54 protein-coding genes, 1 pseudogene and 1 riboswitch (2 of these 56 only partly in view) are annotated in these 55,360 nt (G+C 64.6%); of the genes and pseudogenes, 18 read left to right on the forward strand and 37 right to left on the reverse strand.

The features are described from left to right. Positions 1-487, forward strand: the 3' end of a protein-coding gene (locus tag C3F42_RS19975) for an integrase core domain-containing protein (RefSeq protein ID WP_104444790.1). The gene continues 692 nt to the left of window position 1, outside the view; 487 of the gene's 1,179 nt are visible here — the last part of the coding sequence; its start codon lies off the left edge, out of view; its stop codon occupies positions 485-487. 327 nt (positions 488-814) lie between these two features. Here C3F42_RS19975 and C3F42_RS30345 read toward each other — a convergent pair whose 3' ends face one another. The 12 genes and pseudogenes from C3F42_RS30345 to ubiE form a co-directional block, all read right to left on the reverse strand. Next, positions 815-1,708 (reverse strand): methyl-accepting chemotaxis protein, encoded by an 894-nt coding sequence (locus C3F42_RS30345; RefSeq protein WP_371920598.1) that lies wholly within the window; start codon positions 1,706-1,708, stop codon positions 815-817. A 9-nt stretch (positions 1,709-1,717) separates the two neighbouring features. Then, positions 1,718-2,809: pseudogene (locus C3F42_RS30350) on the reverse strand (methyl-accepting chemotaxis protein); the annotation flags it as partial. 104 nt (positions 2,810-2,913) lie between these two features. After that, positions 2,914-4,830: a methyl-accepting chemotaxis protein gene (locus tag C3F42_RS19985; RefSeq protein ID WP_104444792.1), complete on the reverse strand. Its 1,917-nt coding sequence runs from the start codon at positions 4,828-4,830 to the stop codon at positions 2,914-2,916. A 99-nt stretch (positions 4,831-4,929) separates the two neighbouring features. After that, positions 4,930-5,637 carry a 16S rRNA (uracil(1498)-N(3))-methyltransferase gene (locus C3F42_RS19990; protein WP_104444793.1) on the reverse strand — a complete coding sequence of 236 codons (708 nt, stop codon included), beginning with the start codon at positions 5,635-5,637 and terminating at the stop codon, positions 4,930-4,932. Beyond that, complete coding sequence (gene tatC, locus C3F42_RS19995) at positions 5,634-6,425, reverse strand: twin-arginine translocase subunit TatC (protein WP_094012335.1); 792 nt, start codon at positions 6,423-6,425, stop codon at positions 5,634-5,636. The genes C3F42_RS19990 and tatC overlap by 4 nt, the downstream gene beginning before the upstream one ends. Then, positions 6,422-6,790, reverse strand: a complete 369-nt coding sequence (gene tatB, locus C3F42_RS20000) for a Sec-independent protein translocase protein TatB (RefSeq protein WP_023632587.1) — start codon at positions 6,788-6,790, stop codon at positions 6,422-6,424. The genes tatC and tatB overlap by 4 nt, the downstream gene beginning before the upstream one ends. Positions 6,791-6,793: 3 nt before the next feature. Continuing rightward, positions 6,794-7,066, reverse strand: a complete 273-nt coding sequence (locus tag C3F42_RS20005; protein ID WP_038706932.1) for a twin-arginine translocase TatA/TatE family subunit — start codon at positions 7,064-7,066, stop codon at positions 6,794-6,796. A gap of 77 nt (positions 7,067-7,143) precedes the next feature. After that, the gene (locus C3F42_RS20010; RefSeq protein WP_104444794.1) at positions 7,144-7,479 is read right to left on the reverse strand and encodes a phosphoribosyl-ATP diphosphatase; all 336 of its coding nucleotides are present in this window, start codon (positions 7,477-7,479) and stop codon (positions 7,144-7,146) included. Position 7,480: 1 nt separating this feature from the next. Next, complete coding sequence (hisI, locus tag C3F42_RS20015) at positions 7,481-7,873, reverse strand: phosphoribosyl-AMP cyclohydrolase (RefSeq protein WP_023632585.1); 393 nt, start codon at positions 7,871-7,873, stop codon at positions 7,481-7,483. 73 nt (positions 7,874-7,946) lie between these two features. Then, positions 7,947-9,560, reverse strand: a complete 1,614-nt coding sequence (gene ubiB / locus C3F42_RS20020; protein ID WP_104444795.1) for a ubiquinone biosynthesis regulatory protein kinase UbiB — start codon at positions 9,558-9,560, stop codon at positions 7,947-7,949. After that, positions 9,557-10,180 carry an SCP2 domain-containing protein gene (locus C3F42_RS20025; protein ID WP_038706930.1) on the reverse strand — a complete coding sequence of 208 codons (624 nt, stop codon included), beginning with the start codon at positions 10,178-10,180 and terminating at the stop codon, positions 9,557-9,559. The genes ubiB and C3F42_RS20025 overlap by 4 nt, the downstream gene beginning before the upstream one ends. Next, positions 10,180-10,950, reverse strand: a complete 771-nt coding sequence (ubiE, locus tag C3F42_RS20030) for a bifunctional demethylmenaquinone methyltransferase/2-methoxy-6-polyprenyl-1,4-benzoquinol methylase UbiE (protein ID WP_023632556.1) — start codon at positions 10,948-10,950, stop codon at positions 10,180-10,182. The genes C3F42_RS20025 and ubiE overlap by 1 nt, the downstream gene beginning before the upstream one ends. Positions 10,951-11,075: 125 nt before the next feature. On the opposite strand from ubiE, the gene C3F42_RS20035 reads away from it, so the two are divergent. The 3 genes from C3F42_RS20035 to C3F42_RS20045 all read left to right on the forward strand — a co-directional run bounded on the left by C3F42_RS20035 (position 11,076) and on the right by C3F42_RS20045 (position 12,739). After that, entirely contained in the window at positions 11,076-11,351 is a 276-nt protein-coding gene (locus C3F42_RS20035) for a polyhydroxyalkanoic acid system family protein (RefSeq protein WP_023632555.1), read from the forward strand. Positions 11,352-11,550: 199 nt separating this feature from the next. Continuing rightward, entirely contained in the window at positions 11,551-11,973 is a 423-nt protein-coding gene (locus C3F42_RS20040; RefSeq protein ID WP_023632554.1) for a phasin family protein, read from the forward strand. Positions 11,974-11,983: 10 nt separating this feature from the next. After that, positions 11,984-12,739 (forward strand): phasin family protein, encoded by a 756-nt coding sequence (locus C3F42_RS20045; RefSeq protein WP_104444796.1) that lies wholly within the window; start codon positions 11,984-11,986, stop codon positions 12,737-12,739. An 80-nt stretch (positions 12,740-12,819) separates the two neighbouring features. Here C3F42_RS20045 and C3F42_RS20050 read toward each other — a convergent pair whose 3' ends face one another. From C3F42_RS20050 to gshB, 14 genes are all read right to left on the reverse strand, one after another. Then, positions 12,820-13,434: a TetR/AcrR family transcriptional regulator gene (locus C3F42_RS20050; protein ID WP_023632837.1), complete on the reverse strand. Its 615-nt coding sequence runs from the start codon at positions 13,432-13,434 to the stop codon at positions 12,820-12,822. Positions 13,435-13,438: 4 nt separating this feature from the next. Then, positions 13,439-15,121, reverse strand: a complete 1,683-nt coding sequence (gene phaC, locus C3F42_RS20055) for a class II poly(R)-hydroxyalkanoic acid synthase (protein WP_038706928.1) — start codon at positions 15,119-15,121, stop codon at positions 13,439-13,441. 126 nt (positions 15,122-15,247) lie between these two features. After that, on the reverse strand, positions 15,248-16,099 hold the full coding sequence (gene phaZ, locus C3F42_RS20060; protein WP_038706927.1) for a poly(3-hydroxyalkanoate) depolymerase: 852 nt from the start codon (positions 16,097-16,099) through the stop codon (positions 15,248-15,250). A gap of 64 nt (positions 16,100-16,163) precedes the next feature. After that, a complete protein-coding gene (phaC, locus tag C3F42_RS20065) occupies positions 16,164-17,843 on the reverse strand; it encodes a class II poly(R)-hydroxyalkanoic acid synthase (protein WP_023630549.1) in 1,680 nt (559 codons plus the stop codon). A gap of 335 nt (positions 17,844-18,178) precedes the next feature. Continuing rightward, positions 18,179-18,556, reverse strand: coding sequence for a gamma-butyrobetaine hydroxylase-like domain-containing protein (locus C3F42_RS20070; RefSeq protein WP_046853917.1), 378 nt, complete (start codon positions 18,554-18,556; stop codon positions 18,179-18,181). Positions 18,557-18,644: 88 nt separating this feature from the next. After that, positions 18,645-19,988: an ATP-dependent protease ATPase subunit HslU gene (gene hslU / locus C3F42_RS20075; RefSeq protein WP_046853918.1), complete on the reverse strand. Its 1,344-nt coding sequence runs from the start codon at positions 19,986-19,988 to the stop codon at positions 18,645-18,647. A 74-nt stretch (positions 19,989-20,062) separates the two neighbouring features. Next, entirely contained in the window at positions 20,063-20,593 is a 531-nt protein-coding gene (gene hslV / locus C3F42_RS20080; protein WP_011536056.1) for an ATP-dependent protease subunit HslV, read from the reverse strand. Between the two features lie 178 nt (positions 20,594-20,771). Next, positions 20,772-22,043, reverse strand: coding sequence for a dihydroorotase (locus C3F42_RS20085; RefSeq protein ID WP_104444797.1), 1,272 nt, complete (start codon positions 22,041-22,043; stop codon positions 20,772-20,774). Continuing rightward, the gene (locus tag C3F42_RS20090; RefSeq protein ID WP_038706925.1) at positions 22,040-23,044 is read right to left on the reverse strand and encodes an aspartate carbamoyltransferase catalytic subunit; all 1,005 of its coding nucleotides are present in this window, start codon (positions 23,042-23,044) and stop codon (positions 22,040-22,042) included. The genes C3F42_RS20085 and C3F42_RS20090 overlap by 4 nt, the downstream gene beginning before the upstream one ends. A gap of 12 nt (positions 23,045-23,056) precedes the next feature. Then, complete coding sequence (gene pyrR, locus C3F42_RS20095; RefSeq protein ID WP_038706924.1) at positions 23,057-23,575, reverse strand: bifunctional pyr operon transcriptional regulator/uracil phosphoribosyltransferase PyrR; 519 nt, start codon at positions 23,573-23,575, stop codon at positions 23,057-23,059. Between the two features lie 52 nt (positions 23,576-23,627). After that, complete coding sequence (gene ruvX / locus C3F42_RS20100) at positions 23,628-24,053, reverse strand: Holliday junction resolvase RuvX (protein ID WP_023633141.1); 426 nt, start codon at positions 24,051-24,053, stop codon at positions 23,628-23,630. Next, complete coding sequence (locus C3F42_RS20105; RefSeq protein WP_038706923.1) at positions 24,053-24,622, reverse strand: YqgE/AlgH family protein; 570 nt, start codon at positions 24,620-24,622, stop codon at positions 24,053-24,055. The genes ruvX and C3F42_RS20105 overlap by 1 nt, the downstream gene beginning before the upstream one ends. 93 nt (positions 24,623-24,715) lie before the next feature. Continuing rightward, on the reverse strand, positions 24,716-25,615 hold the full coding sequence (locus tag C3F42_RS20110) for an energy transducer TonB (protein ID WP_104444798.1): 900 nt from the start codon (positions 25,613-25,615) through the stop codon (positions 24,716-24,718). A gap of 233 nt (positions 25,616-25,848) precedes the next feature. Continuing rightward, positions 25,849-26,802 carry a glutathione synthase gene (gshB, locus tag C3F42_RS20115; RefSeq protein WP_046853923.1) on the reverse strand — a complete coding sequence of 318 codons (954 nt, stop codon included), beginning with the start codon at positions 26,800-26,802 and terminating at the stop codon, positions 25,849-25,851. A 183-nt stretch (positions 26,803-26,985) separates the two neighbouring features. Here gshB and pilG point away from each other — a divergent pair, with 183 nt between their 5' ends. The 7 genes from pilG to C3F42_RS20150 all read left to right on the forward strand — a co-directional run bounded on the left by pilG (position 26,986) and on the right by C3F42_RS20150 (position 36,897). Next, entirely contained in the window at positions 26,986-27,387 is a 402-nt protein-coding gene (pilG, locus tag C3F42_RS20120) for a twitching motility response regulator PilG (protein ID WP_023631716.1), read from the forward strand. A gap of 47 nt (positions 27,388-27,434) precedes the next feature. Continuing rightward, on the forward strand, positions 27,435-27,800 hold the full coding sequence (gene pilH, locus C3F42_RS20125; protein WP_023631715.1) for a twitching motility response regulator PilH: 366 nt from the start codon (positions 27,435-27,437) through the stop codon (positions 27,798-27,800). Beyond that, positions 27,797-28,351, forward strand: coding sequence for a chemotaxis protein CheW (locus C3F42_RS20130; RefSeq protein WP_038706921.1), 555 nt, complete (start codon positions 27,797-27,799; stop codon positions 28,349-28,351). Before pilH ends, C3F42_RS20130 begins: the two co-directional genes overlap by 4 nt. A 63-nt stretch (positions 28,352-28,414) precedes the next feature. After that, on the forward strand, positions 28,415-30,439 hold the full coding sequence (locus tag C3F42_RS20135) for a methyl-accepting chemotaxis protein (protein ID WP_094012386.1): 2,025 nt from the start codon (positions 28,415-28,417) through the stop codon (positions 30,437-30,439). Positions 30,440-30,450: 11 nt separating this feature from the next. Then, complete coding sequence (locus C3F42_RS20140; protein WP_104444799.1) at positions 30,451-35,745, forward strand: Hpt domain-containing protein; 5,295 nt, start codon at positions 30,451-30,453, stop codon at positions 35,743-35,745. Next, positions 35,738-36,211: a chemotaxis protein CheW gene (locus tag C3F42_RS20145; protein ID WP_094012341.1), complete on the forward strand. Its 474-nt coding sequence runs from the start codon at positions 35,738-35,740 to the stop codon at positions 36,209-36,211. The genes C3F42_RS20140 and C3F42_RS20145 overlap by 8 nt, the downstream gene beginning before the upstream one ends. A 68-nt stretch (positions 36,212-36,279) precedes the next feature. Next, positions 36,280-36,897, forward strand: a complete 618-nt coding sequence (locus tag C3F42_RS20150; RefSeq protein WP_023632083.1) for a hemolysin III family protein — start codon at positions 36,280-36,282, stop codon at positions 36,895-36,897. On the opposite strand, the gene C3F42_RS20155 is transcribed toward C3F42_RS20150, so the two are convergent. The 3 genes from C3F42_RS20155 to C3F42_RS20165 all read right to left on the reverse strand — a co-directional run bounded on the left by C3F42_RS20155 (position 36,894) and on the right by C3F42_RS20165 (position 39,606). Then, the gene (locus C3F42_RS20155) at positions 36,894-37,613 is read right to left on the reverse strand and encodes a 16S rRNA (uracil(1498)-N(3))-methyltransferase (protein WP_094012342.1); all 720 of its coding nucleotides are present in this window, start codon (positions 37,611-37,613) and stop codon (positions 36,894-36,896) included. The genes C3F42_RS20150 and C3F42_RS20155 overlap by 4 nt on opposite strands. An 81-nt stretch (positions 37,614-37,694) precedes the next feature. Beyond that, positions 37,695-39,101, reverse strand: coding sequence for an adenosylmethionine--8-amino-7-oxononanoate transaminase (locus C3F42_RS20160; RefSeq protein ID WP_038706917.1), 1,407 nt, complete (start codon positions 39,099-39,101; stop codon positions 37,695-37,697). A gap of 73 nt (positions 39,102-39,174) precedes the next feature. After that, positions 39,175-39,606 (reverse strand): hypothetical protein, encoded by a 432-nt coding sequence (locus tag C3F42_RS20165; RefSeq protein WP_023629961.1) that lies wholly within the window; start codon positions 39,604-39,606, stop codon positions 39,175-39,177. 203 nt (positions 39,607-39,809) lie between these two features. On the opposite strand from C3F42_RS20165, the gene C3F42_RS20170 reads away from it, so the two are divergent. The 3 genes from C3F42_RS20170 to C3F42_RS20180 all read left to right on the forward strand — a co-directional run bounded on the left by C3F42_RS20170 (position 39,810) and on the right by C3F42_RS20180 (position 43,029). Next, positions 39,810-41,651, forward strand: coding sequence for a flavin monoamine oxidase family protein (locus C3F42_RS20170; RefSeq protein WP_104444800.1), 1,842 nt, complete (start codon positions 39,810-39,812; stop codon positions 41,649-41,651). Positions 41,652-41,864: 213 nt separating this feature from the next. After that, the gene (locus C3F42_RS20175; protein WP_094012344.1) at positions 41,865-42,416 is read left to right on the forward strand and encodes a cytochrome b; all 552 of its coding nucleotides are present in this window, start codon (positions 41,865-41,867) and stop codon (positions 42,414-42,416) included. Between the two features lie 34 nt (positions 42,417-42,450). After that, positions 42,451-43,029, forward strand: coding sequence for a YceI family protein (locus C3F42_RS20180; protein WP_023629958.1), 579 nt, complete (start codon positions 42,451-42,453; stop codon positions 43,027-43,029). Positions 43,030-43,123: 94 nt separating this feature from the next. Here the strand turns inward: C3F42_RS20180 and C3F42_RS20185 are convergent, their stop codons facing one another. The 4 genes from C3F42_RS20185 to ahcY all read right to left on the reverse strand — a co-directional run bounded on the left by C3F42_RS20185 (position 43,124) and on the right by ahcY (position 48,522). Beyond that, positions 43,124-45,013, reverse strand: a complete 1,890-nt coding sequence (locus C3F42_RS20185; protein WP_177410840.1) for a DEAD/DEAH box helicase — start codon at positions 45,011-45,013, stop codon at positions 43,124-43,126. Positions 45,014-45,235: 222 nt separating this feature from the next. After that, a complete protein-coding gene (locus C3F42_RS20190) occupies positions 45,236-46,018 on the reverse strand; it encodes an ABC transporter substrate-binding protein (protein ID WP_094012387.1) in 783 nt (260 codons plus the stop codon). 107 nt (positions 46,019-46,125) lie between these two features. Then, a complete protein-coding gene (metF, locus tag C3F42_RS20195; RefSeq protein ID WP_094012345.1) occupies positions 46,126-46,971 on the reverse strand; it encodes a methylenetetrahydrofolate reductase [NAD(P)H] in 846 nt (281 codons plus the stop codon). A 141-nt stretch (positions 46,972-47,112) separates the two neighbouring features. After that, the gene (ahcY, locus tag C3F42_RS20200; protein WP_046853939.1) at positions 47,113-48,522 is read right to left on the reverse strand and encodes an adenosylhomocysteinase; all 1,410 of its coding nucleotides are present in this window, start codon (positions 48,520-48,522) and stop codon (positions 47,113-47,115) included. A 21-nt stretch (positions 48,523-48,543) separates the two neighbouring features. Further along, positions 48,544-48,640, reverse strand: a riboswitch (S-adenosyl-L-homocysteine riboswitch). Positions 48,641-48,817: 177 nt separating this feature from the next. Here ahcY and C3F42_RS20205 point away from each other — a divergent pair. Next, on the forward strand, positions 48,818-49,219 hold the full coding sequence (locus C3F42_RS20205) for an acyl-CoA thioesterase (protein WP_003257757.1): 402 nt from the start codon (positions 48,818-48,820) through the stop codon (positions 49,217-49,219). A 107-nt stretch (positions 49,220-49,326) separates the two neighbouring features. On the opposite strand, the gene C3F42_RS20210 is transcribed toward C3F42_RS20205, so the two are convergent. Then, entirely contained in the window at positions 49,327-50,565 is a 1,239-nt protein-coding gene (locus C3F42_RS20210; protein WP_104444801.1) for a sodium:proton antiporter, read from the reverse strand. Positions 50,566-50,781: 216 nt separating this feature from the next. On the opposite strand from C3F42_RS20210, the gene C3F42_RS20215 reads away from it, so the two are divergent. Next, positions 50,782-51,615: an EamA family transporter gene (locus tag C3F42_RS20215; RefSeq protein WP_023629466.1), complete on the forward strand. Its 834-nt coding sequence runs from the start codon at positions 50,782-50,784 to the stop codon at positions 51,613-51,615. A 32-nt stretch (positions 51,616-51,647) separates the two neighbouring features. Beyond that, entirely contained in the window at positions 51,648-52,034 is a 387-nt protein-coding gene (locus tag C3F42_RS20220) for an MAPEG family protein (RefSeq protein WP_023629465.1), read from the forward strand. A 61-nt stretch (positions 52,035-52,095) separates the two neighbouring features. Here C3F42_RS20220 and C3F42_RS20225 read toward each other — a convergent pair whose 3' ends face one another. Continuing rightward, a complete protein-coding gene (locus C3F42_RS20225) occupies positions 52,096-53,247 on the reverse strand; it encodes a murein transglycosylase A (RefSeq protein WP_104444802.1) in 1,152 nt (383 codons plus the stop codon). Positions 53,248-53,366: 119 nt separating this feature from the next. On the opposite strand from C3F42_RS20225, the gene C3F42_RS20230 reads away from it, so the two are divergent. Beyond that, positions 53,367-53,813: a cytochrome c gene (locus C3F42_RS20230; protein WP_038706915.1), complete on the forward strand. Its 447-nt coding sequence runs from the start codon at positions 53,367-53,369 to the stop codon at positions 53,811-53,813. 54 nt (positions 53,814-53,867) lie between these two features. On the opposite strand, the gene C3F42_RS20235 is transcribed toward C3F42_RS20230, so the two are convergent. After that, positions 53,868-54,260 (reverse strand): DUF1090 domain-containing protein, encoded by a 393-nt coding sequence (locus C3F42_RS20235; RefSeq protein ID WP_104444803.1) that lies wholly within the window; start codon positions 54,258-54,260, stop codon positions 53,868-53,870. Between the two features lie 118 nt (positions 54,261-54,378). After that, positions 54,379-55,360 carry the 3' portion of an NAD-dependent DNA ligase LigB gene (ligB, locus tag C3F42_RS20240; protein WP_104444804.1) on the reverse strand. It continues 719 nt past the right edge of the window, so 982 of the gene's 1,701 nt are visible here — the last part of the coding sequence; its start codon lies off the right edge, out of view — the gene reads right to left on this strand; the stop codon is at positions 54,379-54,381.

The following is a 55,360-nucleotide window of genomic DNA, read 5'->3' on the forward strand; positions in this document are numbered from 1 at the left end:
GCTGCGTCTAGGCATCATTCCCGAGCGCATTGCGCCTGGTCGGCCTGAACAAAATGGCCGCCACGAGCGCATGCATCGAACGCTCAAAAGCACGCTCCCATCGCCGCCGGCAGTGGCCTGGGAGGCTCAACAACGGCACTTTGATCGCTTTCGGCAGCACTACAATCACGAGCGCTTGCATGAAGCGCTGAAGCAGAAAACACCGGCGTCTTGCTACCAGCCATCTCCACGCCCATTCCCTGAAAAGCTCCCCGAAATGACCTATCCCAGTCATATCGAGAGCTTGCCGGCTGATAGCTCCGGCATCATCAATCGCCGGGGCTTGAGGATCTACGTAGGTTATGTGCTCAAGCACCAGACCATTGGACTGGAGCAGGTTGGGGATGGCGTCTGGGATGTTATTTTCGGTCCCATCATCCTTGGCAGAGTCGATGTGCGGGATGCCACTGATGGTTATGTAACACTCAAGGTGTTGTCACCTATGTGAGTGAACTTTTGTGTAACCCATGTGGGTGATCCGTACAGCGCTCCATTCATCCGGCCCTCCGCTTCGCTCCGGGTCCCCTCACTCCGGTCTTGCTCCCGGGAGGACCGCGCTGAACGCCCCATCCTGGGGCGCAGCGCTTGACGGGCATCCATGCCCGTCACCTCCCTCCGCAAGACCTCCGTTCGGCCTCCTGAAGTCGCGAAGTTACGGGCGGCGCCTGGGCTGACGCAGCTGTCGCTAGTGGGCCGTGGGGGAACCTTCTGATCGCCAAAGCCAAAGCCAAAGCCAAAGCCCGGGGCTGGCGATTTGAACGCACGGCCGGAAGGCCTAAAGGCTGAACCGCCCCACCATGCCCCGCAACTGCTGCCCCAAGTGCTCCAGTTCCCCGCTCGAAGCCGCCGTCTGCTCACTGGCCGCACTGGTCTGATCCGATACATCGCGCACATTGATCACGCTGCGGTTGATCTGCTCGGCAACCACGCTCTGTTGCTCGCTGGCCGTGGCGATCTGTTGGTTCATGCCCTGGATGCTCGATACCGTTTCGGTGATCTGCCCCAGCGCGGCACCCGCCTTGCGGCTGAGCTCGACACTCTGCCCGGTCAGGCTCTTGCTGTCGTCGAGCAAGCCGGTGACCTCGTCGGTACCTCGATGCAGGCTGTCGATCAGTAGCTCGATTTCCTCGGTCGACTGCTGCGTGCGTTGGGCCAGGCCGCGCACTTCGTCCGCCACCACAGCGAAGCCACGCCCTGCTTCCCCCGCCCGGGCCGCCTCGATGGCTGCGTTCAGCGCCAGGAGGTTGGTCTGTTCGGACACCGACTTGATCACATCTAGAATCGATCCGATGCGCTGGCTTTCGCCGGCCAGGTGGCCCATGGCGGTGAGACAGTGGTCCATCTGGCTTGCCAGTTGCTCGATGCGGGCGATGGCTTCGGCCACCACCTGGTCGCCCAGCTGTGCCTGATGATCGGCGGTGGTTGCCGCCAGCGAGGCCTGTTCGGCGTTCTGCGCGACTTCCTGCACCGTGGCGCTCATCTGGTTCATGGCCGTGGCCACCTGATCGGTCTCTTCGCGCTGTTGGCTGATGCGCTCGCGCGTATCCACACTGGCGCTGGCCAGCTCTGCCGCTGCCTTGGATAGCTGGCCAACGCCCTGATCGATGCCGCCGAGCAGTTCGCGAAGGCTCAAGGTCATCTCGCGCATGCTGGTTTGCAACTGGCCCATCTCGTCACGGCGGTGCACCGTCTGTACCTGGCTGAGATCGCCTCGGGCGATTCGCGCAGCCTGGGACAGCACTTGGCGTAGCGGTTGGGTGATCTGGCGGGTGATGAGCCAAGCTGAAAGTACCCCGACCAGCAGAGCCAGCACGGCCACGCTGGTCAGCAGCGAGCGCGCGGCCAGCGCCTCTTCGTCGCGTTGTTCGATCTTGCGTTCGCTAAGCTCGCCGCTGACCGTTTGCAGCTCATCGCCGATTTTTTCCATGCCATCCTGCAATTGCTCGACCTTGAGCGCGGCACCGCGATACTCCCGCAGGTTGTCGCGATAGCGGTCCAGCTCCACCTGCGGGCGTTGCGTCAGGGCACGCGGCAGGTCCAGTGGTGTGGTAGCCCGCAGCAACTGCCCCAGGCTGGTATTCGCCGCTTCCAGCGCGGCATCGCCCATCGTGGCGAAGCTGTCCCGGGGGGAGAATGCATAGGCCGGTACCAGGCTTTGCTGGCTGGCACTTTCAATATGACGTCCCAAGGTATCCATTAACCCCACCAGGCTGCCCTGTTGGCCATCCCCTGGCATTTTCAGCAGCGCCTGGGTCTGCAGTTCGTCGATCACGGTTTCGAGCACGCCGGCTTGCTTCTGCATTGCTACGCGCAAACTGTCACGACTGTCCACGCTGCTCTGCAGGGTGACGAAGTCATCCTGCAGGCGTTGCAGCAGTTGCAGCTTCTGCGCCAGCATCTGTTGCGACTGGTCGATGCTCGCGCGTTGCTGAAGGTTGCTCAGGCGGTTGTGCAACTGTTCGAGGATGCGCGAGATCCGCGTCTTGCTGGTGTCGTCGGCAAGCACCCGGTAAGTGATGCGCTCGGCCCGCAGGTCGCGGGTCAAGTCGTTGAGTTGGCCGATGTCGCTGAGCTGCTCCGAGCGCTCGATGGCGCCGTCAAGGGCGCGCCAGCCGCTGAGTGTGGTGGCCAGGGTGAGCAGCAACACCACGGTGAAGCCCAGGGCGAGCTTGAGCCCGACGCCAAGGTTGCCGAGCTGACGGTCAAGGTATCCGAACATGGCAGGTCTCCGTCCAATTGAGAAATGGCCATAGCGGGTTTTAGCCGCCATGGCCCTTGCTCATCGGCCGGGAGTCCGTCGGACTGGACCTGTAAATAGGGTAGGAAAAGTCCTTACGGGCTGAAGGGTAATGCCTACAGCCCGAAAGCCGCAGTCTAGAGCCTGAAACGTCCTACCAGACCCTGCAGGTGAGTCCCCAGGCGCGCCAGCTCGACGCTGGAGCTTGCCGTCTCCTCGCTGGCCGCGGAGGTCTGGTCGGAGATATCGCGCACGTTCATCACGCTGCGGTTGATCTCTTCGGCTACGGCGCTCTGTTGCTCGGCGGCAGTGGCGATCTGCTGGTTCATCGACTGGATCGACGACACAGTGCGGGTGATGGTGCCCAGCGAATCGCCGGCGCGGCGCGTCAGTTCCACGCTGCTGTCGGTGAGGGCACGGCTGCTGTCCATGACACCGGCCACGCGCTCGGTACCGTTCTGCAGGCTGGCAATCAGTTCTTCGATCTCTTCGGTGGACTGCTGGGTGCGCTGGGCTAGGCTGCGTACTTCGTCGGCGACCACGGCGAAGCCACGGCCCGCCTCGCCGGCACGGGCCGCCTCGATGGCGGCGTTGAGGGCCAGCAGGTTGGTCTGTTGGGCCACCGACTTGATCACATCGAGCACACTGCCGATCTTGTCGCTCTCGGCCTTTAGCTGGTTCATCGCTTCGCTGGAGTTGACCACTTCGCTGGCCAGACGCTCGATCTGGCTGATCGCCTCGCCCACCACCTTGTCACCTTCGCGGGCCTGCTGGTCGGCCATCAGTGCCGCTTCCGAGGCCTGTTCGGCGTTGCGCGCCACTTCCTGGACGGTGGCGGCCATCTCGTTCATGGCGGTGGCGACCTGGTCTGTCTCGACCTTCTGGTTGTTGACCCCGGCGCTGGTCTGCTCGGTGACCGCTGACAGTTCCTCGGCGGCGCTGGCAATCTGGGTCACGCCGTCGCCGATGCCACCGATCAGTTCGCGCAGGCCCTGGGTCATGCGTTGCATGCTGGCCTGCAACTGGCCCAGTTCGTCGCGTCGATCGCTCTTGAGATCCTGGCGCAGGTCGCCTCCGGCCACGCGTTCGGCGGCGGCGAGGGTCTGGCGCAGGGGCACGATGATCTGCCGGGTAATGGCGAACGCGGCGAGCACGCCCAGCAGCAAGGCCAGCGCCGTGGCACCGGCCAGTAGGGTCTTGGCCTGTTGGGTGCCCTGGTCGCGTACGGCGGTTTGCGAAACGGTCATTGCCTGGCTGGTGTCCAGCAGCACCTGACCCTGTGCGGACATGCGCGTCAACGCTTGCTCGCTGGCGGCCTGGGCATTGCCGAACTGCTTCACCGCGTCGCGGTAGGCGGCCAGCGCGCTGGCGGCGTCGTCCAGGCTGGCGGCGAACTCGGCGGGGAGCCTGGCGGGCAGGGCCTTGAGCACGGTCAGGGCCTGGTCGATGGCAGTGAGCGCTGTCTGCTGGAATTCGGCCTTGCCGCTATAGGTGTAGCCACGCACCTGGAAACGCGCCTGCTGCAGCAGCGCCGCGACTTGCACAGCCTCCTGGTACTGCTGGATATCGCCGCCCTGCAGCAGGCGCTGCTGGACCTTGCCGATCAGTTCGGCAGCCTTGTCGGCGCTGTCGCCCAGGGTGCCCCGGCTGGCCTCGCGACGCTGGCCGGCCTGCCTGAGCTCGGCGAAGGCTTGCTGGTACTGGCGCACGGCGCCTTGTTGCTGGTCCAGGCGCTGGCGGTCGGCGGGCAGTTCGATCTGCCCGAGCATGAACTGCACCTGGCGCTCGAGGTTGGCCAGGGCCTTCTCCAGCTCGGCCACGGAGGCGTCATCACGGTTGCGCTCATAGGCCAAGCGGGCGAGGCGCAGGTCCTGGGTGTACTGGTGGATTACCGAGATATTGCCGAGCTTGTCACCACGGCTGGTGACGCTGTCGATGCCCAGCCAACCGGTGAAGGTGATGCCCAGGGTGAGCAGTAGCACCAGGCCGAAGCCGATCCCCAACTTGCGATTGACGCTTACATTTCCCAGTGACTGGGCAAACCAACGGTACATAGACGACTCCCCGGCGCGTGGCAGTGCGGATTATTGTTTTGTTGCATAGGGCATCGGCGCACTGCGGGGAAACTTGATGAGAAAAAGCTGACTGTTTCGTCAGAAAATTCGCGAAAGCAAGGCCGTCACGGCCGTCTCCACGCGTAGGATCCTATCCCCTAATTGCACGGGCTCAAGGCCAGCCTTTCCTAGCAGCTCGACTTCATAGGGAATCCAGCCGCCCTCCGGGCCGATCGCCAGGGTTACCGGGCCTTCAACGGCCCGTGGGCAAGCGGGGTAGGGGCCAGGATGCCCGACCAGGCCGAGGGTGTCTGCGGCAATGGCGGGCAGGCGGTCTTCGACGAAGGGCTTGAAGCGCTTCTCGATGATCACCTCCGGCAGCACCGTGTCACGGGCTTGCTCCAGACCGAGAATGAGGTTTTCGCGGATGGTCTCGGGCTGGAGGAACGGCGTCTGCCAGAAGCTCTTCTCGACCTTGTAGCTGTTGACCAGGATCAGCCGCGGCACGCCCAGGGTGGCGACCGTCTGTAACAGCCGGCGCAGCATCTTCGGACGCGGCACGGCCAGCACCAGGGTAAGCGGCAGCTTGGCCGGTGGCTGCTGGTCGAAGGCTACCTGCAGTTCGGCTTCGTGATGCTCGAGGCGCACGACCTCGGCCTTGCCCATCAAGCCGTTTACGCGGCCCACGCGCAGGCTGTCGCCCACCGCCACGCGGTGGATCTCCTGCATGTGGATGAAGCGGCGATCAGCCAGGACAACACGGTCGGCCGACACGAAGTCGGCCTCTTCGAGGAGCAACAGATTCACGGTTGGGTCGCAGGCGGCTGGTCGTTGTGGTCGTTGTTCGCTTCGTCCGGCTCATGGCTGCGCTTGCGGATCAGACTGCCGCACAGCACGCCGACCTCGAACAGCATCCACATCGGCACGGCCAGGAGGGTCTGGGAGAAGATGTCCGGTGGGGTGAGGATCATGCCGACCACGAAGCAGCCGATGATCACGTACGGGCGGATCTTCTTCAGGTACTGCACGTCGACCACGCCGATCCACACCAGCAACACCACCGCCACGGGGATCTCGAAGGCGACCCCGAAGGCGAAGAACAGGGTCATGACGAAATCGAGGTAGCTGGAAATGTCGGTCATCATCGACACGCCTTCGGGCGTGGCGCTGGCGAAGAAGCCGAAGATCAGCGGGAACACCAGGAAATAGGCGAAGGCCATGCCGGCGTAGAACAGGAAGATGCTCGACACCAGCAGCGGGATGGCGATGCGCTTTTCATGGCGGTACAGGCCGGGGGCAATGAAACCCCAGATCTGTTGCAGGATGAACGGGATTGCCAGGAACAGCGAGACGATCATGGTCAACTTGAACGGCGTCAGGAACGGCGAGGCCACGTCGGTGGCGATCATCGTCGCGTTGGCCGGCAAGTGCTCGCGCAGCGGCGCCGAGACCAGGGTGTAGATCTGCTGGGCGAAGGAGAACAGCCCGGCGAAGATCAGGAAGATGGCGGCGACGCAGCGCAGCAGGCGGGTGCGCAGCTCGGTCAGGTGCGAGACCAGCGGCATCGGCTGGTCGGTTTCCGGATTCTCGCTCATGGGGCTCGCGGCGGTTGTGGCGGTTCGGAGGGTGTTGCTGCGGCCGGCTGCGCGGGCGCTGCGTCGGCGGCAGGCGTGGCGGGCGTTTCAGCGTTTGCCGGCGGCTGTGTGGGCGGCGTCAGCGGATTGAGGATGCGCTTGGCCTCCTGCTCCATCTGCAGGATGTGCTCGTTGTGCAGCTGGCGGCGGATGTCGTCCGCGCCGATCTCGCGCTCGACTTCCATCTTGATCGCGTTGAAGCTGCGCTTGAGACGGCCAATCCATAGCCCGGCAGTGCGTGCGGCCCCCGGCAGGCGCTCGGGGCCGAGCACCAGCAGGGCGACCAGGCCGACGAGCAGCAGCTCGCTGAAACTGATACCGAACATGGGTCAGTCTTTCCGCTGCGGCTCTTGAACCGGCTGGGCCTGGCCTTCGATGGTGTGGCCCTGGGCCTGCTGCGCGGTGTTCTGCACCGGCGCAGCAGGTTGCGCCGGCGGTGGGGTCTGCTCGGCCGGCTTGACTTCTTCTTCGTTCATGGCCTTGCGGAAGCCCTTGATCGATTCGCCCAGGTCGCTGCCGAAGTTCTTCAGTTTCTTGGTGCCGAACACCAGCACCACGACGACCAGCAGGACGATCCAGTGTTTCCAGTCAAAAATACCCATTTCGTACTCCTGAAAAATGTATGTCAGCCGGAACCGGCGCTATCGCGGGGCAAGCCCGTTCCTGTAAATACGCGCGGTCAGGCCTGTGGCTGACGGGCGGCCTTCTCGTCATGGCCGGAAAGGCCGAAGCGGCGCTCCAGTTCGTCGAGCACTGCCTGCGGATGCTGGCCCAGCGCGCTGAGCATGACCAGGCTATGAAACCACAGGTCCGCGGTCTCGTAGATGACATCGCTGTAATCCTTGCTGACGGCGGCATCCTTGGCAGCGATGATGGTCTCGATGGACTCTTCGCCGAGCTTCTCGAGGATCTTGTTCAAGCCCTTGTGATGCAGGCTGGCCACGTAGCTGCTGTCGGGCGCCGCGTGCTTGCGTTCTTCCAGGACCTCGGCGAGGCGGTTTAGCGTGTCGCTCATGTCAATGTCCTGCGCTATAGATGGCGTCCGGATCCTTGAGGACCGGATCGACAATTTTCCACTGGCCGTCTTCGAACACGCGATAGAAGCAGCTTTCGCGGCCGGTATGGCAGGCGATATGGCCCAGTTGCTCGACCATCAGGATGATCACGTCGGCGTCGCAGTCCAGGCGCATTTCGTGCAGCTTCTGCACATGGCCCGACTCTTCGCCCTTGCGCCACAGCTTGCCCCGCGAGCGCGACCAGTAGATGGCGCGATGCTCGGCTGCGGTCAGGGCGAGGGATTCACGGTTCATCCAGGCCATCATCAGCACGCGCCCGGTCTTGTGGTCCTGGGCGATCGCCGGTACCAGGCCATCGCTGTTCCACTTGATCTCGTCCAGCCAGTCTTTCATCGTCGACTCCAAACCGGGCCCGCTCCCGTACCGGGCCCCTGTACGCTAGTGTGCCAGCCGGCGGCGCGGCTGGCTATCGGCGCACGATCAGGTACAGGCCCGCTGCCAGCATCAACCACGCGGGCCAGGCGGCCGGGGCGCTGAGGCTGACCGCGCCGGCCGCCAGGGTGGCACCACCGCCGAGCAGGCCGGCACCGAGCAGGCGCAGCGCCCAGTTGTCGCCGGCGCGGCGTCGCTCGGGCAGTTGCGGGTCGTGCAGGTGCGGTTGCGACAGGCGCTCGAGCAGGTCGCGGGTCATGTCGGCCAGGTGCGGCAGTTGCTCGGCCTGGCTGTAGAGGTTGCCGATTACCGCCTTGGGGCTCATGCGCTCGCGCATCCAGCGTTCGAGGAAGGGCTTGGCGGTGCTCCACAGATCCAGGTCGGGGTAGAGCTGGCGACCCAGGCCTTCGATATTGAGCAGGGTCTTCTGCAGCAGCACCAGTTGTGGCTGGACTTCCATGTTGAAGCGCCGGGCCGTCTGGAACAGGCGCATCAGCACCTGGCCGAAGGAGATATCCTTGAGCGGTTTTTCGAAGATCGGCTCGCACACCGTGCGGATCGCCGCTTCGAATTCGTTGACCTTGGTCTGCGCCGGTACCCAGCCCGAATCGATGTGCAGCTGGGCCACGCGGCGGTAGTCGCGCTTGAAGAAGGCGATCAGGTTGCGGGCCAGGTAGTCCTGGTCCTCGGCGGTGAGGCTGCCGACGATACCGCAGTCGATGGCGATGTATTGCGGGCTCCACGGCTTGACCGTGCTGACGAAGATGTTGCCCGGGTGCATGTCGGCATGGAAGAAGCTGTCGCGGAACACCTGGGTGAAGAACACCTCGACGCCGCGTTCGGCCAGCATCTTCATGTCGGTGCGCTGGTCGGCCAGCGTCGCCATGTCGGTGACCGGCACGCCGTAGATGCGCTCCATCACCAGTACCTTGGGCCGGCAGAAGTCCCAGTAGACCTGGGGCACGTACATCAGCTCTGAGCCTTCGAAGTTGCGCCGCAGCTGGCTGGCGTTGGCGGCCTCGCGCAGCAGGTCGAGCTCGTCGTAGATGGTCTTTTCGTAGTCGCCGACGATTTCCACCGGGTGCAGGCGACGGGCATCGGCCGAGGCGCGCTCGGCGGCCTTGGCGATCAGGAACAGCCAGGCCAGGTCCTGGGCGATGACCGGCTTGAGGCCCGGGCGCACCACCTTGACCACCACTTCCTCGCCGCTCTTCAGGCGGGCGGCGTGTACCTGGGCCACCGAAGCCGAGGCCAGCGGCTCAACGTCGAAACGACTGAACACCTCGCTTACCTTGGCGCCGAGCTGTGCTTCGATCAGCGCCACGGCGTGCTGCGGGTCGAACGGTGGCACGCGGTCCTGCAGCAGCATCAGCTCGTCGGCGATGTCGGTGGGCAGCAGGTCGCGGCGGGTGGAGAGCAACTGGCCGAACTTGATGAAGATCGGCCCCAGGTCCTGCAGCGCCAGGCGCAGGCGTGCGCCGCGGCTCAGCTCCAGGGGCTTGCGCGGCAGCCAGCGCCAGGGCATCAGCAGGCGCAGGCTGGCCAGCCACCAGGGCAGCAGGGGTTGTTCGAACAGCAGGTCATCGAGGCGGTAGCGGATCACGACGCGCTGGATGCGCAACAGACGGCGGACGGCGAGCAGCTTCATGCGTTATCGCTGGTATCAAGAGTGTGGGCGAGGCGGCGCAGGCGTGCCTCGAGGCGTTCGATATCGACTTTCAGCGCATCGAGCTCGCTGAATGCCGCTTCGGCTTCGCGTTTGCCGACCAGGGTACGCGATTCCTCGGCCAGGTACTCGGAGAGATTCTCGCCGAAGCGGGCGAGGCCCTGGCGGGTCCAGCGCGCACGCAAGCGCAGGTGGCCGGCGATCAGCGCGGTGGGGACCGGCCCCAGCCAACGCTGCAGTTCGTGTTCCCAGTCCAGTTCCAGGTCCTGCAGGATGCCGAACAGGTCGAGCAGCACGGCGCTGTCGCCATGCAGCTCGACCTGGGGGCTGTGCAGCACCGCGGTCTTGTCTTTGGCCAATGCCAGCTGCGCCAGGCGCCCGGCGGGGGCGCGCAGGGTGCAGTCGACCTCGCTTTCCCAGTGGGCGGCGAGCATCAGGCCTTCCTCGTCGGGCAGCACGAACAGCTTCAGGGCCGGCTGCACGCAGTCGATCTCGATCACCTTGCCTTCCAGCGCCGCCAGGCGCGGGAGGGCGGTGCTGTCCAGGCGCAGGACACGGTTGAGCCCGTGCTCGACGCTGGCGAGCAGGCCGGCCAGGAGCATCAGGGCTTGATCCCCCGGTGCACGGCGACGATACCGCTGGTCATGTTGTGGTAGGTGACGCGGTCGAAGCCTGCCTCGACCATCATGCTCTTGAGCGTCTCCTGGTCGGGGTGCATGCGGATCGATTCGGCCAGGTAACGGTAGCTTTCCGAGTCGTTGGTGATGAGCTTGCCGGCCAGCGGCATGAAGGCGAACGAGTAGGCGTCGTAGGCCTTGGACATCAGCTTGTTGGTCGGCTTGGAGAATTCCAGGATCAACAGGCGGCCACCGGGCTTGAGCACGCGCAGCATGGAGCGGATGGCCGCATCCTTGTGCGTCACGTTGCGCAGGCCGAAGGCGATGGTCACGCAGTCGAAGTGGTTGTCCGGGAACGGCAGCTTTTCAGCGTCGGCCTGGACGAACTCGATATTGCCCGACACGCCGCGGTCGAGCAGGCGGTCGCGGCCGACCTTGAGCATCGATTCGTTGATGTCGGCCAGCACCACCTGCCCGGTCGGGCCGACCAGGCGCGAGAACTTGGCGGCCAGGTCGCCCGTGCCACCGGCGATGTCCAGCACGCGGTTGCCGCTGCGCACCCCGGACAGCTCGATGGTGAAGCGCTTCCACAGGCGGTGCATGCCGCCGGACAGCACGTCGTTCATCAGGTCGTACTTGGCGGCCACCGAGTGGAACACCTCGGCGACTTTCTTCGCCTTCTGGCTCTCGGGAACGTCCTGGTAGCCGAAGTGGGTGGTGGGTTCGGCGTGGTCGCCTTTGCGCTGGTCGGTCATATCGCTTCACCAGAAAAAAATTACGGCCATTCTAGGGGCTATGGGCGGATTTGTCTTGGCGGGGTGTGTCATGCAAAGGGGGCGGGCATAATGGCGATTATGTATTCATATCCAGGATCACCCGCATGACCCAGATCAGCGTCGAACGCAAACACACCCTCGGCCGTGAAGCCGCTCGCGCCAAGGCCGAGGCGCTGGTGGACAAGCTGACCCGCGAATACGACCTCAAGGCCAGCTGGAACGGTGATCGCGTCGATGTGAAACGCAGCGGCGCCAACGGCAGTGTGCATATCGGTGAGGACACCATCCGCGTCGAGCTCAAGCTGGGCATGATGCTGTCGATGATGAGCGGCACCATCAAGGGCGAGATCGAGCGGGCCCTGGACAAGGCGCTGGCCTGAGGTCACGGGTTCCTTGGCGTTTGTGGGAGCAGGCCTTGTGGAAGCAGGTATCGCGGGGCAAGCCCGCTCCCACGCAAACGCAAACGCTGCATGACTCCACCTTAGGGTGAGGATTCTAATTTTTCCGCCTACCTTCACGCTCAAGCCCTACCACCCCGGGCAGTTCCTCCCTCCCTTAAATGAGCATGAGGTGCAGAGCATGGCCAAAGTGAATCTCAAGCAGAAAGACGACGCCCAAGGCAGCACGCTGGGCGAGGTGCGCGGCTACGCCCGCAAGATCTGGCTGGCGGGCATCGGTGCCTACGCCCGTGTCGGCCAGGAAGGCTCCGACTACTTCAAGGAGTTGGTAAAAGCCGGCGAAGGCGTCGAGAAGCGCGGCAAGAAACGCCTCGACAAGGCTGTCGAAGCCGCCAATACCCAGATCGACGAAGCCACCCAGGAAGTCACCCGCGTGCCCGGCCGGGTCGAGGCGCAGCTGGACAAAATCGAACGCGCCTTCGACGCCCGTGTCGGTCGCGCCTTGAATCGCCTCGGCATTCCGTCTAAACATGACGTTGAGGCGTTGTCCATCAAGCTTGAACAGCTGCACGAGCTGCTCGAGCGCGTCGCGCACAAACCATAAGGAGAGCAGGATGGCTGGCAAGAAGAACACCGAGAAAGAAGGCAGCTCCTGGATCGGCGGAATCGAGAAGTACTCCCGCAAGATCTGGTTGGCTGGCCTGGGTATCTACTCCAAGGTCGACCAGGACGGTCCGAAGCTGTTCGATTCGCTGGTGAAAGACGGCGAGAAGGCCGAGAAGCAGGCGAAGAAAACCGCCGAAGACGTGGCTGAAAGCGCCAAGTCGTCGACCAATTCGCGAGTGTCGGGCGTGAAGGATCGTGCGCTGGGCAAGTGGAGCGAGCTGGAGGAAGCCTTCGACAAGCGCCTGAACAGCGCCATCTCGCGCCTGGGCGTGCCCAGCCGCAATGAGATCAAGGCCCTGCACCAGCAGGTCGATTCGCTGACCAAGCAGATCGAGAAACTGACCGGTGCCTCGGTCATCCCAATTTCCAAGACCAGCGCCAGCAAGACGGCCGCCAAACCGTTGGCCAAGGCAGCAGCCAAGCCAGCAGCCAAGACCGCTGCAGCAAAACCTGCGGCGAAACCTGCGGCGAAAACCGCCGCCGCGAAGCCGGCTGCCAAGGCCGCGGTCAAGCCTGTTGCGGCAAGACCTGCAGCAAAACCTGCTGCGGCGAAGAAGCCGGCCGTGAAGAAAGCGACGCCAGCCAAGCCTGTCGCCGCCAAGCCGGCTGCACCGGCGCCTGCTGCCACCGCTGCCCCGGCACCGAGCGCGGCGCCGGCTGGCAACACGCCGTCGGCACCGGTGAGCACAGGCTCCCAGGCCTGACATCGCGTCGCACGGATCGCGGGGCAAGCCCGCTCTCACGAAGCCAAGCACTCGTGGGGCGAACTTGCCCCGCGAGTGCTTCAGCCTTCCAGATAACGCATTGCCAGCTGCTCCGCCGCCATCCGCGCCGGGGGCTGCAGGTGCGGCGCTACCAGCATCATCACCTGGTACACCACCACGCCGACATCGCCCTCGCGGCCAAGCACGCGCTGATAATCAAGCGAGCACATCAGGGTCAGGGTGATCTGTTCCACCAATTGCCCCAGTGCCTGGGTCTCGCTGGTCACCTGGCCTTGGCCCTTGAGACTGGCCAGCAGCGCGGCCAAGGTGCGCTTGAGGGCGTTGATCAGGCTGCGCATGCCCCGCGCCAGCTTGGGCAGGCGCCCGGTCAGGTTGGACAGGTCCTGGAACAGGAAACGGTACTGGGCCATGCGTTCGACGATCAGGTGCAGGAACAGCCAGTAGTCCTCGGCATCCAGGCGTACGTCCAGCGGCGGGTCGAGCAGTGGCATCAATTGCTCTTCGAAACGCTCGAACAGGCCGATCACCAACGGCTCCTTGCCGTGGAAGTGGTAGTAGAGGTTGCCAGGGCTGATCCCCAGTTCGTTGGCGATCTCCAGGGTCGAGACGTTCGGTTCGCCCTGGCGGTTGAACAGCTGCAAGGCACATTCGAGGATTCGGTCGCGGGTCTTCATCCGGTCAGCGTGCCAGTACGTAGCTGCCGGGCGCGGGGCCCAGCGGTGGATAAGTGGCGTTGCCCAGCTCGTCGCGTGGCGTCCTGGGCGTGCCGGAGCGCTGCTCTATCCATTCCAGCCACAGGGGCCACCAGCTGCCGTCTCGGCGCTGGGCGTCGTGGAACCAGGCCCGCGGGTCGCTGGAGAGCTTGGGGTTTTCCAGGTAGTAGGCCTTGGGGTTGCCGGGCGGGTTGATGATGCTCTGGATATGGCCGCTGTTGGCCAGGATGAAGCGCCGCTCGCCGCCGAGCAGCAGGGCCGAGCGGTACACCGCGTCCCAAGGGGTGATGTGGTCGTTACTGCCGGCCACGGTGAAGCTGTCCAGTCCGACCTGCGAGAGGTCGATCGGAGTGCCGCACACCTCCAGGCCTTCGGGGAAGGTCAGCGGGTTGAGCTTGAAGAAATCCAGCAGGTCGCCGTGCAGCGCGGCCGGCAGGCGCGTGCTGTCGGCGTTCCAGTAGAGGATGTCGAAGGCCGGCGGCGTCTTGCCCATCAGGTAGTTGTTGACCCAGTAGTTCCAGATCAGGTCGTTGGGGCGCATCCAGGCGAAGATCCGTGCCACCTCGCCGCCGTCCAGCACGCCGCGCTGGTAGGAGCGGCGCTTGGCCGCCTCGATGGTCTGCTCGTCGGCGAACAGGCTGGCGGGGCTGTCGAACTGGCTGTCGAGCAGGCTCACCAGGTAGGTGGCACTGCGCACCTTGCGCAGCTGCTTCTTCGCCTGCAGGTGGCCCTGCAGCGCGGCCATGGTCAGGCCGCCGGCACAGGCGCCCATCAGGTTGGGGTCGCGGCTGCCGCTGATGCTTCGACAAGCGTTGAGCGCCTCCTCCAGGGCCTGTACATAGCTGGACAGGCCCCACTCGCGGTGGCGTGGGTCGGGGTTGCGCCAGCTGACCATGAATACCTGCAGGCCCTGCTTGAGCATGTACTGGACGAAGCTGTTGGTCGGGCCCAAGTCGAAGATATAGAACTTGTTGATCTGTGGTGGCACCACCAACAGAGGTCGGGCGTACTGTTTCTCGCTCATGGGCTTGTACTGGATCAGCTCCAGCAGCTCGTTGCGAAACACCACTGCGCCCGGTGTGGCGGCCAGGTTGCCGCCAACCTCGAAGGCCCGCTCGTCCACCTGCCGTGGCAGGCCGTCGTTGTGGCGCAGGTCGTCGAGCATGTGGCTGACACCGCGCAGAAGGCTCAGGCCGCCGGTGTTGAACAGTTCCTTGACCGCTAGCGGGTTGAGCAGCGAGTTGCTAGGGGCGAAGGCGTCGCTGACCAGGTTGAACAGGAACTGCGCCCTGGCCCGATCGTCGTCGGCCAGGCTGCTTTCCTCGATCCACAGGCGCGTCTGCTTCTGCCAGGCAAGGTAGGCCTGCAGGCCGCGGCGGTAGAACGGGTTCTGGCTCCAGGTCGGGTCGCTGAAGCGGGTGTCCCGTGGGTGGGGCTGGTAGGGGCTGTCGCCGATCAGCACGCGTCCCAGCTGGCCGCCGAGGGTCAGCAGGTGATGCGCGGTGTGTAGCGGATTGCGCAGGCCGATCCGGCTGACCTGGCGCAGGGTCGAGAACAGGTCGCGACCGCGCAGTCCGGTGATGGCGTTCTGCACGTTCATGCTCGTGGCGGGGACCGGTGTCGATCCTCTGGCCGGTTTGTCCTTCATGCCAACACTCCTTCGTCAGATCCATTTCCGCGTTGGCCTTGGTGCGGGTAAAGCACCTCCTGCAGGCTCGCATCACCTGCCTGGGAGTGCCCGCAAAGGCCCGTGCTGACGCAATAAAAAGCCTTCCTACCCCCGTGCCGCTGGCCGAGGGTGCATGACCGCACGTTGGCGTTCTTGCTCGAGGAATTTCATGATGATCGGGGCGACGGCCTCGGCCCGGGTGATCAGGAACAGGTGGCCATCATCGATTATGTGTAGCTGGGCATTGGGAATCCGCCAGGCCAGCAGGCGCATGTTGATCAGCGGGATCAGCGGATCGTCGTCGCCGGCCAGCACCAGGGTGGGCTGGTGGATCTTGTGCAGCCAGTGGATGCTGGTCCAGCCGAGCCCGGCGAACAGCTGCCAGTAGTAACCCAGCTTGCCGCCCGAACGAACCTTCGAGGCATGGTGCATGGCCAGGTCCGGATCCCGGCGAAAGCCGCCGCCATAGATCAGCGGCGCGATGCGGATGACATGGGAGGGCTGCACGTAGCGCCGTGGGCTGGCCATCATCCACAACACCTTGGGCTTGCCCGGTACCATCACCGCGCCGGCGGCGGTGGCGGCCAGCACCAGTTTCTTGCAGCGTTCGGGGTAGTCGTGGGCGAATTGCTGGGCCAGGGCGCCGCCCCAGGACACGCCGATGACGTTGACCTGGCCGTAGTCCAGGTAGTCGAGCATGCGCGCGGTCAGCTTGGCCAGGCCGGGAAAACGGTAGGGGTGACGGGGCGTGGACGAGCCGCCCACCCCGGGCACGTCGAAGGCGATGACCTCCAGGTCCGGGTCCAGGGCCTCAATGAATGGAAACACCAGCTCGAGGTTGGCGCCGATGCCGTTGAAGATCAGCAGCGGCGTCAGGTGAGGCTTGCCCGGGCGGACCGCAGTGCGGATGGACTGGTCGTCCAGCTCGACGGTCCTGAAGATATACGGTTGCGGCATGCGCGTGACTCTGTGGTGAAAGTAGCGCCGCGCTGCGCCACCAGGCGCACCACGGCGGTTCGGCTCAACGCTCGTGCACGTATGTTCCCGGTGCGGCCTCGCCTGCGGTATAGGCGCGGTTACCCAGGCGTGTAGGTGCCTTCTTGAGTTCGCCGGCGCGCTCACCCAGCCAGGCCTGCCAGTGCAGCCACCAGGAGTCGGCGTGCTTGACCGCGTTCTCCTGCCAGGCCACCGGGTCGTCCGGGCGATCCTCGCCGGTCATGAAGCGCGCCTTGGGGTTGCCCGGTGGGTTGAGAATGCTCTGGATATGGCCACTGTTGGACAGCACGAACTCGATCTTGCCGCCGAACAGGTGGGCCGAGCGGTAGCACGACTGCCAGGGCGTGATGTGGTCGGCGGTGCCGGCAACGCTGTAGATGTCGCAGTCGACCTGTTTCAGGTCGATGGCGGTGCCGCACACCTCGAGGGCATTGGAGCGGGTCAGCGGGTTGTTCTTGAACATTTCGATCAGGTCGCCGTGGAAGGCGGCCGGCAATCGGGTGGTGTCGTTATTCCAGAACAGAATGTCGAACACTGGCGGCTCGTTGCCGAGCAAGTAGTTGTTGACCCAGTAGTTCCAGATCAGGTCATTGGGGCGCATCCAGGCGAACACCTTGGCCATGTCGCTACCTTCGAGTACGCCGGACTGATAGGAGTGACGCTTGGCCGCCTCCAGGGTCTGCTCGTCGACGAACAATGCCACCTGGGTGTCGACGGTGGTGTCGAGCACGCTTACCAGCAGGGTCAGGGCATTGACCTTTTTCTCGCCGAGGGCGGCGTAGTGGCCCACCAGCGCCGTGCAAGTGATACCCCCGGAGCAGGCACCGAGCATGTTCAGGTCCTTGCTGCCGGTGATTGCCAGTACCGCGTCGACGGCTTCCTTGAGTGCGTCGATGTAGGTGGACAGGCCCCACTCGCGCTGGGCCTTGGTCGGGTTGCGCCAGCTGACGATGAAAGTCTGTTGCTGTGAGCGCAGGCAGAAGCGCGCCAGGCTCTTTTCCGGGCTCAGGTCGAAGACGTAGAACTTGTTGATCTGCGGCGGCACTACCAGCAGCGGGCGGCTGTGCACCTGCTCGGTGATGGGGCTGTACTGGATCAGCTCCAGCACATCGTTGCGGTACACCACCGCGCCTTCGCTGGTGCCGAGGTTCTTGCCGACCTCGAAAGCCTCCATGTTCACCTGGCTGGGCATGCCGCCGTTGTTGACGATGTCCTTGGCCAGGTTGGACAAGCCGTCGAGCAGGCTCTTGCCGCCGGTCTCGAAGAAGCGCTTGACCGCGGCCGGGTTGGAGAGGGTGTTGGTGGGGGCCATGGCCTCGGTCACCAGGTTGATGACGAACTGCCCGCGGCTGATGTCCTGCGGCGACAGGTCGCTCTCGCTGATCCAGTCGTTGAGTTCCTTGCGCCAGGCCAGATAGGTCTGCAGGTAGCGGCGATAAAGGGGGTTCTTGCTCCACGCCGGGTCGCTGAAGCGACGGTCGTCGCCTTCCGGTTGCAGCGCCGACTTGCCCAGCAGGACGTTCTTCAGCTCCAGGCCAAAGTGCGCCACGTGCTTGGCGCTGTGCAAGGGCTGGCGCATGGCCTGGCGCAATACCGTGCGCGCCGATGTCAGTAGATCCTTGCGGCGAATGCCGATGACCGGGTTCAGCCCCAGGGTGTTTTCCGAGGCCTGCCGCTGCAACTCATCGTTGTTCTTGTTACTCATCTACGACGCTCCGTTGTCCTGAGACGAGTACCGGCGTGCTGTGACAGCCCGGTACTGCTACTCGGGTGACCAGTGATAAGGAACAGCGGTGCTGCGACCGGATGCGTGCCGATGATGAGCTGCTGGGGTTTCTGCGTGTGAAGACAACCTGCTTTCGCTCGCGACCTCTACATACCGGCCTGGCCCTGCCTGCCCGGAGGCGATGCAGGGAACTTGCCAGCTCCATTGGTTACCCGACTTTCGTGTAATGCGCAAGACAGCCAATCTTTGGCAGTCATCCAGGCATTCAAGCAGATGAGATTAGAAAATGCGCTCTAAAGCTTGCGGGGCTTGAGCTAGAGCATCAATTTCACCACCGATTCGGACGGGTCGCGGGATTTGCCCGCTTTGTGCAATTCGTCGAGGTAGTCGGCCCATAGCTGCTCCTGGCGCAGGCACAGCTGCTCGAGGTATTCCCAGGTGAACAATCCTGAGTCATGGCCGTCGTCGAAGGTCAGTTTCAGTGCATATTGACCGGCCGGTTCCAGGCCGCTGAGGCCGACGTTGATCTTGCCGAATTGCAGGATGGGATTGCCGTGGCCCTGGACTTCGGCGGAAGGCGAGTGCACGCGCAGGAACTCGGCGGGCAGGTGGTAGACCTCGCCGGGGGCGTAGGTGAGGGTGAGGGTCTTGGAGGCTTTGTGCAGATTGATCGCGGTGGGTAGGCGGGCCATGGGTGACTCTCTCTTTGGCTTCAAGCTGCAAGCTTCGAGTGATTCCAGGCATTGTGCAAGGGGGCCGCAAGGCGGCCCCCCTGAGGTCTTACAGGATGTAACGCGACAGGTCTTCGTTCTGCGCCAGCTCACCCAGGTGGCTGTTGACGTAGGCGGCGTCGATGTGGATCGGCGTCTCGTCGTGAGCGCTGGCCAGGTCGCCGGCGCTGAACGACACCTCTTCGAGCAGGCGCTCGAGCAGGGTGTGCAGGCGGCGGGCACCGATGTTCTCGGTCTTCTCGTTGACCTGGTAGGCGATCTCGGCCAGGCGCTTGAGGCCCTCGTCGGCGAACTCGATGTTCAGGCCCTCGGTCTTGAGCAGGGCGCTGTACTGCTCGGTCAGCGAGGCGTGCGGCTCCTTGAGGATGCGCTCGAAGTCTTCCGGGGTCAGCGCCTTGAGCTCGACACGGATCGGCAGGCGGCCTTGCAGCTCGGGCACCAGGTCGCTCGGCTTGCTCAGGTGGAACGCGCCGGAGGCGATGAACAGGATGTGGTCTGTCTTGACCATGCCCAGCTTGGTGTTGACGGTGCAGCCTTCGATCAGCGGCAGCAGGTCGCGCTGCACGCCTTCACGGGAGACATCGGCGCCGCCAACGTTACCACGCTTGGCAACCTTGTCGATTTCGTCGATGAACACGATACCGTGCTGCTCGACCGCTTCCAGGGCCTTGGCCTTGAGCTCTTCCTCATTGACCAGGCGGCCGGCTTCTTCGTCGCGGACCATCTTCAGCGCGTCCTTGACCTTGAGCTTGCGCGCCTTGCGCTTGCCCTTGCCCATGTTGGCGAACAGGCTCTGCAGCTGGTTGGTCATCTCCTCCATGCCGGGCGGCGCGGCGATCTCGACGCCCATGTTCTCGGCGACTTCGATCTCGATTTCCTTGTCGTCCAGCTGGCCTTCGCGCAGGCGCTTGCGGAACAGCTGGCGGGTGTTGGAGTCGCTGCTGCTCTGCTGGGCTTCCTCGCTGAAGCTGCTGACCCGCGCCTGCGGCAGCAGGGCATCGAGGATGCGGTCCTCGGCGGCGTCCTCGGCGCGGTGGCGCACGCGGACGATCTCCTGCTCGCGCAGCATCTTCAGCGCGGCGTCGGCCAGGTCGCGGATGATCGACTCGACGTCACGGCCAACGTAGCCAACCTCGGTGAACTTGGTCGCCTCGACCTTGATGAACGGCGCATTGGCCAGCTTGGCCAGGCGGCGGGCGATTTCGGTCTTGCCCACGCCGGTGGGGCCGATCATCAGGATGTTCTTGGGGGTGACTTCGGCACGCAGCTCGGCGGGTAGCTGCATGCGCCGCCAGCGGTTGCGCAGGGCAATGGCGACAGCGCGCTTGGCGTCGTCCTGGCCGATGATGTGGCGGTTGAGTTCGTGGACGATTTCGCGTGGGGTCATGGACATGATGTATGGGGTCCTCAAGCACAGTGATCAGTGTGGAAAAGTCCCGCTGCGAGCGGGACGCCAAAACAACTGATTCACTCGGCCAGGTCCTGCTCCTCGATGGTCAGGTTGTGGTTGGTGAACACGCAGATGTCGCCGGCGATGTTCAGGGCGGCCTCGGTGATCTCGCGGGCCGACAGGTCGGTCTTGTTCAGCAGGGCGCGGGCCGCGGCCTGGGCATAGCCACCGCCGGAACCCATGGCGATCAGCCCGTCCTCGGGTTCGACCACGTCGCCGTTGCCGGTGATGATCAGGGATGCATCCTTGTTGGCCACGGCCAGCATCGCTTCCAGGCGGCTCAGCGAGCGGTCGGTACGCCATTCCTTTGCCAGCTCGACGGCGGCACGCACCAGGTGGCCGGAGTGTTTCTGCAGTTGGGCTTCGAAGCGCTCGAACAGGGTGAAGGCATCGGCGGTGGCACCGGCAAAACCGGCGATGACCTGGCCGTTGTACAGGCGACGCACTTTCTTGGCGTTGCCTTTCATCACGGTGTTGCCGAGGGAAACCTGGCCGTCGCCGCCCATGACGACTTTGCCGTTACGGCGGACAGAAACGATGGTAGTCAAGGGAGAGTCTCCACGCAGCGGGGCGAAAATGCCTGATGCAGACTCATATGGGGGGAGGGGGGAAGGATTTCAACCGAGAGGGATGAATGGTTGTTTCAAGGCATTGCCTGGCAGGCCTGCTCCACACGATGACCCCAGGGGGCTTCGTGGGAGCGGGCTTGCCCCGCGAGGGCGTTACTCAGGCCTCGTGGCAGACGTGTCCATCGACCAAGGTATAACGCACCGCACCCGGCAGGCAGTGGCCGATGAACGGGCAGTTTTCGCCGCGGGAGAACCAGTGTTCGCCGGCCACGGTCGAGGCTTTCGGGTCGAACAGCACCAGATCGGCGGCGGCGCCGACTTTCAGCTCGCCGGCCGGCAGGCGCATGGCCTTGGCCGGGCCGCTGCTCAGGCGCGCCAACAGGGTCGGCAGGTCGAGCAGGCCATCTTCGACCAAGGTCATGGCCAGTGGCAGCAACAGCTCGACACAGCTGATGCCTGGCTCGGTGGCACCGAACGGCGCCAACTTGGCATCGAGCTCGTGGGGCTGGTGATGACTGGAGATCGCCTGGATCACCCCGGATTTCACCGCTTCGCGCAGGCCGTCGCGGTCGGCGGCAGTGCGCAGCGGCGGCTGCACGTGGTACAGGCTGGAGAAGTCGCGCAGGGCCTCGTCGGTGAGGATCAACTGGTACAGCGCCACATCGGCGGTGACCGGTAGCCCCAACTGCTGGGCCTGGGCGATTAGCCGGGCGCCGCGGGCGCTGGTGATCTGGGTGAAGTGGGCGCGCACGCCGCTCTGCTCGACCAGCAGCAGGTTACGGGCCAGGGCCACGGTCTCGGCGGTTTCCGGGATGCCAGGCAGGCCGAGGAAGCTGGCCATCGGGCCCTCGTGGGCGAGGCCGCCCTGGGCCAGGTCACGGTCCTGGGAGTGGAACACCACGGTCAGGTCAAAGGTGGCGGCGTATTCCAGGGCGCGGGCCAGGGTGCGGTTGTTGGGGATCTCTTTCAGGCCGTTGCCGAAGGCCACGCAGCCGGTGTCGCGCAGGGCCACCAGTTCGGCCAGTTGCTCGCCTTCCAGGCCTTTGGTCAGGGCGCCGATCGGATAGACCTTGCTGTTGGCCGCTTCGCGGGCGCGGTCGAGGATCAGTTCGGCGACCGCCGAGGTGTCCAGTACCGGCTTGGTCTGCGGCGGGCAGCACAGGCTGGTGACGCCGCCGGCGACCGCGGCGCGGGTTTCGCTGGCGATGTTGCCCTTGCGGCTGTAGCCCGGTTCGCGCAGGGAGACGCCGAGGTCGACCAGGCCAGGTGCGGCGACCAGGCCTTCGGCCTGGATCGTGCGGCTGGCGCTGAAGCCGGCCGGGGCCGCGCCGATGGCGGCAATGCGCCCGCCATCGAGGTGCAGGTCGGTGATGGTGTCCAGGCCGTTGGCAGGGTCGATGACCCGGGCGCCGATGATGCTTAGGGTCACTGGGCGTTCTCCTGCTCGAATTGACGTTGCGCGTTCTGCCCGCTCATGGCCATGGACAGCACGGCCATGCGCACGGCGATGCCGTAGGTGACCTGGTTGAGGATCACCGAGTGCTTGCCGTCGGCCACCGCCGACTCGATCTCCACCCCGCGGTTGATCGGACCCGGGTGCATGACGATGGCGTCGGGCTTGGCGCCGGCCAGGCGCGCGGTGGTCAGGCCGAACAGGCGGTAGAACTCGCCCTCGCTGGGCAGCAGGCCGCCGGCCATGCGCTCGCGCTGCAGGCGCAGCATGATCACCACGTCGACATCCTTGAGGCCTTCGGCAAGGTCGGTGTAGACCTTCACGCCGTACTGCTCGATGCCGATCGGGATCAGTGTCTTCGGGCCAATCACGCGGATGTCCGGGCAGCCCAGCGCCTTGAGCGCAAGCATGTCCGAGCGTGCTACGCGCGAGTGCAGGATATCGCCGACGATGGCCACCGACAGGTTCTCGAAGCTACCCTTGTGTCGACGAATGGTGAGCATGTCGAGCATACCCTGGGTCGGGTGCGCGTGGCGGCCGTCACCGCCGTTGATCACGGCCACGTCCGGGCACACGTGCTCGGCGATGAAATGGGCGGCACCGGAGTCGGAGTGGCGCACGACGAACATGTCGGCGGCCATGGCCTCCAGGTTGCGCAGGGTATCGAACAGGGTCTCGCCCTTGCTGGTCGAGGAGGTCGACACGTTCAGGCTGATCACGTCGGCCGACAGGCGCTGGGCGGCCAGCTCGAAGGTGGTGCGGGTACGGGTGGAGTTCTCGAAGAACACGTTGCACACGGTCTTGCCGCGCAGCAGCGGGACTTTTTTGACGGCCCGGGCGCCGACTTCGAGGAACGAGTCGGCGGTGTCGAGGATTTCGGTCAGCAGTTCGCGGGGCAAACCGTCGAGCGAGAGGAAGTGGCGCAGCTGGCCCTGATCATTGAGCTGCAGCGGGCGCTTGGCGTCGAATGGCGTCATCGCGGGGGACTCTTAAAGGGCGGATGCGGGAGCGAGGTCCTGGCGCTCGAGGGCGAGCGGCGTGGGTCCGGTCAATTTTACCCGTTCATGGGCGCCCAGGGACAGGGTGGCGCCAAGCACATTCGGGCGGATCGGCAGTTCGCCGGCATCCAGGTCGAGCAGGCACACCAGTGTCACGCTGGCCGGGCGGCCGTAGTCGAACAGCTCGTTGAGGGCGGCGCGGATGGTACGCCCGCTCATCAGCACGTCGTCCACCAGCACCAGGTGCTGGCCTTCGACCTCGAAAGGCAGTTCCGAGGGGCGCACCTGCGGGTGCAGGCCGTTCTGGCTGAAATCGTCACGATAGAAGGAGACGTCCAGGGTACCCAGCGGGCTCTGGTCGCCGAGCTCGGCCTGCAGGGCCTGGGCTACCCACACGCCGCCGGTGCGGATACCGATGAAGCGTGACTCGACGATGGCGCGGCGGGCCAGGTGGGCGCGAAGGTCGACGGCCATCTGCCGGATCAGGTCGGCGGGATTGGGTAGGCTCATTGCGTGCTCCTCGGAAGGCGGGCGCCGGCAAGCCGCCGGCGGCAAAGCGGATTTAAGTGTTGGCCTCCAGCCAGCCTTGCAGCAGCAGGGCCGCGGCGATGGCGTCGACCGGATTGTCGCGGTAGCTGCCGTGACGGCCGCCACGGGCCATCTGCTCGCCCTTGGCTTCGAAGGTGGTGAGCCGTTCGTCGTGGGTGTGTACGGGCAGGTTGTAGCGGCCGTGCAGGCGACGGGCGAATTTTTCGGCGCGTTCGCTCATTTCGCTGGGCGTGCCGTCCATGTTCAGCGGCAGGCCGACGACGATGGCGTCGGGTTTCCATTCCTTGATCAGCTTCTCGACCTGGTTCCAGTCCGGCACGCCGTTCTGTGCCTTGAGCGTGCACAGTTCTCGGGCGTGGCCGGTGATCACCTGGCCGACGGCCACACCGATCTGCCGGGTGCCGTAGTCGAAGCCAAGCAGCAAGCGCAGTTCGGCCATCAGGCGTGGCCCGCCTGGCTGGTCAGCAGGCTGAGGTTGATCCCCAGGCTGGCGGCGGCGGCGCCCAGGCGCATGTCGCTGGCCACGCCGAAGATGATCTCGGGGTCGAAGGGGCAGTTGAGCCAGGCGTTGTCGGCAAGCTCGGCCTCCAGCTGGCCGGCTTCCCAGCCCGCGTAGCCCAGGGTGATCAGGCTCTTGCGCGGACCGTCGCCGGCGGCGATGGCGAACAGCACGTCCTGTGAGGTGGACAGCGACAAGCCCTCCAGCTCGACCGTGGCCTGGTAGCTGCGGTCGTTGCTGTGCAGCACGAAGCCGCGGTCGGTCTGCACCGGCCCTCCCTGGTAGATCGGGATGTGCAGGGTGCTGGCCGGCGGCTCATCGTCCGGGCGCAACTGTTCGAGGATGTCGGCCAGGTTCAGCTCCTGCGGGCGGTTGACCACCAGGCCCATGGCGCCGTGGGCATTGTGCTCGACGATGTAGGTGAGGGTCTGGGCAAAGTTCGGATCGGCCATGTGCGGCATGGCGATCAGGAACTGGTGCTTGAGGTAGCTGGGGGCGAGGGTCTTCATGTCCGCTAGTGTGGCGCCAGGTGGCGAGGCTGACAAGGTGTGCAGAGGGCTGGAGGTATTCCCGCTCCCACCGGGGTGCCCGTCACCCTCGGGTCAGTTGCTCTGCAGCCGGTCACCCCGGGCAAAGCGCCAGGTACGGATGATCTCCAGGCGGTCGAACTCCGCCAGGTCCCCGGTGAACGGCGCGAAGGGCGCCGCCAGGCGCACGATGCGCTGGGCGGCCTGGTCCAGCACTGGCTGGCCCGAGGACTCCAGCACCAGTACCTCGTACAGTGAGCCGTCGCGGTTGATCGACACCATCATCCGCAGGCTGCCGTACATCTGCTGGCGCCGGGCTTCTTCGGGGTAGTTGAGGTTGCCGATGCGCTCGACCTTCTTGCGCCACTCTTCCTTGTACCAGGCGCCCTTGTCGCGCAGGGTCGAGGCGGCGTTCAGGCGGTGGATGCGCGGGCGCTTGGCGTAGAGCTGCTGTTCCTCGGACAGCTCGGCCTCGAGGCTGGCGATCTGGCTGGACAGCTGCGAGCTGTCGAAGTCCGGAACCTTTGCCTGGGGCTGGGGTTGCGGCTTGCTTTCCTTCGGCTTGGGCTCGACTTTCTGCGGCTTCGGCGCCTGGGTGGCGACCACGGCCTTGGCCGGTGCCGGGGGTGTTTGCGGTTTCGCCGCCGGGGGCGGGGTGATCTTGTTGATCTTGCTGTCCTGGAACGGCGCGACCTCGGTGGTCTTGGGCACCGCTTTCTTGTCCAGGGTGCCGCTGCCCTGCTGGTTGTCCTGGGCCTGGAAGTCGGCCTTCTCGGGCGCTTTCTCGCTCTTGAAGGTGGCCAGGGTGATGTCCATGGCGTGATGAATCTCGGCCGGTTTGACCACGGTGAAACCCACGCCCAGGATCAGCGCCAGGTGCACCAGGGCGGCCAGGAACAGGGTGAAACCGAGCCGGTCCACCGGGCGAACGCGCGGTGGCAGCAGGTCGGGTGGGATGTCAGCGGGAAGCGTCATCGGGTATCCAGCAACCGCTAGGCTCTGTACGAAAAGCCTTGATACTTGTTCATGCTGCGTTGAGAACAGCCTCGGAATGCTCATGTACTCCAGTACACTCCGCTTCCTCGGCTGTTTTCGCCTTGCCTGACCTGCGTCTCAAGACTTTTCGTACAGAGCCTCTGCGGGGCAGCAGCTCAGTCAAAAAGGACCGGCATCATACCCCACTGCGCGGTGTTGCCACGTGTCCTCGGTCAGCGCGCCTGAAGCTTGCGATCAATGGCGTCCATCAATTGCCCGCCGATATTGGTGTTGAAGGCAGCGTCGATCTCGCGGATGCAGGTCGGGCTGGTGACGTTGATTTCGGTGAGGTAGTCGCCGATCACGTCCAGGCCGACGAACAGCAGGCCCTTTTCACGCAAGGTCGGGCCGACCTGGGCGGCGATCCAGCGATCGCGCTCGCTCAACGGGCGGGCTTCGCCGCGGCCGCCGGCGGCCAGGTTGCCGCGGGTCTCGCCGCTGGCCGGGATGCGCGCCAGGCAGTAGTCCACCGGCTCGCCGTCGATCATCAGGATGCGCTTGTCGCCGTCCTTGATCGCCGGCAGGTAGGCCTGCGCCATGATCTGCTGGGCGCCGAGCGCGGTCAGGGTTTCGAGGATCACCGACAGGTTGGGGTCGCCGACCCGGTGACGGAAGATCGAAGTGCCACCCATGCCATCCAGCGGCTTGAGAATCACATCACCATGCTCGGCGGCGAACTCGCGGATGATGTCGGGGCGGCGGCTGACCAGGGTGGGTGGCGTGCACTGCGGGAACAGCGTAGCGAACAGCTTCTCGTTGCAGTCGCGCAGGCTCTGCGGCTTGTTGACCACCAGCACGCCTTCGGCCTCGGCCTGTTCCAGCAGGTAGGTGCTGTAGACGAACTCCATGTCGAAGGGCGGGTCCTTGCGCATCAGGATCACGTCCAGCTCGGCCAGGGTGCTGTCCTGCTCCTCGCCCAGTTCGAACCAGCGGGCCGGGTCGGCGAACACCTTGAGCGGGCGCATGCGTGCGCGGGCCTTGCCCTGGCCCTGGTACAGGTCGCGCTGCTCCATGTAGAACAGGCTCCAGCCGCGGGCCTGGGCGGCCAGCAACATGGCCAGCGAGCTGTCCTTTTTGTAGGAGATGGACGCGATGGGGTCCATGACAATCCCGAGGCGAACGCTCATGGGGTAGTTCCTCTTGGCGGCACTGGCCGCATGGTACGAAAGAAAAGTGGCTCAGGGTGGCGCCGGGCGCGCCCACGGTCAAGGGGCGGGCGGATGGAATGGCCTTCGGGAGTGTGCTAAAAAGGCCAGGCACATGGCCTGCATGGCCTTTTGGCGAATTCGCTCCCAGGCAGAAGCGCAACTATGGAACAACCCCTGAAGGTGATGGTGATCGACGATTCCCGCACGATCCGCCGCACCGCGCAGATGTTGCTCGGCGAGGCAGGCTGCGAGGTGATCACCGCCAGTGACGGCTTCGACGCCCTGGCCAAGATCGTCGACCACAAACCGCGGGTCATCTTCGTCGATGTGCTGATGCCGCGCCTCGACGGCTACCAGACCTGCGCCATCATCAAGCACAACCGCGAGTTCAAGGACACCCCGGTGATCCTGCTCTCTTCCCGCGACGGCCTGTTCGACAAGGCCCGCGGCCGGGTGGTCGGTTCCGACCAGTTCCTGACCAAACCTTTCAGCAAGGAAGAACTGCTCGACGCGATCCGTGCCTGCGTGCCGGGCTTCGCCGCGCAGGATCCACACGCACCCTGACGCCGCCCACGCAGGGCGGCGTCTCTATTTCCTGATGGGGAAACAGCATGGCCCGAGTTCTGATTGTCGACGACTCGCCGACAGAGATGTACAAATTGACCGAATGGCTGGAGAAGCACGGCTATGGGGTGCTCAAGGCCGACAACGGCGCCGACGGCGTGGCCCTGGCGCGCCAGGAGAAGCCCGACGCGGTGCTGATGGACATCGTCATGCCCGGCATGAACGGTTTCCAGGCCACCCGCCAGTTGAGCAAGGACCCGGAAACCAGCGCCATTCCGGTGATCGTGGTCACCACCAAGGACCAGGAAACCGATCGGATCTGGGCCCAGCGCCAGGGCGCCCGCGACTTCCTGACCAAACCTGTGGAAGAAGACGCGCTGATCACCAAGCTCAAAGAAGTGCTGCAGGCTTGACCACCCGGCCCCAGGGCGCGTCGCTGACCGCCTTCGAACTGCTGCTGGACATCGACCGGCGCTGCCGCCTGCTGGTGGCCGACCAGCCACCGCAGGACATCCGCCTGCAACAATGGAGCGGCATCGGTTTTCGAGTTGCCGGACAGTGGTTCGTCGCGCCCATGGGCGAAGTCGCCGAAGTGCTGCGTGAGCCCCGCGCTAGCCGGGTGCCGGGTGTGCAGCCCTGGGTGCGCGGAGTGGCCAACCTGCGTGGGCGGCTGCTGCCGGTGATGGACCTGTGTGCGTTTTTTGGCCTTGGCCCGGCCGCGGCGGGCAAGCAACGGCGCGTGTTGGTGCTGGATCATGAAGAGCTGTTCGCCGGGCTGCTGGTGGATGAGGTGGTCGGCTTGCAGCATTTCGCTCTGAGCAGCCTCGAGCTGTCACCGCCGCAACCGTTGATCCGTGCGGCCGCGCCCTTCGTACATGGGCATTTTCCCCGTGAGCGTAATTGGGCGATCTTCAGCCCGTTCGCCCTGGCCCAGGCGCCGGGCTTTCTCGATGTGGCGTTGTAGAGGACTTTCGACGTGAACAAGCCAGGACCCACCGTTGCCGCAGCTGGCGTCTCGCCCGCCGCCGTGGCTCAACGCCCGCGTAGCACCGCGCAGATCACCGTGCTGTTCGTGGTGCTGATCCTGTCGATCGTCCTGTTGTTCGCCAACTTCGCCTACCTCAACACCCAGGCCAACCACGACAAGCAGTACATAGGCCATGCCGGCGAGCTGCGCGTGCTGTCCCAGCGCATTGCCAAGAACGCCACCGAGGCTGCGGCGGGCAAGGCGTTGGCGTTCAGGTTGCTCAGCGATGCACGCAACGACTTCGAACGACGCTGGAGCTACCTGCGCGAAGGTGACAAGGCCACCGGCCTGCCCGCAGCGCCCGCCGCGGTGCGCGACGAAATGGATGCGGTACGCCAGGACTGGGAGAACCTGCGCAAGAACACCGACACCATCCTGGCCAGTGAACAGACCGTGCTGTCGCTGCATCAGGTCGCGGCCACCCTGGCCGAAACGGTTCCGCAGTTGCAGGTCGAATACGAGAAAGTAGTTGAAATCCTGCTGCAGAGCGGTGCGCCGGCCAATCAGGTGGCCGTGGCCCAGCGCCAGTTGCTGCTGGCCGAGCGCATTCTCGGCTCGGTCAACACCGTGCTCGCCGGTGACGAGTCCTCGGTGCAGGCCGCCGATGCCTTCGGCCGCGACGCCAGCCGTTTCGGCCAGGTGCTCGAGGGTATGCTCGCCGGCAATCCGGCGATTCAGGTCACCCGCGTCGAGGACACCGATGCCCGGGCGCGCCTGGCCGAGATCGCCGAACTGTTCCAGTTCGTCTCGGGCTCGGTGGACGAGATTCTCGAAACCTCGCCCGAACTGTTTCGCGTGCGCGAGGCTGCCGGCAACATCTTCAGCCTGTCGCAGACCCTGCTCGACGAAGCCTCGCACCTGGCCAACGGCTTCGAGAACCTGGCCGGCGGGCGCACTCTCGACACCGTCGGCGGCTATGTGCTCGGCCTGCTGGCACTGGCCTCGATCATCCTCATCGGCCTGGTGATGGTGCGCGCCACGCACCGCCAGCTGCGCGAAACCGCCGAGAAAAACGAACGCAACCAGCAGGCGATCATGCGTTTGCTAGACGAGATCGAGGAACTGGCCGACGGCGACCTGACCGTCACGGTTTCGGTGACTGAGGACTTCACCGGCGCCATTGCCGACTCGATCAACTATTCGGTTGACCAGCTTCGCGATCTGGTTGCCACCATCAACCACAGCGCCGAGCAGGTGGCTGCTGCGGTGCAGGACACGCAGAACACCGCTCGCCAACTGGCCAAGGCTTCGGAGCACCAAGCGGAGCAGATCAGCGAGGCGTCCGAGGCGGTGGGTGACATGGTCGAGTCTATCGACCGGGTCTCCGCACATGCCTATGAATCGGCCAAGGTGGCCGAGCGCTCGGTGGCCATTGCCAACAAGGGCAACGAGGTGGTGCACAACACCATCCACGGCATGGACAACATCCGCGAGCAGATCCAGGACACCGCCAAGCGGATCAAGCGCCTGGGTGAATCCTCTCAGGAGATCGGCGATATCGTCAGCCTGATCGACGACATTGCCGAGCAGACCAATATCCTCGCCCTCAACGCGGCCATCCAGGCGTCGCTCGCCGGTGAGGCTGGCCGAGGCTTTGCCGTGGTCGCCGACGAAGTGCAGCGCCTGGCCGAGCGCTCGTCCTCGGCAACCCGGCAGATCGAGGCGTTGGTGCGCACCATCCAGGCCGACACCAACGAGGCGGTGATCTCCATGGAGCAGACCACCGCCGAAGTGGTGCGCGGCGCGCGCCTGGCCCAGGACGCCGGCGTGGCGCTGGCTGAGATCGAAGGTGTATCGCAGACGATGGCCGACCTTATCCACAGCATCTCTGATGCCGCTCAGTTGCAGACGTCGTCTGCCGGGCAGATTTCCCACACCATGGCGGTGATCCAGCAGATCACCGCACAGACCTCCGCCGGTTCCGGGGCCACGGCCGACAGCATCCGCCACCTGGCGCGCATGGCCAGCGAGATGCGCCGTTCGGTATCCGGTTTCACCCTGCCCAGACCGGTGGAACGGTCGTGAGCGGGGCAAGCATGGCCGGCCCGGGCAGTACGGCTGGCGAGCGCCACGACACGGTGGCCCTGGCATGGATCAAGGCCCCCATCCTTGATTGCCTGGCACAGGCGCGACAGGCCCTGGAGCGTTTTTCGGCAGATCCGGGCGACCTGTCGATGCTGGCGTTCTTTGTCGACAACCTTCACCAGGTGCACGGTTGCCTGCACTTGCTCGAATTGCCGGGCGCGACGCGCCTGGCCGAGGAACTGGAGCTGCTTGGGCGGGCCATGTCCGACGGACAGGTGCGCCCTCGTGGCGACTGCCTGGGCGCGCTGTTCCGGGGGCTCGAGCAATTGCCGCCCTACCTGGATCGCCTGCGCGGGGCACGCCACGACCTGCCATTGGTGGTCATGCCACTGCTCAACCAGCTGCGGGTCTGCCGCGGTGCCGAACCCCTGGCCCAAGGCAGCCTGCTGGGCGACCTCGGACAGCGCCTGGCTGGCGCGGCGGACCTGGCCAACCTCGATCTTTCCCTGGGGAGCTGGCGTGAACACATGCAGGCCGGTCCTGGGCGCGACGCGCTGCGTTCGGTGGTGATGGCGCTGTGCGATGACCTGATGCGCATCAAGGACCGTCTCGACCCCTTCGTCAGTGGCGAGCATCCGCCACGCGAACCGCTGGAGACGTTGCTGCCGCCCCTGCGCCATGTCGCCGACACTCTGGCAGTGCTGGGTTTCCAGCAGCCACGACGTGTGATCATCGACCAGGTGCTGGCGCTGCAGGCGCAGGTCGAGAATGACGGCGCGGTGGACGAGGCGCTGTTGATGGATGTCGCCGGGGCGTTGTTGTACGTCGAGGCGACCCTCAACGGCATGGTCGGGCCGCTGGAGGAGACCTCGCCAGGCAACCTGCCTGGTTCTGACCTGGCCGAGATTCGTCAGTTGGTACTCAACGAGTCGCTCAATGTGCTGCAGCAGGCCAAGGACCTGATCGGCGACTGCCTGGAGTCGGACTGGTCGCGTCAGCGCCTGCAGGCCTTGCCCGGTCTGCTGCAGCAGGTGCGCGGGGCGTTGGCGATGCTGATGCTCCCGGCTGCCGCCGAAGTGTTCGGCGGGTGTGCGGGATATGTGCAGGGCTGGCTGGGTCATGTGGAGGAAGAGCCGCTGCCCGATGAGTTGGCCCATCTGGCCGATGCCCTGTGCGCCGGCGAGGCCTGGTTGCAGTGGCGAGTGGCCGACCCGCTGGCTGATGCCCAGCGTTTCATCGACATGGCCCTCGCCAGCCTGACCGCCCTGGGCGTGCAATGCCCGCGCCTCGAGCGCCCCTTGGCTGACGCCCGGACGGCGGACGGGATCGATGACGAGTTGCGCGAAGTGTTCCTCGAAGAGGCCGGCGAACTGTTGCCTGAAATAGAGCGCCAATGGCTGCGTTGGCGTGCCGACAATGGTTTGCGTGATTCACTGATCGAGGTGCGTCGTGCGCTGCATACGCTCAAGGGCAGCGGGCGGATGGTCCACGCAGAGGCCGTGGCGGAGCTTGCCTGGGGCGCCGAGCACCTGCTTAACCGGGTGCTGGAGGGGCGCATCACGCTGAGTGCCGAAGGCCTGGTGGCCTTGCAGCAGGTCTTCGTGCGCCTGCCCGACCTGCTCGCCGACTTCGCCGCCAGCCAACTGCCGCCCACTGCGGAAATCGAGCAACTGGCCGGGCATCTGCACGCGCTGGCGCTCAACGACACGCCGGCCAGTGCCAGCATCGACGGTCTCGATCCGCAGCTGCTGGAGATCTTCCGTAACGAGGCCCAAGGGCACCTGGCCGGGCTCGATGTCTTCCTGCAGATGGCTGATGCTCAAGGCACAGGGGTCAGCGACAGCCTGCAACGCGCCTTGCACACCCTAAAGGGCAGCGCCGCCATGGCCGGCGTGATGCCGGTGGCGGAGCTGGCCACCGCGCTCGACCGCCTGGTGCGCGAATACAAAGGTCATCACCTGCCTTTGCAGCAGGCCGAAACCGAGCTGCTGGAGGCTGCACGTGCGCTGTTCCACCTGGGGCTGGCCCAGCTGGACAGCACGCCATTGGCTGCCATCCCGGGGGCTGCGGCGTTGATCGAGCAGGTCGGGCAAACGGTCGATGCTAGGCTGGCCAGGCACCAGGCCGAGGCGCATCCGGCACGCCGGGCCCGGCGTGACCCGCAACTGACGGCCACTTTCCTGACCCTGGGCATGGATATCCTGCTCGACGCCGAGGCGCGGCTCGCCAACTGGCAGGCCGACGCCACGCAGCATCATGAGCTGCACCTGCTGCTCGAGGAAATGACCACCCTCAGCCATGGCGCGCACCAGGCCGAGCTGTGGCAGGTGGATGAAGTCTGCGAAGGGTTGCTCGACCTGTACGGTGCGGTCGAAGAGGGCAGCCTGGCGGTGACGCCGCGTTTCTTCGCCATCGCCCGGCAGGCCCACGAAGCGCTGTTCGACCTGTTCGATGAAATAGCCGCCGGGCAGGATCCGACAGCACGCCCCGATTGCCTGGCCGCCTTGCACGGCTTGCTTGATGATGCCCTCGATCCGGCGGCCCTGGGGCTGGTAGGCGCAGCTGGCGCGACAACGCTGCCTGTCGCAGGTCAGCTACCGGACCCAGCGGTCGTTGACCTGTTCCTCGAGGAAGCCGCCGATATTCTCGAGGGCGCCGACCAGGCGCTGCGGCAATGGAAGGACGATCCCGAAAGCCTGTCACCGCTGTCTGCGTTGCAACATGATGTGCTGACCCTCAAGGGCGGCGCGCAGATGGCTGCGATCGGTGCGATCGAAGTGCTTGCCCAGGAGCTCGCGCTGCTCTACGAAGGGCTGGTGGACCGGCGGATCGGGGCAAGCCTGCGGCTGTTCGAGCTGCTCGCACGCAGCCATGACGCCCTGGCCGGGATGCTGCGCAGCTTGCGCGAGGGACAGTCACCGCTGTCGGCGGTGGAGTTGCTGGGTGAACTGCGCGATTTCCGTCACAACGCTCCGCCACCTGGCCCGGTCGAGGCGCAGGACGACACGCAGGAAAGCGAAGGCGACAAGGAACTGCTGGAAGTTTTCCTCGAGGAAAGCTCCGATATCCTCGAAAGTGCGGCCCAGTCCCTGGCGCGCTGGCAGGCCGACCCGCGCAACACGGTCGAGGTGGAGAACCTGTTGCGCGACCTGCACACCCTCAAGGGGGGGGCGCGCATGGTCGAGATCGCCGCCATCGGCGACTTGGCCCATGAGCTGGAATTCCTCTACGAGCTGCTGGCGGCCGCACGGCTGCCGTCGACGCCGGCCTTGTTCAGCCTGCTGCAGAACTGCCATGACCGCCTGGCGCACATGCTCGACGCGGCGCGCCTGGGCGAGCCGCTGCATGCGGCGACGGCGCTGATCGACTATATCCGCAACTTCTCCAGTGCAGCGCTGACCGACAGCGCCGCCGGGCAGTCCCAGGCTGAGCCCGCCCCGGCCGAAGCCCCGGCTGTCGCCCCCGAGCGGGCCGGGGACATGGTCAAGGTCGATGCCGAACTGCTGGACGACCTGGGCAACCTGGCCGGCGAACATTCGGTGATCCGCGGGCGCATCGAGCAGCAGGTCAACGATGCGCAGTTCGCCCTCAACGAGATGGAGACCACGCTGGAGCGCATGCGCGACCAGCTGTTGCGCCTGGATATCGAGACCCAGGGGCGGATCTCGAGCCGGCACCAGTTCGAGGGTGATGCCTACGACGACTTCGACCCACTTGAGATGGACCGCCATTCGCAGTTGCAGCAATTGTCGCGGGCGCTGTTCGAGTCCACCTCGGACCTGCTCGACCTCAAGGAAACCCTGCTGCAGCGGGCCCAGGAGGCGCACAGCCTGTTGCAGCAGCAGGCGCGGGTCAACAGCCAGTTGCAAGAGGGGCTGACCGCCACCTTGATGGTGCCGTTCGAACGCCTGGTGCCGCGTTTGCAACGGGTGGTGCGACAGGTGGCCAGCGAACTGGGCAAGCAGGTCGAACTGGTGGTCGGCAATGCCGAGGGCGAGCTGGACCGCAGCGTGCTCGAACGCATGGTCGCGCCGCTGGAGCACATGCTGCGCAATGCCGTCGACCATGGCCTGGAAGCCCGCGAGGCGCGCCTGGCGGCCAACAAGCCGGAGCAGGGCACCATCCACCTGAACCTGCTGCACGAAGGTGCCGACATCGTCATCGAGATGAGCGACGACGGTGCCGGGGTGCCGCTGGAGGCGGTGCGCAACAAGGCGATCAAACGCGGTCTGCTCGATCCGCAGGCGCGTCTGAGCGACCACGAGATCCTGCAGTTCATCCTGCGCCCGGGATTTTCCACGGCCGAGAAGATCACCCAGATCTCCGGGCGCGGCCTGGGCATGGACGTGGTCCATGAAGAGGTCAAGCAATTGGGCGGTTCGATGAGCATCGAGTCCAGCCCCGGCAAGGGTGCGCGCTTCCTGATCCGCCTACCGTTCACGGTGTCGGTGAACCGGGCGTTGATGGTGCATGTGGAGGATGAGCAATACGCAATTGGGCTGAACACCATCGAGGGCATCGTGCGCGTGCCGCCGGCGGAGCTGGAAGCCTGCTACCGGCTGGACCCGCCACGCTACAGCTATGCCGGGCATGACTACGCACTGCGTTACCTCGGCGAACTGTTGCAGGAGGGCGCGCAGCCCAACCTGCTGGGCCAGAGCGTACCGCTGCCGGTGCTGCTCACCCATTCCCACGAACAATCGTTCGCGATCCAGGTCGACAGCCTGTCGCCCAGCCGCGAAATCGTGGTCAAGAGCCTGGGCCCGCAGTTCGCGGCGGTGCCGGGGCTGTCCGGTGCCACTCTGCTCGGCGACGGACGGGTGGTGCTGATTCTCGACCTGCTCGGCCAGTTGCGTGGCCAGCAGCGACGCCTGGCGCGCCTGCCGGGCGTGGCGCAGGGGCAGCATCTGCTGACGGGGCCCGTGCCGCGTCGGCCGCTGCTGGTGATGGTGGTGGACGATTCGGTGACCGTGCGCAAGGTCACCAGCCGCCTGCTCGAACGCCACGGTATGAGCGTGCTGACCGCCAAGGATGGGGTGGATGCCATGGCGCTGCTCGAAGAGCACCGCCCGGACGTGTTGCTGCTGGACATCGAGATGCCGCGCATGGACGGTTTCGAGGTGGCCACGCGTATCCGCCGCGACCAGCGCCTGGCGCAGTTGCCGATCATCATGATCACCTCGCGCACCGGGCAGAAGCACCGCGACCGGGCCATGGCCATCGGCGTCAACGAATACCTCGGCAAGCCTTACCAGGAGTCGGTCCTGTTGCAGAGCATCGCCCACTGGAGCCAACCCCATGCTTGAACATATCGCCGGCCAGCGCAGCAGCCTCACCGGCCTGCTGTTGCCCTTGGGCGACCGCACCCTGGTACTGCCCAACGTGGCGGTGGCCGAATTGATTGGTCATCGCGCCATCGCCTGCGAGCCAGGAGAGCCGGCCTGGCACCTGGGCTGGGTGGACTGGCGCCAGCAGCGCTTGCCGTTGATCGGTTTCGAGGCCGCTTGTGGCGGGCAGACCACTTGCGGCGAGCGGGCACGGGTAGTGGTGCTCAATGCACTGGGGGATACCGGCCTGCGCTTCCTGGCGTTGCTGCTGCAGGGCATTCCGCGCTCGTGCAAACTCGACAGTCAGTTGAACTATGTTGATGTGCCACTGGCCGCGCTGGAGCTGGCGGCAGTGCAGGTGGGCGAGCAGGTGGCGCGGGTGCCTGACCTGGCCGGGCTGGAAAGATTGGTGCGTGACGCTTATCTGCAATCTGCAGCTGGCTAGGATGATGGTTGAGCGGGCCCTGTCGCGGGGCTCAGGAACCCTGACTGCTGCGGGAGGTCTGTGTTTGCATGTATTACGGTGAACGCTTCAACGCCTGGACCCACTTGGTCGGTGCGGTATTGGCCTGTATCGGCGCGAGCTGGCTGATCGTCGTGGCGGGCCTGCAGGGCGATCCCTGGAAGATCGTCAGTTTCTCCATCTACGGTTTCACCCTGCTGCTGCTCTACAGCATCTCTACCCTCTACCACAGCACTCGCGGGCGTGCGAAGCGCATCATGCGTAAGCTAGACCACCTGTCGATCTACCTGCTGATCGCCGGCAGCTACACGCCGTTCTGTCTGGTGAGCCTGCGGGGCCCCTGGGGCTGGAGCCTGTTCGGAGTGGTCTGGGGGCTTGCGCTGATCGGCATGTTGCAGGAGATCAAGCCGCGCTCCGAGGCGCGGATCCTGTCGATCGTGATCTATGCGCTGATGGGCTGGATCGTGCTGGTGGCGGTGAAGCCGTTGCTGCATAGCCTGGGTGCTGCGGGCTTCGCCTGGCTGGCGGCCGGCGGTGTGTTCTACACCGTCGGCATCATCTTCTTTGCGTTTGACAGCCGATTCCGTCACTGGCATGGCATCTGGCATCTGTTCGTGATTGCCGGCAGCCTGATGCACTTTGTCGCCGTATCTTTTTACGTGCGTTAGAAGTCGCCCCACAATTGCTGCGCCACCGACAGGGCCACCACAGGGGCGGTTTCGGTGCGCAGCACCCGAGGGCCGAGGCGAGCTGCGTGGCAGCCGGCGGCCTTGGCCAGCTCGACTTCCGCTTCGCTCAGGCCGCCCTCGGGGCCGATCAGGAAGGCCAGCCTGGCCGGTTTGGCATGGCTGGTCAGCGGCTCGGCCACCGGGTGCAGCACCAGCTTGAGTTCGGCTTTGGTGCTTTTCAGCCACTCGGCCAGGGTCACGGGCGGGTGGATCATCGGCAGGGTCGAGCGCCCGCACTGCTCGCAGGCACTGACAGCCACCTGGCGCCAGTGGGCCAGGCGCTTGTCGGCGCGCTCGTCCTTTAGACGTACTTCGCAGCGTTCGCTGACGATAGGGGTGATTTCATTGACACCCAGCTCGGTGGCTTTCTGGATTGCCCAGTCCATGCGCTCGCCCCGGGACAGCCCCTGGCCGAGGTGGATGTGCAAAGGCGAGTCGGCCTGGCCGGGGAGGGCCTGGTCGAGGCTGACGCGCACGGTTTTCTTGCCGACTTCGAGCAGTTGGCCGAGGTATTCCTGGCCGCTGCCGTCAAACAGCTGCACGGCGTCGCCAGCGGCCATGCGCAGCACGCGGCCAATGTAGTGGGCCTGGGCTTCGGGGAGCTCGTGCTCGCCAAGGCCCAGTGGGGCGTCGATGAAGAAGCGGGAGAGTCTCATGGGCTTGCTCTGGAAAAAGGCTGACGCAGATCCTGTAGGAGCGGACGCGCCGGCTCCTACAGGTTTCGGGTTGGTCTGGGGTTAGCCCGGATCGCGGAAATCCGGATGGAAGTCGGCCGGCACGGCGACGCTCACCTTGTCGCGGGTGGCGATATCGATCCCCTCGCTGGCCACCTCTGCCAGGAAGTCGATCTGCTCGGGTGTGATGACGTAAGGCGGCAGGAAATACACCACGCTGCCCAGCGGGCGCAACAGCGCGCCCCGGCTCAGGGCGTGCTCGAAGACCTTCAGGCCGCGGCGCTCCTGCCAGGGGTAGGCGGCCTTGGTGGCCTTGTCCTGGACCATCTCGATGGCCACGACCATGCCGGTCTGACGGATTTCGGCGACGTGGGCATGGTCGGCCAGGTGCGCGGTGGCGCTGGCCATGCGCGCCGACAAGGCCTTGTTGGCCTCGATCACGTTGTCTTGCTCGAAGATGTCCAGAGTGGCCAAGGCCGCGGCGCAGGCCAGCGGGTTGCCGGTGTAGCTGTGCGAGTGCAGGAAGGCGCGCAGGGTCGGGTAGTCGTCATAGAAGGCCTGGTAGACCTTGTCGGTGGTCAGGCAGGCGGCCAGCGGCAAGTAGCCGCCGGTCAGGGCCTTGGACAGGCACAGGAAGTCCGGGGTGATGCCGGCCTGCTCGCAGGCGAACATCGTGCCGGTGCGGCCGAAGCCGACGGCGATCTCATCGTGGATCAGGTGCACGTCGTAACGGTCGCAGGCCTCGCGCAGCAGCCTGAGGTACACCGGGTGGTACATGCGCATGCCGCCGGCGCCCTGGATCAGTGGCTCGACGATCACCGCGGCGATGCTGGCGTGGTGTTCGGCCAGGGTCTGCTCCATGGCCGCGAACATGTTCCGCGAGTGCTCTTCCCAGCCCATGCCTTCCGGGCGCAGGTAGCAGTCCGGGCTTGGCACCTTGATGGTGTCCAGCAGCAACGCCTTGTAGGTTTCGGTGAACAGCGGCACGTCGCCCACCGACATCGCGGCGATGGTCTCGCCATGATAACTGTTGGTTAGGGTGACGAAGCGCTTCTTCTGCGGTTTCCCGGTGTTCTGCCAGTAATGGAAGCTCATCTTAAGCGCCACTTCGATGCACGACGAGCCATTGTCGCCGTAGAACACCCGCTCGAGGCCGGCAGGAGTGATGGCCACCAGGCGTTCGGACAACTCGATCACCGGCTGATGGCTGAAACCGGCGAGGATCACGTGCTCGAGCTGATCGACCTGGTCTTTGATGCGCTGGTTGATGCGCGGGTTGGCATGGCCGAAAGCGTTGACCCACCATGAGCTGACGGCGTCCAGATAGCGTTTGCCCTCGAAGTCCTCCAGCCACACCCCCTCGCCGCGCTTGATCGGAATCAGCGGCAGCTGTTCGTGGTCTTTCATCTGGGTGCATGGGTGCCAAAGGACCTTCAGGTCGCGCTGCATCCACTGATCGTTGAGGCCCATGGGCACTACTCCTGGCTTTACGGCTCGGTTTGACCGCGTAAGCCTAAGCAATGCCGGGTGGCAGGACAACCGCTCAATGTCTCCAGGCCGGGCGCCATTCCAACTGGCGGATATGCACGGTGCACTGCGGCAGGGTGGACAGGGTCAGGCGGTCGAGCGGGCCAGGTACGTCGTGCCAGGAGGTACCGTGGGTGCCGGGGCCGGGGGCGAACTCGGTGTAGCCCTGGTCGCGCAGTGTCAACCAGTAGGCGGTCGAAACGGCCCTGCCGAGCGTGTTGACGTCTACCTCGAGCAGCAGGCAATCGACCGTCTGGCCGAAGATGAACTCGATATCGCACTGGCCATGGATGATCAATTCGGTGCCGAGCCGCCCCTCGTCGGTTTGGTAGCGCGCGCTGTAGACGATGCCATTGGATACGATGCTCAGACCAGTGGGCGCGTGCCAGGTGCATTCGGGGAGGGGCGCCGAAGGCGTCCATCTGGCAAAGTCTTCGCTGTAGATCACGGCTGTACCCCGGCTCGGTGCTTGAGTGCCAGCCAAGGCTGCACGAGCCGGCGACCCACTGCTACTGACAAAATTACCAGTTGCCAAAAGCACTTGATGTCACTGCGGTGGCAGGGTGGGCAGAGGTGACGTATTCTTAACGCATCTCTCCCGGGGCATTGCTCCCGTCTCTTCTGTCGCTTCTCTAACCGGAGTTCGCCATCATGGCTGCTGCTTGGGTGCGCCTGTGCGCGTTGGTATTGATCGGGGTTTCCAGCGGTGCCGCGCTGGCCAAGGACAAGACGGCTATCGTCGTCGGTGGTGGCCTGGCGGGCCTGACTGCGGCTTACGAGCTGCAGAGCAAAGGCTGGCAGGTGACGCTGCTGGAAGCGAAGGCCGGCATGGGCGGGCGTTCGGGCCTGGCAACCAGCGAGTGGATCGGCAACAGCAAGGCTCAGCCGGTACTGAACCAGTATCTGGAGCAGTTCAAGGTGGGCACCCTGCCGGCCCCGGAGTTCGTGCGTAATCCCGGCTACCTGATCGATGGTGAATACTTCAGCGCCACGGACCTCACAAGCAAGCAGCCGGCCACAGCTGAAGCGCTGAAACGCTTCGAGAAGACCCTCGATGACTTGGCGCGCTCCATCGATGACCCGCTCAATCCCGCGGCGAACAGCACACTGTTCGCCCTCGACCAGATGACTGTGTCTACCTGGCTGGACAAGTTGCAATTGCCGGCGACCGCTCGCCAACTGGTGAACCAGCAGATCCGTACCCGCTATGACGAGCCGTCGCGCCTGTCGCTGCTGTATTTCGCCCAGCAGAGCCGGGTCTATCGCAACGTCAGCGATCGTGACCTGCGCGCCGCGCGTCTGCCGGGTGGCAGCCCGGTACTGGCCCAGGCCTTCGTCAAGCAATTGAAGACCATCAAGACCAGCTCTCCGGTGACCGCTATCGTCCAGGACAAGGACGGTGTGACCGTCAAGGTCGGCGGTGTCGGCTACCAGGCTGACTATCTGGTCATGGCCGTGCCGCTGCGTGCACTGGCCAAGATCCAGATGACCCCTGGCCTGGACGGGCAGCACCTGGCGGCCTTGAAGGGTACCAACTATGGCTGGCGCGACCAGCTGATGCTCAAGTTCAAGAACCCGGTATGGGAAAGCCGTGCACGCATGTCCGGCGAGATCTTCAGCAACACTGGCCTGGGCATGCTGTGGATCGAGCCGGCGTTAAAGGGTGGCGCCAACGTGGTGATCAACCTGTCCGGCGATAACGCCCGCTTGCTCCAGGCTTTCGGTGACAAGCAGATGGTCGATCAGGTGCTGATCCGCCTGCACGCCTTTTACCCGCAGGCACGCGGCGCCTTTACCGGTTATGAAATCCGCCGCTACAGCACCGACGCCGGCATGGGCGGTGCCTACCTGGCCTATGGCCCGGGACAGATCAGCAAATACTGGCGCCTGTGGGAGCGCCCGGTACAACGGATCGCCTTTGCCGGCGAACACACCGATGCGCTTTACCCAGGTACCCTCGAAGGGGCCCTGCGTAGCGGTCAGCGTGCTGCGGGACAGGTCCAGGACCTGGCGGCGGGCAAGTCCTTCGACCCGGCCAAGGCTGCATCGGTAGCCGCCGCAGCGGCTACTGGAGCGGCTGGCGTCGCGGCCGCGAAGGACAAGGGCGGGTTCTTCTCCAACCTGTTCGGCGGCTCGTCCGACAAGGCCCCCGCCAAGGCAGAGCCAGTGAAGGTCGAGCAGGCCAAGCAGGACAAGCCGGGCTTTTTCTCGCGCCTGTTTGGTGGTGGTGACCAGCCAGAGGTAAAGGCTGCGCCGATCGCCAAGGCCGAAGAGGCTGCACCGGTGCCCGTACCGGCCCCCGCCCCTGTCGTCCCGGCGCCTGTGGCCAAGGATGAACCGGTGAAACCTGCCGTTACCAAGCCCGCTCAAGCCAAGCCTGCGGCCAAGCAGGCCCACAAGCCTGCAGCCAAACCGGCGCCGGTGAAGAAGGCCACCGCCAAGTCGGAACCGGCCAAGAAGCCGGTGGTCAACAGCCAGGCCAAGGCCGGCTGATCCCGGTATAGCTGCCAGCGCGGGGCCCTGTGTGAGCGGGCTTGCCCCGCGATGGCGTCGGATCTTCCAAGCGTCTATCGTTAATGTTTCCTTAATAGGAAGCTTGCAGAATTAATATCTGGTTTTTCGATAATCAGAAGCTGTTTTTTACGCTTTTATTCGATGCATTACGCGTTAGTCTTGTGCACAGCTTTCACGGGGAAATACGCCAACATGCAACTGCGCAATTCATCCTCTCGCTACGGCCTGGTCAGCATCGTCCTGCACTGGGGTGTGGCGCTGGCGGTCTTCGGGCTGTTTGGCCTTGGCCTGTGGATGGTCGGCCTCGATTATTACGACCCATGGCGCAAGTCGGGCCCGGACCTGCACAAGAGCATCGGCCTGGTGTTGCTGGCACTGATGCTGTTGCGGGTAGTCTGGCGTTTCGTCAGCCCGCCGCCGCCGGCACCGGCCAATCATGGCAAGGTCACTCGCCTGGCCGCCAAGCTGGGCCATCTGGCGCTGTACCTGGGCCTGTTCGCGGTGATGATAGCGGGCTATCTGATTTCCACGGCCGACGGCGTGGGTATTCCGGTGTTCGGCTTGTTCGACGTTCCCGCGCTGGTCAGCGACCTGCCCGACCAGGCCGACCTGGCAGGTGTGATCCACCTCTGGCTGGCCTGGGGCCTGGTGATTTTCGCTGTACTGCACGCATTGGCGGCACTTAAACATCATTTCATCGACCGTGACGCGACCCTGACCCGCATGCTGGGCCGCAAAGCTTGACTCTCAACCTCAATTGCAAAGGAAGGAAGTAAGGATGTTGAAAAAGACTTTTGCCGCTCTGGCGCTCGGTACCGCACTGATTTCCGCTGGCCAGGCCATGGCGGCCGAGTACAAGATCGACAAGGAAGGCCAGCACGCGTTCGTCGACTGGAAGATCAGCCACCTGGGCTACAGCTTCATCCACGGCACCTTCAAGGACTTCGACGGCAACTTCACCTGGGACAGCGCCAAGCCCGAGGCGAGCAAGATCAGCGTCGACCTGAAGACTGCCAGCCTGTGGTCGAACCACGCCGAGCGTGACAAGCACATCGCCAGCAAGGACTTCCTGGATGTCAAAAAATATCCAGAAGCCAAATTCGTCTCCACCAGCGTCAAGTCGACCGGTGACAAGACTGCCGATGTGACCGGCGACCTGACCCTGCACGGCGTGACCAAGCCGGTAACCTTCAAGGCCGTGTTCAATGGCGAGGGCAAGGACCCGTGGGGCGGCGAGCGCGCTGGCTTCAACGCCACCACCACGCTGAACCTGAACGACTTCGGCATCAAGGGCCCGGGCCCGACTTCGCAGACCCTGGACCTGGACATCAGCGTCGAAGGCGTGAAGCAGAAGTAATTCGCTTCGCCAGCAACAAAAACGCCGCCCAATGGGCGGCGTTTTTGTTGGCTTTGCATGGCCGCATCGCGGGGCAGGCCCCGCGATGGCGCGCTCAGCCCTTGCGGGTCAGCAGTGCTGGGCGTTCACCGCGTGGGCGGCTTGGCAGGTCGTCCAGTTGCTCGGGGGTCGGGTAACGGTCCAGCTTGGATTCCTTGCGGATGATCACTGGCGCGCTCTGCGACTCGCGCGGGTTGCGCACGGCCGGTTCCTGGCGGGACGAATCTTCACGGCGGGCACGGCCGCCGTTGTTGTCGCGTCGGGCGCCACCATTGCTGCCGCCGCCGTTGCGCGGGCGCTTTTCACCGGAGCCCTGGCCCTGGCGCTGCTGGCCATTGCCACGACCCTGGCCTTGCCCCTGGCCGCCACCACTGCGCTGGCCTTGGGCTTGGCCGCCGTTGCCGCCCGGGCGACGATTGCGCCCCTGGTTCTTGGCGTTCTGGTAGGGGCTGACGTAGTCGGCGCGGTTGCCGAAGTTGTCGACGTCGTCGTCGAGGAACTCCTCAGGGTCACGGTTGGGTGCGGCGACAGGCACGGCTTTCTGGCCGTTGTTCTGCTGCTGGCGTGGCTTCTGGTCGCGCGGCTTGCGCTGCTGGCCTTGCTGCTGTTTCTCGCCAGACTTGTCCTTTTCCGCGGCCTTCTCGGACGAAGGCTTGTTGCGGCCCTTGTCCTTGCCTTTGTCCTTGCGTCCGCCACTGCCTTCCTTGCCGCCTTCGCCGCGAGGTTGCTGGTTGCGGCCACCGCGGCCATTGTTCGGCTGGCGCTCGCGCACTTCCGGCTTCTCGGCCTCGACCTGCGATGCGTCAAAGCCCATCAGGTCGCCATCCGGGATTTTCTGGCGGGTGACGCGCTCGATGCTCTTGAGTAGCTTTTCTTCGTCCGGCGCAACCATCGAAATGGCTTCACCGGAGCGACCGGCACGGCCGGTACGGCCGATGCGGTGAACGTAGTCTTCCTCGACATTGGGCAGCTCGAAGTTGACCACATGAGGCAGTTGGTCGATGTCCAGGCCGCGAGCGGCGATGTCGGTGGCGACCAGCACGCGCACGGTATTGGCCTTGAAGTCGGCCAGCGCCTTGGTGCGGGCATTCTGGCTCTTGTTGCCGTGGATCGCCGCCGCGGTCAGGCCGTGCTTCTCGAGGTACTCGGCCAGGCGGTTGGCGCCGTGCTTGGTACGGGTGAACACCAGCACCTGTTCCCAGGCGCCCAAGGTGATCAGGTGCGCCAGCAGGGCGCGTTTGTGGCTGGCCGGCAGGCGGTAGACCCGTTGCTCGATACGCTCGACGGTAGTGTTCGGCGGCGTGACCTCGATGCGCTCGGGGTTGTGCAGCAGCTTGTCGGCGAGGTCGGTGATGTCCTTGGAGAAGGTTGCCGAGAACAGCAGGTTCTGGCGCTTGGCCGGCAGGCGCGCCAGCACTTTCTTGACGTCATGGATGAAGCCCATGTCGAGCATGCGGTCGGCTTCGTCCAGCACCAGGATCTCGACCCGCGAAAGGTCGACACTGCCCTGGCCAGCGAGGTCGAGCAGGCGACCTGGGCAGGCGACCAGGACGTCGACGCCCTTGGCCATGGCCTGGACCTGCGGGTTCATGCCGACGCCACCGAAAATGCAGGCGCTGATGAAATTCAGGTCGCGGGCATAGACCTTGAAACTGTCATGTACCTGGGCAGCCAGCTCACGGGTGGGCGTCAGCACCAGCACGCGCGGTTGGCGGGGACCATGACGTTGAGACTTGTCGGGATGGCCGCCCGGGAACAGACGCTCAAGGATCGGAAGCGCGAAGCCGCCGGTTTTACCAGTACCTGTCTGGGCGGCGACCATCAGGTCGCGACCTTGCAACACGGCGGGAATGGCCCGCTGTTGCACCGGAGTGGGCTGGGTATAGCCCGCAGCCTCGATAGCGCGGACAAGAGCCTCGGAGAGACCGAGGGAAGCAAAGGACATGGGCAATCCTGTTCTCGTGGGGGCTAGGCCCGATGGGGTGTTCTGCCTGGCGCGACGGGCATCGGAGGAATGCGATCGCGTCCGGTCCAGCTGGGCGTTCACTGCGCATCCTGGAGCCTGCGGGCGGGCACCAAAGGTGCGCGGCGCCTGGTCGAGATGCCTGTTGCGAGGCCGAGCGTCCGGGCGTGAGCCGGGCGGGAAGGCTCGAGTATAACAGAGCAATCAGCGTGTGCCGCGTTCCTGCTGCTCAACGGCGAAAGGAAAATCCTGATTGCCGAGGTAGCGGGCATTGATCGCTGCATAGGCCGGCTCTTGTTTGAAGCGCCGCAGTTCATCACTGAATGCCTGTGCCAGCTGTTCGCGCCCAGGTTTGCGGGCCAGTCCCAGATACTGGGGCCGACGGCTTATCAGCAGTGGCAGTTCTTGCACAGTCTGCTCCAAACCCAGTCGGCGGCTCACATAGCGGCCGACCCGGCGGTCGGTCACCAAGAGGTCGATGCGCCCACGGGTCAACTTGCCGAAGTTGGCCTCGTGGCTGGGCGCAGGCTCACGTCGAAACAGCGGCGATTCTGCGAAGCTGCTGTCGTAGACATAACCGGGGGAGGTGCCTACGGTCAGCCCGGCCAAGTCCTCCAGGTGCACGACAGGGTGCGGGCGTGAGCGGGCCTGGTAGAGGACGAACTCGACCTGGGACATGGGTTCGTCCGGGTAGACCATATAGCCCTGGCGTGAATCGACCTTGAAGATGTCCATCACTGCATCCGCCAGCCCCTGCTCTACCATCGCCAGGCAGCGCCTCCAAGGCAGGAACTGCCACTGCACCTCGACGCCCAGGCGTTTAAACACCTCGTTGGTTATCTCGTAGTCGATGCCTTTGGCCTGGCCATTCTCCTGGTAGAGGTAGGGGGCCCAGTCGTCGCTGACGATGCGCAGGCGTTCGGCATGGGCCAGCGGGCTCAGGCCGGCGAGCAGCAACAGCAGGAGAGGGAGGATGAGCGTGCGCATGGCGTGAGAGTACGCTGCAAGCCCGGGCAAGACCAGTGAACGCTGGCCGCAGGCGCGAGCGCGAACGAACAAGGCTTTGACCTGCGCCAAAGCCTTGTTCGCGACCATCAGCGTGGCAGCTTCAGGTTGTTCCAGATCGCCAGGCTCGGCTCGGACTGGTTGAGGGTATAGAAGTGCAGTCCCGGTGCGCCGCCTTGCAGCAGCTGTTCGCACATGTGGGTGATCACTTCCTCGCCGAATGCCTGGATGCTGGCGGTGTCGTCGGCATAGGCTTCCAGCTGCTTGCGTATCCAGCGTGGGATCTCGGCGCCGCAGGCGTCGGAGAAACGCGCCAGCTTGCTGTAGTTGGTGATCGGCATGATGCCGGGCACCACCGGGATCTCGACGCCCAGTTTCTGCGCGCGCTCGACGAAATAGAAGTAGCTGTCGGCGTTGAAGAAATACTGGGTGATGGCGCTGTCGGCACCAGCCTTGACCTTGTGCACGAAGTTGGCCAGGTCGCTCTCGAAGTTGCGCGCCTGCGGGTGCATCTCCGGGTAGGCGGCCACTTCCAGGTGGAAGTGGTTGCCGGTTTCCTGGCGGATGAACTCGACCAGGTCGCTGGCGTAGCGCAGCTCGCCGCTGGCCATGCCCATGCCCGACGGCAGGTCGCCACGCAGGGCGACGATGCGCTTGATGCCGGCGGCCTGGTACTCGGCCAGCAGGGCACGCAGGTCGTCCTTGCTGTCACCCACGCAGGACAGGTGCGGGGCGGCGGGGACTTTCACCTCGTTTTCCAGCTGCAGCACGGTGTTGAGCGTGCGGTCGCGGGTCGAGCCACCGGCACCATAGGTGCAGGAGAAGAAGTCCGGGTTGTAGCTGGCCAGCTGGCGGGCAACGCCCATCAGCTTTTCGTGACCGGCATCGGTCTTGGTGGGGAAGAACTCGAAACTGTAGCGGCGTTCTTGTGACATCTCTGGTTCCTTCGGCAGTGAGCCTGGGCTGCTGCCTGCAAATAAAAGCCAGGACGGTGGGGGCCGGCCTGGCTCGGACATCGGTTCGAAACGTTGCCTGCCAGTGCCGGGCAAGAATACCTGGCACTGGCAACCAGCCGCTTAGTAGCGGTAAGCGTCCGGCTTGAACGGGCCTTCGACGGTCACACCGATGTACTCGGCCTGCTGCGGGGTCAGCTGGGTGACCACGCCGCCGAAGCCGCGGACCATCTCCAGGGCCACTTCTTCGTCGAGTTTCTTCGGCAGCACTTCCACGGTCAGGCGCTCGGCCTTCTTCGCGGCAGGCAGCGCGGCGAACTTCTGCTCGAACAGGAAGATCTGCGCCAGGACCTGGTTGGCGAACGAACCGTCCATGATGCGGCTTGGGTGGCCGGTGGCGTTGCCCAGGTTCACCAGGCGGCCTTCGGCCAGCAGGATCAGGTAGTCGTCGTTCTGCGGGTCGAACACGCCGGCACCGGTGCGATGGATCTTGTGCACCTGTGGCTTGACCTCTTCCCATGCCCAGTTCTTGCGCATGAAGGCGGTGTCGATCTCGTTGTCGAAGTGGCCGATGTTGCAGACCACGGCGCGCTTCTTCAGGGCCTTGAGCATGTTGGCGTCGCAGACGTTGACGTTACCGGTGGTGGTGACGATCAGGTCGATGCGGCCGAGCAGGTCCTTGTTGATGCCGGCTTCGGTACCGGTGTTGATGCCGTCCTTGAACGGCGAGACGACTTCGAAGCCATCCATGCACGCTTGCATGGCGCAGATCGGGTCGACTTCGGTGACCTTGACGATCATGCCTTCCTGACGCAGGGACTGGGCCGAGCCCTTGCCCACGTCGCCGTAGCCGATCACCAGGGCCTGTTTGCCCGACAGCAGGTGGTCGGTACCGCGCTTGATGGCGTCGTTGAGGCTGTGACGGCAGCCGTACTTGTTGTCGTTCTTGCTCTTGGTGACCGAGTCGTTGACGTTGATCGCCGGGACTTTCAGCTCGCCCTTGGCCAGCATGTCCAGCAGGCGGTGCACGCCGGTGGTGGTCTCTTCGGTCACGCCGTGGATCTTGTCCAGCATGGCCGGGTATTTCTTGTGCAGGATCTCGGTCAGGTCACCGCCGTCGTCCAGCACCATGTTGGCGTCCCATGGCTGGCCATCCTTGAGGATGGTCTGCTCGATGCACCATTCGTATTCCTGCTCGGTTTCACCTTTCCAGGCGAACACCGGGATGCCGGCGGCAGCAATGGCGGCGGCGGCCTGGTCCTGGGTGGAGAAGATGTTGCACGACGACCAGCGCACTTCGGCACCCAGGGCGACCAGGGTCTCGATCAGCACGGCAGTCTGGATGGTCATGTGGATGCAGCCGATGATCTTCGCGCCCTTGAGCGGTTGCTCGGCTTGATACTTGCGGCGCAGGCCCATCAGCGCGGGCATTTCCGATTCGGCGATGATGACTTCCTTGCGGCCCCAGTCTGCCAGGGAGATGTCGGCGACCTTGAAGTCGGAAAAACCTGCAGGCGTGTTTACAGCGCTCATTGAGAGCCTCCATTCGTAGTGTGCGAATGGGCGCCGTTGTGCGTTGAGCGTCCGCTTGCGCGGACAACGCCCCAACCGAGCCTGACAGGCCGAGCCTGCTGCAGCGCCCCTCGGATGGGTGGCGGGATGGCCACCACTGCGGGGGACCATGTGAAACGGCGAGATTATAGCCGCGGGCGTGTGACACACCCAAGACTTTCTGTCGATTAATCACGACGATAGTCGATGTTCAATGGAGCGTGACCGAGCGGTCTGCCATCATTAGCGCATGTCAGCAAGCAGGTCAGGAGTACAGATGAACTTTCACACCCGCAAATGGGTAAAACCCGAAGACCTCAATCCCAACGGCACCCTGTTCGGCGGCAGTCTGCTGCGCTGGATCGACGAGGAGGCGGCAATCTACGCCATCGTCCAACTGGGCAACCAGCGCGTGGTGACCAAGTACATTTCCGAGATCAACTTCGTCAGTGCTTCGCGTCAGGGCGACATCATCGAGCTGGGCATTACCGCCACCGAGTTCGGCCGCACCTCGATCACGCTCAAGTGCGAAGTGCGCAACAAGATCACCCGCAAGGCGATCCTGACCGTCGACAAGATGGTCTTCGTCAACCTGGGTGAGGATGGCCTGCCGGCCGCCCACGGGCGCACCGAGATCAAGTACATCCAGGACCAGTTTCCGGACAGCGCGGTGGAATAGACCCATTTGCTCAAGCTTGGGAGCGGGCTTGCCCCGCGATGGCGCCGGCAGGATCAACATCGATGCCTGTGCAGACGATATCGCGGGGCTAGTCCGCCCCTATGCTGTCACTCGGGTTGTGTGCTGACCTTGCGCACAACCTTTCCGACCGTCAGACCCTGCACCAGGATCGACGACAGCACCACGATGTAAGTGATCGACAGCAGCAGATCACGCTCGGCGCCCTGCGGTAGCGACAGTGCCAGGGCCACCGACACGCCACCGCGCAGGCCACCCCAGGTCAGTACGCGAATGGTGCCTTGCGGCACGCTGCGCCAGCGGCGCAACAGCACGATCGCCGGCGCCACGGTCAGCAGGCGCGAAGCCAGCACCGCAATCGCCAGCACACCACCCGCCGCCAGGTGCAACCAGTTGAACGGCAGCAGCAACAGTTCCAGGCCAATCAGCGCGAACAGCAGGGCGTTGAGCATGTCGTCGATCAGTTCCCAGAAGCCATCCATGTAGCGGCGGGTCATGTCGTTCATCGCCAGGTTGCGCCCCAGGTTGCCGATGATCAGGCCGGCCACCACCATGGCGATCGGCGCCGACACGTGCAACTCGTAGCACATGGCCGAGCCGCCGATCACCAGTGCCAGGGTCAGCATCACCTCCACCTGGTACTGCTCGACGCTCTTGATCATGCGGTAGGTGGCGTAACCGATCAGGCCGCCGAAGGCGATGCCACCCAGTGCCTCACGGGCGAACAGGATGGCGGTATCGGCGACGCTCGGCGTCTCGCCCAGCTGGATGATGCCCAGCAGCACGGTGAACACCACGACCGCCGTGCCGTCGTTGAACAGAGACTCACCGACGATGGTGGTCTTCAGCGGCTTCGAGGCGTTGGCGGTGCGCAGTGCGCCGAGCACGGCGATCGGGTCGGTCGGCGAGATCAGCGCGCCGAACAGCAGGCAGTAGATCAACGGCACGTTCCAGCCGAACAGGGCGAACACCCAGTGCGCCAGGTAGCCGATCACCACGGTGGCGATGAGCACGCCCAGGGTGGCCAGCAGGCCGATCGGCCAGCGGTAGCTGCGCAGGTCGGCGAGGTTGACGTGCAACGCGCCGGCGAACAGCAGGAACGACAGCATCCAGTGCATCAGCAGGTCGTTGAAGTCGATCTGGTTCATCAGGCCTTCAACGCGTTCTTCCAAGCCAGGGAAGCCGATCAGGCTCAGGCCCTGCAGCATCAGGGAGAATAGCAATGCGGTGACCATCACGCCGATGGCCGGCGGCAGGCCGATGAAGCGGTAGTTCACATAAGTGAGGAGGGTGGTGAGGCAGATAAACGCGGCAACTAATTCAAGCATCCCGAATCCTGTGAAAGTGGCTTCCAAGTCATTACCCGAATGGCTCGGGCAGTTCTTTGATGATCTGGCGCGGCAGTCGGGACACACCTTATGACCGGATTTCTCCAATTGGTTCCTGTCAGGCAGTGGCGTGGGGGCGGGCTCGCCGAGATGGGGCCATAACACGCCAGGCGCTATATAGTGGTCCCCACCGAACGACAACAAGGATTCCAAGGCGTGCTGGCAACTTCCCTCGTACTGGTCGCAGCCCTGCTCCATGCCACCTGGAATACCTTGATCAAGTTCAGCGCCGAGCGGCTGCTGGTCATCGCCAGCATGGACGTGGTGGCGCTGAGTTTCGCCCTGCTGGCGGTGGCCTTCGTAGATTTCCCGCCCGCCGGGATCTGGCCCTGGCTGTTGGCCTCGGCGCTGGCCGAGCAGCTGTACCGCTTTCTGCTGATCCAGGCCTATCGGGTCGGCGACCTGGGCCTGGTCTATCCGTTGATGCGTGGCCTGTCGCCCTTGGTGGTACTTGGGTTGACCCTGGCCTTTGCCGGCGAATCGCTGAGCCAGCAGCAGATCATCGGCATCCTGCTGATCCCCTGTGGCATGGCGTGTCTGCTTTGGCAGGGCGGCGGCGGCGACCGCCTGCCTTGGTCGATGCTGCCGGTGGTGGCGCTGATCGGCCTGTGCATCGGCTGCTACACCTGGTTCGACGGCCAGGCCGTACGCCTGTGGGGCAAACCGTGGGATTACCTGGTGTGGCTGAGCCTGCTCAGCTCCTGGCCGTTCCCGCTGCTGGCCGTGGTGGCTCGCCGGGGGCCATTCATGCTGTTCTGGCGAACCCAATGGAATCTGGGCCTGGCAGTCGGGTTCTGTGTGTTGTTCAGCTACGCTCTGGTGCTCTGGGCCATGCACCTGGGCTCGGTGGCCGAGGCGGCAGCGTTGCGCGAACTGAGCGTGATTCTCGTGGTGCTCCTGGGCATGCGCTACCTCAAAGAACCTTTTGGCGGGCCAAGACTCCTAGCTTGCACGCTGGTGCTGGCCGGCATGCTGGTGATGAAGCTCTGAAGCCAACCTCTGTGAAACAAGGAGTCCTGTAGATGACCGTAGCCCTGTGGTGCATTCTTGTCGCCCTGGTCCTGCCGCCGCTGTGTGCGTTGATCGCCAAACTCAGCAGCGGGTATTTTGGCTTTCGCGCCAATCATGACCCGCGTGCCTTTCTGGACGAGCTTGAAGGGCTGCCACGGCGGGCCCATGCCGCTCAGTTGAATGGCTACGAGGCGTTTCCGGCATTTGCCGCGGCGGTGCTGGTGGCCGATATCGTCGGCAATGCCGAACAAGTAACCCAAGATGTGCTGGGCGTGATGTACATCACCAGCCGGTTGCTCTACATCATCTGCTACCTGGCGGATTGGGCGGTGTTGCGCTCGCTGGTGTGGTTCGTCGGGATGGCGCTGATCGTGTCGTTCTTTGTCGTTTCGATCTGAGTGCATCGCGGGGCATGCCCGCTCCCGCAGTGGGAGTAGGCATGCCCCGCGATAGCGCCCGTCAGGGTACCTTCGGTACTTCGGGCAAAGGCTGACCCTTGGGCCACAACATCCAGATCTGCCCCTGTTGTTTCATGTTGCCTGCCAGTTCCCCTGCCTCTGGCCCGGTGCCCCAGAACAGGTCCGCACGCACTTCACCAGTAATCGCCCCACCCGTGTCTTGAGCTCCCACGGGGCGCACCACCGGGCTGCCGTCGGGGCGGGTGGTGGACAGCCACAGCAGGCTGCCCAGCGGGATCACCTTGCGGTCGATGGCCACGCTGTAGCCAGCGGTCAGCGGCACGTTGAGTGAGCCGCGGGGACCTTCGTTGCTGTCCGAGCGGGTGCTGAAGAACACATAGCTCGGGTTGCTGGCCAGCAACTCAGGGATCCGCTTCGGGTTGGCCTGGGCCCAAGCGTGGATGCTGCCCATGGTCACCTGTTCCTTAGGCAGCTGGCCCTGTTCCACCAGCCAGCGGCCAATCGGCCGATAGGGATGGCCGTTCTGGTCGGCATACCCCAGCCGTAGCTGGCGGCCACCTTCCAGCTGGATGCGACCGGAACCCTGGATCTGCAGGAACTGCAAGTCCATCGGGTCGGTCAGCCAGGCCAGTACCGGCGCCATGGCACCGTCGCGGTTGATCACTTCGGCGGTGTCATAGGGTTTGAGCACGCGGCCATCAAGGCGCCCGCGCAAGCGCTTGCCCTTGAGTTCGGGATACACACTGGCCAGATCGACCACGATCATGTCCTCGGGTACGCCGTACACTGGTACATGCGCGGCTTCGGTGCGTTCCAGGCTGCCGGGGTAGACCGGTTCGTAATACCCGGTGATCAGGCCGTTGGCGCTGTTCTGCGCCGAGCGCAGTCCAAACACCTGGAGATTCTGCTCGAGGAAGGTGCGTACCTGATCAGCGTTCGCCATGGCTGAGCCGGCTGCCTCGCAGGTTGCGGCCCACACCGGATCGCGCTTGAGCTTCTCGCAACCGTTGCGCCAGGCATAGAAGCCGGCCAGCAGGTCGTCGTCGCTGACCTGAGGCAGGTCCTTCCAGGTGGCTGGCACATAAGTGGCGATGGCATGAGGCTCGGGCTTGGCGCTTTCGCCGCCGTTGCAGCCGGCCAGGAGCGCCAGGGCGGGCAGGGCCCAGGCGAGATGGCGCAATGCAGATTTCATCGAGAAGGTCCTGTGCTGGGCGAAACATGAACATTCACCCTTGTTTTCTGTGTGGCTATTGGTCTTTGCCCGGCGGGCGGCGATACTGGCCACCCGTTTGCCTGGCCAAAGAGACCGTGATGTTCAAGCGATTGACCGTAGTACTGCTCGCCGCCCTCGCCCTGACCGCCTGTGACGGCGTCGATCCCAACTCGCCACTGGGCCAGCGCAAGGCGATCTTCAAGCAGATGCTCAAGACCAGTGAAGACATGGGAGGCATGCTGCGCGGACGGTTGCCCTTCGATGGCGTGAAGTTCGCCGAGGGCGCGGTGAAGCTGGATTCCCTGGCCCATGAGCCGTGGCAGCACTTCCCGCAGGTGCGCGACGAGGGTGACAGCAGCGCGCGGGCGGATGTCTGGGAGCGGCAGGCGCGGTTCCAGGACCTGGCCCGGCAGCTGGAGGGCGTCACCGGCGAGCTGGTGACGGTGACCCGCAACCCGTCGCTGGACGCAACGCAGATGAAGGCACCGATGGACAAGGTCGAGGCCGCGTGCAAGGCCTGTCATAGCGAGTTTCGTAATCATTGAGCCGTGGGAGGCTGTCGTGGGAGCGGGTTCGCTCCCACATCAAGGGCTGTTAGGTCAGCGCTCGAGGTCGTCCACGGCTTCCTGCAGTTCTTTCTTTGCCTCGGCCAGCTTGTCCTTGCGCTTGTTGATCTTTTCCGCGTCACCCTTCTTCATGGCTTTGTCCAGGTCCTTGGTGCGCTGGTTCACTTCGTGGCGGGCATCGAGCACTTTCTGCTCGCGCTCTTTGCGCAGCCCGGCTTCGGTGCAGTTGTCCACGCCACGCAGCGCCTCTTCGAGCCCGGCAACTTGGTCACTGTTGCCATGGTCACGGGCAATCTTCAGCTGGTTCTCGATGGCGCTGCGTTTGGCGGCGCAGCCGGTCAAGCCTGCATCCGGCTGGGCGGCTTGCGCGACGCCGGTCGCCAGGCCAAGGGTTGCCAGCAGGAAAAGAGCGGTGAAACGTGTCATGAAAAGCCTCCTGAGCGGGGCGGAGCAGCAAAAGTTGGTGGAATCCTGCCTTGGTTTGCCGGATTTAGGAACCCTTGGTGGGGCTTTAAACGGCAAACTCGGAGTTACCCTACGCTCGTCATTGTTCGGCGGTGTCGTTCGAGTGCTGGAAACCGGCGATACGATACCCGCCCAGTTGCGCGGCAAGGGCTTGAACATCTTCTGTTGCAAAAAAAACCTCGAGTTGTTTCGATTTTGCGCCACCGACCCCCGGCGAGGCTTGCCATGCGTCAGCCGATCGGGTTGCGAGCGTCGACCAGTCGGCCTCCAGCGGCATCTCCTGAGGCAAGGGCGCGCCCAGCGCTTTCAACCACTGGTGGAAGGAGCGCAGGTGAGCCGCGCTGAAACTGTCATGAAGCTGTCGGGCCCTGGCGTCGCCGAGACCCGGCACCTTCGTCAGGACTTGGGTGTCGAGCTCCAGCCAGTCCACGAGGGAGGTCACCAGGCCGGCATTCACCAGTCGGCGCCAGGTACCCGGTCCGATCCCTGGCAGGGCCAGCCCCTGCTTGCCGCTCAACCAGTTCAATCGGGCAATGAATTGCTCTTCGCAGCCAGCGCCAGCCCGCCAGCAAGTGTGGGCGTCATACTGGCCGGCAGCCGGTGAGGCCACGGGCTGTCGCACGACCGTGCGATGTACCACGTCGTCAAACCGCGGAACGGTGAGGCCGGCAAGGCTGATGGCCACCTGGTCGCCAGGGCGAATATCGAGTTTCTGCCAGCGAGCCAGGGAACCAAGGCTGACCTGGGAAACCTGACGGTCGTCCAGTTCGACAGGCGCCAGATGCAGGATGGGGGTTACCTTGCCAGTGCGTCCAATGCGAAAGCGCACTTCGCGCACCTCGGCCAGTGCCTGGGAGAAGGGGTATTTCCAGGCCGCAATCCAGTAAGGGGCCTTGGCCTGCCAGCGTTCGGCGGGCGGGCGGCTGTCCTGGCGCAGGATCACGCCATCGGTGGCGAAGGGCAGGGCGGTGCGATACCAGTGCAGGCGCATCTCGGCGGCCTGCTCCGGGCTGGCGATGGCGACGCTGTAGCGCTGGCTGTCGGCAAAGCCCATGGCGGCC

Source organism: Pseudomonas sp. PONIH3, assembly GCF_002934345.1.
In the GTDB taxonomy this organism is placed as follows: domain Bacteria; phylum Pseudomonadota; class Gammaproteobacteria; order Pseudomonadales; family Pseudomonadaceae; genus Aquipseudomonas; species Aquipseudomonas soli.

Coding starts and splice junctions, on each gene's coding strand:
- C3F42_RS20235 (WP_104444803.1), bottom strand. CDS start 54,260: ATGACACGTTTCACCGCTCTTTTCCTGCTGGCAACCCTTGGCCTGGCG.
- C3F42_RS20090 (WP_038706925.1), bottom strand. CDS start 23,044: ATGACGCCATTCGACGCCAAGCGCCCGCTGCAGCTCAATGATCAGGGC.
- C3F42_RS20005 (WP_038706932.1), bottom strand. CDS start 7,066: ATGGGTATTTTTGACTGGAAACACTGGATCGTCCTGCTGGTCGTCGTG.
- C3F42_RS20185 (WP_177410840.1), bottom strand. CDS start 45,013: ATGTCCTTTGCTTCCCTCGGTCTCTCCGAGGCTCTTGTCCGCGCTATC.
- hisI (WP_023632585.1), bottom strand. CDS start 7,873: ATGAAAGACTGGCTGGACGAGATCAAGTGGAACAGCGATGGCCTGGTA.
- phaZ (WP_038706927.1), bottom strand. CDS start 16,099: ATGCCGCAACCGTATATCTTCAGGACCGTCGAGCTGGACGACCAGTCC.
- phaC (WP_038706928.1), bottom strand. CDS start 15,121: ATGAAGGACAAACCGGCCAGAGGATCGACACCGGTCCCCGCCACGAGC.
- C3F42_RS20160 (WP_038706917.1), bottom strand. CDS start 39,101: ATGGGCCTCAACGATCAGTGGATGCAGCGCGACCTGAAGGTCCTTTGG.
- tatB (WP_023632587.1), bottom strand. CDS start 6,790: ATGTTCGGTATCAGTTTCAGCGAGCTGCTGCTCGTCGGCCTGGTCGCC.
- C3F42_RS20045 (WP_104444796.1), top strand. CDS start 11,984: ATGGCTGGCAAGAAGAACACCGAGAAAGAAGGCAGCTCCTGGATCGGC.
- C3F42_RS20220 (WP_023629465.1), top strand. CDS start 51,648: ATGACCGTAGCCCTGTGGTGCATTCTTGTCGCCCTGGTCCTGCCGCCG.
- C3F42_RS30345 (WP_371920598.1), bottom strand. CDS start 1,708: ATGGGCCAGTTGCAAACCAGCATGCGCGAGATGACCTTGAGCCTTCGC.
- C3F42_RS20170 (WP_104444800.1), top strand. CDS start 39,810: ATGGCTGCTGCTTGGGTGCGCCTGTGCGCGTTGGTATTGATCGGGGTT.
- C3F42_RS20225 (WP_104444802.1), bottom strand. CDS start 53,247: ATGAAATCTGCATTGCGCCATCTCGCCTGGGCCCTGCCCGCCCTGGCG.
- C3F42_RS20070 (WP_046853917.1), bottom strand. CDS start 18,556: ATGGCCCGCCTACCCACCGCGATCAATCTGCACAAAGCCTCCAAGACC.
- tatC (WP_094012335.1), bottom strand. CDS start 6,425: ATGAGCGAGAATCCGGAAACCGACCAGCCGATGCCGCTGGTCTCGCAC.
- C3F42_RS20040 (WP_023632554.1), top strand. CDS start 11,551: ATGGCCAAAGTGAATCTCAAGCAGAAAGACGACGCCCAAGGCAGCACG.
- C3F42_RS20035 (WP_023632555.1), top strand. CDS start 11,076: ATGACCCAGATCAGCGTCGAACGCAAACACACCCTCGGCCGTGAAGCC.
- hslU (WP_046853918.1), bottom strand. CDS start 19,988: ATGTCCATGACCCCACGCGAAATCGTCCACGAACTCAACCGCCACATC.
- ahcY (WP_046853939.1), bottom strand. CDS start 48,522: ATGAGCGCTGTAAACACGCCTGCAGGTTTTTCCGACTTCAAGGTCGCC.
- C3F42_RS20110 (WP_104444798.1), bottom strand. CDS start 25,615: ATGACGCTTCCCGCTGACATCCCACCCGACCTGCTGCCACCGCGCGTT.
- ubiE (WP_023632556.1), bottom strand. CDS start 10,950: ATGACCGACCAGCGCAAAGGCGACCACGCCGAACCCACCACCCACTTC.
- pyrR (WP_038706924.1), bottom strand. CDS start 23,575: ATGAGCCTACCCAATCCCGCCGACCTGATCCGGCAGATGGCCGTCGAC.
- C3F42_RS20050 (WP_023632837.1), bottom strand. CDS start 13,434: ATGAAGACCCGCGACCGAATCCTCGAATGTGCCTTGCAGCTGTTCAAC.
- C3F42_RS20105 (WP_038706923.1), bottom strand. CDS start 24,622: ATGAAGACCCTCGCCCCCAGCTACCTCAAGCACCAGTTCCTGATCGCC.
- ruvX (WP_023633141.1), bottom strand. CDS start 24,053: ATGGCCGAACTGCGCTTGCTGCTTGGCTTCGACTACGGCACCCGGCAG.
- C3F42_RS20175 (WP_094012344.1), top strand. CDS start 41,865: ATGCAACTGCGCAATTCATCCTCTCGCTACGGCCTGGTCAGCATCGTC.
- phaC (WP_023630549.1), bottom strand. CDS start 17,843: ATGAGTAACAAGAACAACGATGAGTTGCAGCGGCAGGCCTCGGAAAAC.
- C3F42_RS20025 (WP_038706930.1), bottom strand. CDS start 10,180: ATGCTCCTGGCCGGCCTGCTCGCCAGCGTCGAGCACGGGCTCAACCGT.
- C3F42_RS20190 (WP_094012387.1), bottom strand. CDS start 46,018: ATGCGCACGCTCATCCTCCCTCTCCTGCTGTTGCTGCTCGCCGGCCTG.
- C3F42_RS19985 (WP_104444792.1), bottom strand. CDS start 4,830: ATGTACCGTTGGTTTGCCCAGTCACTGGGAAATGTAAGCGTCAATCGC.
- C3F42_RS20210 (WP_104444801.1), bottom strand. CDS start 50,565: ATGCTTGAATTAGTTGCCGCGTTTATCTGCCTCACCACCCTCCTCACT.
- pilG (WP_023631716.1), top strand. CDS start 26,986: ATGGAACAACCCCTGAAGGTGATGGTGATCGACGATTCCCGCACGATC.
- C3F42_RS20145 (WP_094012341.1), top strand. CDS start 35,738: ATGCTTGAACATATCGCCGGCCAGCGCAGCAGCCTCACCGGCCTGCTG.
- C3F42_RS20150 (WP_023632083.1), top strand. CDS start 36,280: ATGTATTACGGTGAACGCTTCAACGCCTGGACCCACTTGGTCGGTGCG.
- C3F42_RS20010 (WP_104444794.1), bottom strand. CDS start 7,479: ATGAGCGACACGCTAAACCGCCTCGCCGAGGTCCTGGAAGAACGCAAG.
- metF (WP_094012345.1), bottom strand. CDS start 46,971: ATGTCACAAGAACGCCGCTACAGTTTCGAGTTCTTCCCCACCAAGACC.
- C3F42_RS20140 (WP_104444799.1), top strand. CDS start 30,451: ATGGCCGGCCCGGGCAGTACGGCTGGCGAGCGCCACGACACGGTGGCC.
- C3F42_RS20180 (WP_023629958.1), top strand. CDS start 42,451: ATGTTGAAAAAGACTTTTGCCGCTCTGGCGCTCGGTACCGCACTGATT.
- C3F42_RS20155 (WP_094012342.1), bottom strand. CDS start 37,613: ATGAGACTCTCCCGCTTCTTCATCGACGCCCCACTGGGCCTTGGCGAG.
- C3F42_RS20230 (WP_038706915.1), top strand. CDS start 53,367: ATGTTCAAGCGATTGACCGTAGTACTGCTCGCCGCCCTCGCCCTGACC.
- ubiB (WP_104444795.1), bottom strand. CDS start 9,560: ATGAAGCTGCTCGCCGTCCGCCGTCTGTTGCGCATCCAGCGCGTCGTG.
- C3F42_RS20205 (WP_003257757.1), top strand. CDS start 48,818: ATGAACTTTCACACCCGCAAATGGGTAAAACCCGAAGACCTCAATCCC.
- pilH (WP_023631715.1), top strand. CDS start 27,435: ATGGCCCGAGTTCTGATTGTCGACGACTCGCCGACAGAGATGTACAAA.
- gshB (WP_046853923.1), bottom strand. CDS start 26,802: ATGAGCGTTCGCCTCGGGATTGTCATGGACCCCATCGCGTCCATCTCC.